We start from the raw sequence: 54,237 nt of genomic DNA, 5'->3' as shown, positions 1-54,237 counted from the left end.
GGGGACTCGCCGCCGTCATGTCGATCTCCAGCCTGTCGTGGGGGGTGTCCTTCCATCCTAGTGGGCGCTATCCCGGTCCCGGCCGGTCTGTCAAGCCCCCCGCCGCCCACGCGGACCGGCCGGATACCCTGGACGAAACCGTCCCGCAGGCCCTGGAGAGCGTGGAAAGTGCCCGCCAACACGATTGAGACCGTCGTCAGCTTGTGCAAGCGCCGTGGCTTCGTCTTCCCGAGCGGGGAGATCTACGGCGGTACCCGGTCGGCGTGGGACTACGGACCGCTCGGCGTGGAGCTCAAGGAGAACATCAAGCGCCAGTGGTGGAAGACCATGGTGCAGAGCCGCGAGGACGTCGTCGGCCTCGACTCGGCCGTCATCCTGCCCCGCAAGGTGTGGGAGGCCTCCGGCCACGTCGAGGCGTTCGTCGACCCGCTGGTCGAGTGCCTGTCCTGCCACCGCCGGTTCCGCGCCGACCACCTGCAGGAGGAGTTCACCGAGCGCACCGGCAAGGAGCTCGCCGAGGGCGACCTGTCCGAGGTGCCCTGCCCCAACTGCGGCACCCGCGGCCAGTACACCGAGCCCCGCAGCTTCAACGGGCTGCTCAAGACCTACCTCGGCCCCGTCGAGAGCGAGGAAGGCCTGCACTACCTCCGCCCGGAGACCGCGCAGGGCATCTTCGTCAACTTCCTCAACGTCCAGACGACCTCGCGCAGGAAGCCGCCGTTCGGCATCGGCCAGATCGGCAAGTCCTTCCGCAACGAGATCACGCCGGGCAACTTCATCTTCCGCACCCGCGAGTTCGAGCAGATGGAGATGGAGTTCTTCGTCGAGCCCGGCGAGGACGAGCGCTGGCACCAGTACTGGATCGACCTGCGCACGCAGTGGTACACCGACCTCGGCATCAAGTCCGAGAACCTGCGCCACTACGAGCACCCGAAGGAGAAGCTGTCCCACTACTCGAAGCGGACCGTCGACATCGAGTACCGCTTCCAGTTCTCCTCCGGCCAGGAGTGGGGTGAGCTCGAGGGCATCGCGAACCGCACCGACTTCGACCTCACCACGCACTCGAACCACTCCGGCGTGGACCTGTCGTTCTTCGACCAGGCCACCGGCGCGCGGTACCGGCCGTTCGTCATCGAGCCTGCCGCCGGTGTCGGCCGCCCGATGATGGCCTTCCTCCTCGACGCCTACGCCGAGGACGAGGCGCCCAACGCCAAGGGCGGGGTGGACAAGCGCACGGTGCTGCGCCTCGACCGCAGGCTCGCCCCGGTGAAGGCCGCGGTGCTGCCGCTGTCCCGCAACGCGGACCTCACCCCGAAGGCCAAGGACCTCGCCGCGCAGCTCCGCAAGAACTGGAACGTCGAGTTCGACGACGCGGGCGCGATCGGCCGCCGGTACCGCCGCCAGGACGAGATCGGCACGCCGTTCTGCATCACCGTCGACTTCGACTCGCTCGAGGACCAGGCCGTCACCGTCCGCGAGCGCGACTCGATGACGCAGGAGCGCGTGGCGCTGGACCAGGTCGAGGGCTACCTGGCCGCGCGCCTGCTGGGCTGCTGACGCACCCCTGACACCTGTCACGGGCAGGTCGTGACGAGCGGCCTGCCCGCACAGGCGTCCCCGGCGGCAGAGTCGGGGACATGAACGAAACCAGCTCGCCGCCGCGCGAAGCGGCGGTCACGGCCGGGGCCGCGGTGCGGCTGTCCGGCCTGCGCAAGTCCTACGGCGAGGTGCGCGCGGTCGACGGCATCGACCTCACGATCGCGCCCGGCGAGGTCGTCGCGTTGCTCGGCCCGAACGGCGCGGGCAAGTCCACCACCGTGGACATGATCCTCGGACTGTCCACTCCGGACTCCGGCACGGTGTCGGTGTTCGGTGCCGCACCGGGGGAAGCCGTGCGGGACGGGGTGATCGGCGCGATGCTGCAGGGCGGCGCCCTGCTCGCCGACGCGACTGTCGGTGAGATGGTCGCCATGGTCGCCTCGCTGCACCGCAAGCCCATGCCGGTCGGGGAGGCGCTCGCCCGCGCCGGGGTCGACGACCTGAAGAACCAGCGCGGCAACCGGCTTTCCGGCGGGCAGAAGCAGCGCGTGCGCTTCGCCGTCGCGCTCGTGTCCGATCCGGACCTGCTGCTGCTCGACGAACCGACCGCGGCGATGGACGTGAGCAGCCGCCGCGAGTTCTGGCGCTCGATGCAGGCCTTCACCGACTCCGGCCGCACCGTGGTGTTCGCGACGCACTACCTGGAGGAGGCCGAGGAGTTCGCCGACCGCGTGGTGCTGATGCGCAGCGGGCGGATCGTGGCGGACGGTTCGGTCGCGCAGGTGCGTGCGCTCGCCGGTGGCCGCACGCTGCGGGCCGTCGCGCCCGGTGCCACCGCGACGACGCTCGCGAACCTGCCCGGCGTCACCGAGTACCAGCTGCGCGGCGAGCAGATCGCCTTGTCCAGCAACGATTCCGACGCGACCCTGCGGGCGCTGCTGACCGCCTTCCCCGACGCGCGGGACATCGAGATCGCCGCGATCGGCCTGGAAGGCGCGTTCCTGTCGCTCACTTCCGACGAGGAGGAGAAATGAGCCTCAAGTTCCTGCTGCTGGAGATCCGGCGCACCACGCGTTCGCCCCGGTTCCTGCTGTTCACCGTGGGCTTCCCGGTGGTGCTCTACCTGTTGTACGTGGGGATCTTCGCCTCGGGCCAGCCCGACGCGAAGGCGGTGCTGATGGTCAGCATGACCTCCTTCGGCGCGATGGCCGCCGCCCTGTTCACCGGCACGCGCGTCGCGCTGGAGCGTGCTTCGGGCTGGCAGCGGCAGCTGCGGCTGACGCCGCTGTCGGGTGCCGGCTACCTGACCGCGAAGGCCGCCACCGGGATGACGCTCGCGCTGGCGCCCGCGGTGCTCGTGCCGCTGGTCGCCGCGCTGGGTGAGGGCGTCTCGCTCGACGCCTCCGGCTGGCTGCGGGCCACGCTGGGGGTGTGGCTCGCCGCGATCCCGTTCACCCTGATCGGGCTGCTGATCGGGCAGCTCGGGTCCGGCGACTCGGTCCAGCCGATGACGCAGCTGGTGATGCTGCCGATGGCGCTGCTCGGCGGGATCTTCATCCCGGTCGACGCGATGCCGCACTGGCTGCTGAACGTCGCGCACGTGCTGCCGAGCTACTGGATGGGCCAGATCGGGCGGGGCGCGGTGACGCCCACCCTCAGCACGGGCCTCGGGCAGGACTTGCTGGTGCTGGGCATCTGGACGGTCGTGCTCGGGATCGCCGTGGTGCGGCGTTACCGTAGGGATTCGGCACGGGTGTGATGAGGGGGAACGGGGTGGACCGGGACGGCTGGTGGCGGGAGGACACCCCGTCCACCCCCGCCCGGCTGTGGCGGTTCACCGCCCGCTGGGTGGTGGTCGGCACCGTGTTCCTGATCCCGGTCGTCAGCCCTGCGCTGCGGTGGGCGTTCGCGCCGGGCACGCCGGTCGCGTCGGCGGTGGCCGGGCTGGTCGCCGTCGCGCTCTACTGCGCCGGGTACCTGGCGTTCCAGCTGGTGGTGTTCGCCCCGGTCCCGCAGCGGCGGAAGGTGGCCTTCTGCGTCGCCATGCTGGCGCTGGGCTGGGTCATCGTGGTGCTGCTCCCGGACAGCCAGGTGTACCTGCTGCTCTACGCGATGGCCGTGATCGCGTTCGGCCTCGCGCCCGGCTGGGTGCTGGTGCTCAACGGCGGCACGCTCGCGGCGCTGGCGATCATGGTGTGGCAGCGGGTGGGGGAACACGGCTCGTTCAGCGACGTGTGGGCCCTGCTGGGCATCACCGCGTCGATGTTCTTCGTCGGCCGCCTGCTGCGCACGGTCCGGCGGCTGCGTGCGGCGCAGGCCGAGATCGCCACGCTGGCGGTCACCGCCGAGCGGGAGCGGCTGGCCCGCGACCTGCACGACATCCTCGGCCACAGCCTCACCACGATCACGGTCAAGGCCGGGCTCGCGCGGCGGATGCTGGAAAGCGGGCAGCCCGAGCGCGCGGCCGCGGAGATCGGCGAGGTGGAGGGGCTGTCCCGCAGCGCGCTGGCCGACGTGCGGGCGACGGTGTCGGAGTACCGCGAGGTGTCGCTGTCGGCGGAGCTGGTGGGGGCGCGCGCGGCGTTGCGGGCGGCGGAGATCGAGGCGGACCTGCCGCACGCGGTGGACAACGTGCGGCCGGACCTGCAGCAGGCCTTCGGGTACGTGCTGCGGGAGGCGGTGACGAACGTGGTGCGGCATTCGGGGGCGAAGCACGTGAAGGTGCGGTTCGGGCGGAACTGGCTGGACATCGCCGACGACGGGGTGGGGGCACCGGAAGGCGTGCGGGGCAACGGTTTGCGGGGGCTGAGCGAGCGGCTCGCCGAGCTGGGCGGGACGCTGCACACGGAGTCCGGTGTGGACGGTGGGTTCGTGCTGCGGGCGGAGGTGGGGTCGTGATCCGGGTGCTGCTCGCCGACGACCAGGCGATGGTGCGGGGCGCGCTGGCGACCGTGCTGGGCCTGGAAAGCGACATCGAGGTGGTGGCGCAGGTCGGCTCGGGCGAGGAAGTGGTGCCGGCGGCGAAGGAGACGGCGCCGGACGTGGCGTTGCTGGACGTGCAGATGCCCGGCAAGGACGGGCTGACGGCCGCGGCCGAGCTGCACGCGGCGGTGCCGGCGTGCCGGATCATCGTGTGCACGACGTTCGGCAGGCCGGGTTACCTCGCGCGGGCGATGGCGGCGGGCGCGGCGGGTTTCGTCGTGAAGGACTCGCCGCCCGAGCAGCTCGTCGAGGCGGTGCGCCGGGTTTCCGCGGGGTTGCGGGTGGTGGATCCGGCGCTCGCGGCGGAGTCACTGGCGACCGGCCCGAGCCCGTTGACCGCGCGGGAGCACGACGTGCTGCTCGCCGCCCGTGACGGGGGCACGGTGGCGGACGTGGCGAAGCGACTGCACCTGTCGGAAGGCACGGTGCGCAACCACCTGTCGGCGGCGATCGGCAAGACGGGTGCCCGCACGCGCGCGGAGGCGGTCCGCCTCGCGGAGGAGAACGGGTGGCTGTGAGAATGCGGGCATGACCACGGCGGCGAACTGGGTGCGGCGCGCCCTCTTCGGGACCGCGCTGGTCGTGGTGCTCGCGATCGGCGGGACCGCGATCCGCGTGTGGCAGGTCGCGCGCGTCGACGACCGGTCCCACGCCGACGTGATCATCGTGCTCGGGGCGGCGCAGTACAACGGCAAGCCGTCGCCGATCTTCCAGGCCCGGCTGCGGCACGCGAAGCAGCTGTACGAGGCCGGGGTCGCGAGCACGATCATCACCGCGGGCGGCAACCGCGCCGGTGACGAGTACACCGAGGCCTCCGCCGGGGCGCGGTGGCTGGTCGAGCAGGGGGTGCCGGAGTCGGCGACGCTGCCCGTGGGGGAGGGGCGCGACACGCTCGGCAGCCTGCGGGCGGTCGCGACGGAGGTCGCGCGGCACGGCTGGCGCACGGCGGTGCTGGTGAGCGACCCGTGGCATTCGCTGCGGGCGCGGACGATGGCCGAGGACGTCGGCATCGAGTCGTGGACCTCGCCCACCCACACCGGGCCGATCGTGCAGACGCGCCAGACGCAGGCGATGTACATCTTCCGGGAGACCGGCGCGCTGCTGTTCTACCTGATCACCAAGACCCCGGCCGACGACATCGGCGGGACGGGACTCGGTTGAACACCGCGGCGCGGAGCGCCTCGATCGGGGGTGGTGGTCGGGCGAGGGGCTGGCCTGTCGGTACCTGCTCCTATGGTGGGGGCCGTGTACACCGAACACGACCGCGAACGCCGCGTCCCGGAACCGCCCAAGAGCGCGGCGCTGCCGGGCGCGCGGCCGGACGGGCGCAGCGAGTTCGCCCGCGACCGCGCCCGCGTGCTGCACTCGGCGGCGCTGCGGCGGCTGGCGGGCAAAACGCAGGTGGTCGGGCCGGGGGAGGGCACCGAGATCAGCGGGGTGCCGCGCACCCGGCTGACGCACTCGCTGGAGGTCGCGCAGATCGGCCGCGGCATCGCCGAGGAGCTGGGCGCCGACCCCGACCTCGTGGACACCGCGGGGCTGGCGCACGACATCGGGCACCCGCCGTTCGGGCACAACGGGGAGCAGGCGCTCGACGCCGTGGCCGAGCCCTGTGGCGGGTTCGAGGGCAACGCGCAGACGCTGCGGATCCTGACGCGGCTGGAACCGAAGCTGGAGCCCGCGGGGCTGAACCTCACGCGAGCGTGCCTCGACGCGGCGACGAAGTACCCGTGGCCGCGCCGTGCGGGGCAGGCCAAGTTCGGGGTGTACGCGGACGATCTCGAGGTCTTCACGTGGCTGCGGGAGGGGGCGCCCGAGGGCAGGCAGTGCCTGGAAGCGCAGATCATGGACTGGGCCGATGACGTGGCGTACTCGGTCCACGACGTGGAGGACGGTGTGCTCGCCGGCCGCATCTCGTTACCCGTGCTCGCCGACGCGGAGGAGCGGTCGGCGGTCGCGGAGCTGGCGGCGAAGCACTTCTCGACGTTGTCGGTGTCCGCGCTGGAGAGCGCGGCACGCGAGCTGTTGACGTTGCCGGTGGTCGCGGAGCTGGCGAAGGGCGCCGGTTCGTCCTTCGCCGCACACGTCGCGCTGAAGCGCGTCACGAGTGAGCTGGTGGGTCGCTTCGCGACAGCGGCCGTCACCACTACCCGCGCCCGGTACGGCGACGGGCCGCTGACGCGTTACGCCGCGGATCTGGAGGTGCCCGAGCAGGTCCGTGCCGAGGTGGCGCTGCTCAAGGCGCTCGGGCTGCGGTACGTGATGAGCGACCCGCGGCGGCTGGCGATGCAGGACGGGCAGCGCCAGATGCTCGCCGAGCTGGTGGAGCTGCTCCTCCGCCGCGCGCCCGAGTCGCTGGACAGCGTGTTCCACCCCGCGTGGCACGCGGCACCGGACGACGCGGCGCGCCTGCGCGTGGTGGTCGACCAGGTGGCCTCGCTCACGGACGCGCAGGCGCACGCGTGGCACGCCTGGCACACCGGACGGCACTGAGAATCCGGTAGCGTCGGAGCGATGGCGAACCCGGAACTGGACCACCTGCGCTTCTGCCTCGCGCTGCACCGGGCGGCGGCCGGGCAGGGCGATTCCTGCTTCTCGCCCTACTCCGTGGCCAGCGCGCTCGGCCTGGCGAGCCAGGCGACGCGGGGGCCGGCGTCCGAGGAGCTGGTGCGGCTGCTCGCGGAGTCCGACGCGGACATCGCCAAGCAGGCCGAGCTGCTGCGTGGCGCCGCGACCCTCGACGACCCCGGGCGGCGCGAGGCCCCCGTGCTCGAAGTAGCCAACACCCTGTGGGCGGGGGAGGACTTCCCGCTCAACGAGGACTTCGTGGGCGAGCTCGCGTCCTGGCCCAACGGTCGGGTGCGCACGGCGCCGTTCGTGGTCGACCCCGAGGCCGTGCGCAGGGCGATCAACGGCGACGTGGCCCAGACGACGCACCAGCTGATCCCGGAGCTGCTCGCGCCCGGTGCCGTCAAGGGGGACACAGTGGCCAGCCTGGTCAACGCGCTGTACCTCAAGGTCGCGTGGGTGCACCCGTTCCAGCGCGGCGGCACCGAGGACGGTGATTTCCACAGCCCGTCCGGTGTCCGCCGGGTGCAGATGATGCACCTTTCGGAGTCGCTCGGTTACGCCGCGCGAGACGGCTGGCAGGTGGTCGACCTCCCGGGCGCAGGCGGGGTCGGCGCCACGATCCTGCTGCCGGAAGGGGAACTCGCCGCCGCCGAGTCCACTGTGGATGCTCAGCTGCTGGCGGGGCTGCTCGCCGCGCCTCGCCGCAGGCAGGTCCGGCTCACGCTGCCGAAGCTCTCCCTGCGGGCGCGCGCCGCGCTCAAGCCCGCCCTCGCGGACCTCGGCGTGCGCACGATGTTCAGCACCGGCGCCGACTTCACGCCACTGTCGCCGCACCCGGACCTCTACGTCGACGACGTGCTGCACGAAGCCGTGCTGCGGCTCGACGAGCAGGGGCTGGAGGGCGCGGCGGCCACCGCCGTGATGGTCCGCACGCTGTCCATGGTCATGCCCGCCGACCCGGTCGAGGTCGTCGTGGACCGGCCTTTCCTGCTCCTCGTGCGGCACGCCGCGACGGGTGTGGTCTACTTTTTCGCCCGCGTTGTCGAACCCTGAGGTAGAAAGTGACCGCGTTGCTGGAGGCGCCCGGGGCGGTGCAGGTGGATGAGCCCGGACGGCGGCGGTGGAACCGCGCCGACACCATCACGGGGCTGTGCTACCTGGCCGCCGCGTTCATCATCTACGCCGGGTTGTGGGTCAACCTGGGCAGTGGCTACCTGTACAACAGCGCGCAGGACCAGAACATGTGGGAGTGGTTCTTCGCGACCACCGCCCACTCGGTGTGGGATCTGCGGAACCCGCTGGAGTCGGTGCTGCAGAACTACCCCGACGGCGTGAACATGATGGCCAACACGGCGATGCTCGGGCTGAGCATCCCGCTGTCGCCGATCACGCTGCTGTTCGGGCCGACCGTCACGTGGGCGATCGCGCTCACCGGCGGCCTCGCCGGCACGTCGTTCGCCTGGTACTGGGTGTTCTCGCGGCACCTGGTGAGCTCGCGGGTCGCGGCGGCGATCGGCGGGGTGTTCTGCGGGTTCGCGCCGCCGATGATCTCGCACGGCAACGCGCACCCGAACTTCGTCGTGTTGTTCCTGCTGCCGTTCATCGTGCTGCGGCTGATCCGCCTCGCGCAGGGCGCGCGGCCGGTGCGGGACGGGATCGTCCTGGGCCTGCTGCTGGCGTACCAGATCTTCCTCGGCGAGGAGCCGCTGCTCATCACGATGATGGCGTTCGTGGTCTTCGCGATCGCCTACGCCGTGTCGCGGCGGCGCGAGGCGGCCGCGATGGTCCGGCCCACGGTCATCGGGCTCGCGGTCGCCGCGGTGCTGTCGGTGGCGCTGGTGATCTTCCCGCTGTGGTGGCAGTTCCTCGGCCCGCAGAGCTACCGCACGCTCGAACACGGCCCGGTCGGCAACGACACCGCGGCGTTCACCCGCTTCGCGACCGAGTCGATCGCGGGGCAGGCGGAGGCCGCGGCGGACGTGTCGATGAACCGCACCGAGGAGAACGCGTTCTTCGGCTGGCCGCTCATCGTGTTCATGGTGGTGCTGACGGTGTGGCTGTGGCGCAACGTCCTCGCCCGCTCGATCGCGATCTCGATGTTCGTCATGGCGTGGCTGTCGCTGGGGCAGGAGATCGTCGTCGACCACGACAACACCGGCATCCCGGGGCCGTGGAAGCTGCTGGCGAACCTGCCGCTGTTCGACTCGCTGCTGGAGTCGCGGCTGGCGATGGGGTGCATCCCCGCGGTCGGCGCGCTGCTGGCGATCGCGACCGAGAAGATCTTCCGCGCGGCGCCGTCGTTCCGGGACCGGGAGCTGCCGCTGCGCTGGCTGTGGCTCGGCGTGCTCGTGGCGGTGCTGCTGCCGATCACGCCGACCCCGCTGCAGGCAAGCACGCGGCCGCCGACGCCGGCGTTCTTCTCCGACGGCACATGGCGGCAGTACGTGACGGGCGGCTCGGTGCTGACCGTGCCGCCGCCCGGCACGGGGGACGCGCGGGCGCTGCACTGGCAGGTCCGCGCGGACAGCGGGTTCCCGCTGGCGGGTGGGTACTTCGTGGGCCCGAACGGGCCGGACGACAAGCGGGGCCGCTACGGCGCCCCGGACCGCCCCACCGCGACGACGTTGTACAAGGTGCAGGAGACGGGTGACGTCCCGGAGATCACGGACACCGACCGCACCGAGGCGCTGACCGACCTGCGCTACTGGCACGTGGACGTGGTGGTCCTGGCGCCGGGCACGAACCAGCAGGCGCTGCAGACCACGGTCGAGCAGCTGCTGAACACGCCCGCGCGTTACGTGGACGGCGTGTGGCTGTGGGATGTGCGGGCGCTCACGAAGTGAGGTAATCGGCGATCGCCGTTCGGTGGGGTGGTGGGTCGAGCAGCTGCTACTGCGCTGCATGCGCGCGCTATGTGGACGGCGTGTGGTTGTGGGATGTGCGGGCGCTCACGGAGTCGTGAGGTAGTTGGCGATGGCCGTTCGGTGGGGTGGTGGGTCGAGCAGCTGCTACTGCGCTGCATGCGCGCGCTATGTGGACGGCGTGTGGTTGTGGGATGTGCGGGCGCTCACGAAGTCGTGAGGTAATCGGCGATCGCCGTTCCCAGTGCGGGGTCGGCGACGGCGCTCATGTGGTCGCCCGGGACCTCGCGGAACTCGCCGTGCGGTAGCAGGGCCGCGAGCCGGTCCGCGCCGCGCTGGCCGTCGTCCCGGTCGCCGACCAGCACGAGCACAGGCGTCTCGACCCGGCTCAGCTCCTCGGGCGGGGTGCCGACGAAGGTGTCGAGCAGGTGCCGCAGCGCCACCGGATCACCGCCGGTCGAGCGCAGGAACCGTTCGGCCTTCCACTCGGCGGAGCCGCGGTCGAACGTGCCCAGCCCGTCCAGGACGCGGCGGAAGTGCTCGACACTGCCGCTGGGCTCGACGACACCCTCCAACCCGGTGCCTGCCACCACCGCACGCCCCGGTTTCGCCCCGCGCACCAGCATCCGCAGCACCGTGCGGGCGCCGAGGGAGTAGCCGCCGAGGTCGTAGTCGGTCAGCCCCAGGTGCTCCAGCAGCGCGAACCCGTCGTCGGCGAGCACGTCCGGCGGGTACGCGGCCGGGTCGTGCGGCTTCGCGCTGTCGCCGTGCGCCCGCAGGTCCGGCAGGATCACGCGCCGCCCGCGTTCGGCGAGCCGGGCCGCGTGGCCGTAGGCGAGCCAGTTGACCCGAGCGGTGGAGAGGTAGCCGTGGAAGAGCACCACCGGACGACCCTCGCCCAGCTCGCGGTAGGCGAGTTCGGTGCCGTCGCGTCCCGGAAAGGTCCCTGTCACGGGTTCCGACGCTATCTCGTCCCCAGTGCAGAAGGAGGAGAACCATGTCACGCATGCCCGTGGTGTCTACAAAGGACGCCAACCTGTTCGCCCGGCTCATCTACCGCATCGCCCGCCGCCGCTACGGCGCGGTGCCGGAACCCTTCGCGGTCATCGCGCACCACACCGGACTGCTGGCCGCGGGTGCGCTGCACGAGCTGGCCGTGGAGAAGGCCGCCAGGACACTGCCCGCCAACGTCCGCGAGATCGTGGGCTACCGCGTCGCGGTGCGCCTCGGCTGCTCGTGGTGCGTCGACTTCGGCACGATGCTGCAGAAGCACGAGGGCCTGGACATCGAGCGCCTCAAGCACATCGACGACTACGCGACCTCCCCGCTGTACAGCAGGCAGGAGCGGCTCGCCATCGCCTACGCCGACGCCGTGACGGCCACCCCCGTCGCGGTCACCGACGAGCAGGTCGCCGAGCTGGAGCGCGAGTTCGGCCGCAAGGGCGTGCTGGAGCTGACCTACCTCGCGGCCGTGGAGAACCTGCGTGGCCGGATGAACAGCGCGCTGGAGATCACCGACCAGGGCTTCACGTCAGGGGAGGCGTGCCGGGTTCCGCTGCCGGGACTCGCGTGAGCTTGTCCGGGTTCGCCACGTCGTAGATCGTGACGATCCGGCCGTCGCGGATCACCATCGTCTGCAGGTGCGCGTCGAGCGGTCGCTTCCCGGGGACCTCGGCGGGCGGCAGGTAGACGCCGAGGTCCCCGTTGACCAGCACCGGACGGCCGCCGCGGAACGCCTCCAGCGAGTACATCTCGACCAGGCCGCGGAAGAAGCGGACGAGCTTGTCCGCGCCGACGATGACCTGCTTGGCCGTGCGGGCCTTGCCGTCCGAGTCGCCGATGAAGGTCACGTCGGGGTGCAGGATCTCGGCGACCTCCCGCACGTTCCCCGTGAACAGGGCGTTGAGGAACCGGTCGAGCACCTGCTGCTGCTCGGCCAGGCTCGCCCGCGGGGGCGGTTCGGCGTCCTTCAGCGCACGCCGCCCCCGCGAGGCGTGCTGGCGCGCGGCGTCCTGGCTGACCCCGAGGATGCCGGCGATCTCGTCGAAGGGCACGGAGAACGCGTCGTGCAGCACGAACGCGACGCGCTGCTCCGGTGTCAGCTTGTCCAGCACGACCATCGCCGCCATGCGCACGCCCTCGTCGCGGACGGCGACGTCCAGCGGGTCCTCGGGGTCACGGCCACTCAACGGGGTGACGATCGGCTCGGGCAGCCACTGGCCCACGTACCGCTCGCGCCGCACCGCGGCCGAACGCAGCCGGTCGAGGCAGAGGCGGCCGACGACCGTGGTCAGCCAGCCCTTGAGGTCCCGGATCGCGGCCCGCTTCTCCTCGTCGAGGCCCGCGAGCCGCAGCCAGGTCTCCTGCACGGCGTCCTCGGCGTCCGCCACCGATCCGGTGAGCCGGTAGGCGACGGCGACCAGGTGGGCGCGGTGCGCGGTGAACTCCTCGGCCAGCCCCATGACAGAGACAGTATCCTCGACCCGTGGCAGGGCGAATCCGGGAATCCGACATCGCGGAGGTGCGCGACCGCAACCGGATCGACGAGGTCGTGGGTGACTACGTGGCCCTGCGCAACGCCGGCGGCGGCGCGCTCAAGGGGCTGTGCCCGTTCCACGACGAGAAGACCCCGTCGTTCAACGTCCGCCCGACGCACGGCACGTTCCACTGCTTCGGCTGCGGTGAGGGCGGCGACGTCATCAAGTTCCTGATGAAGATCGACCACCTCCCGTTCGTCGAGGCGGTCGAGCGGCTGGCCGACCGCGTCGGCTTCCGGCTCACCTACGAGGGTGGCGGCGCGAGCGTCCAGCGCGACCGCGGCACGCGCACCCGGATGGTGGAGGCGCACAAGGCGGCGGCGGAGTTCTACGCCGAGCAGCTGCGCACGCCCGAGGCCGAGCTCGCGCGCCAGTACCTGCGGGAGCGCGGCTTCGACGAGGCCGCGGCGCAGCGGTTCGGCTGCGGGTTCGCGCCGTCCGGCTGGGACAAGCTGACGAAGTTCCTGCTCAACCGCGGTTTCGAGCTGTCGGAGCTGCTCAAGGCGCAGCTCGTGCGCGAGGGCAGGCAGGGCCCGATCGACCGCTTCCACCGGCGGCTGGTGTGGCCGATCAAGGACCTCTCCGGCGACGTCGTGGGCTTCGGCGCGCGGCGGCTGTTCGACGACGACCCGATACAGGCGAAGTACCTCAACACCAGCGAGAGCCCGATCTACAAGAAGTCGCAGGTGCTGTTCGGGCTCGACCTGGCCAAGCGCGAGATCGCCAAACGGCACCAGGTGGTCGTCGTCGAGGGCTACACCGACGTGATGGCGATGCACGCGGCGGGCGTGCCGACGGCGGTGGCGTCGTCGGGCACGGCGTTCGGCGAGGACCACATGAAGGTGCTGCGGCGCCTGCTGATGGACGACGACGCGTTCCGCGGCGAGGTGATCTTCACCTTCGACGGCGACGAGGCGGGGCAGAAGGCCGCGCTGAAGGCGTTCGAGGGGGACCAGACGTTCGCGGGCCAGACGTACATCGCGGTCGCGCCGGACGGCATGGACCCGTGTGAGCTGCGCCTGGCGAAGGGCGACGCGGCGGTGCGCGACCTGGTGGCGCGGCGGATCCCGCTGTTCGAGTTCGCGATCCGCAGCATGCTCGCCGAGTACGACCTCGATTCGGTCGACGGGCAGGTCGCCGCGTTGCAGCGCACCGTGCCGCTGGTCGCGCAGATCAAGGACCGCGCGAAGCGGGACGGGTACGCCACCAAGCTCGCGTGGTGGGTCGGCTGGCAGGACGCGGACATGGTCGTGCGGCGCGTACGTGGTGCGGCCGGTGCTCCCGTCAAGGCCGAGCGGCGTGCGCAGGCGTCAGCGCCCGCGCCGGAGGACGTCCAGCGTCCGTCGCCGAAGGACCCGCGGTTGATGGCCCAGCGCGAGGTGCTGAAGGCGGCGTTGCAGGAGCCCGCGCTGGCCGGGCCGGAGTACGACGCGCTGCCCGAGGAGGCGTTCACGCACCCGGCGTACGTCGCGGTGCACCGGGCGGTGCTGAAGGCGGGCGGCGCGAGCTGCGGGCTCGCCGGCCCGGCGCTGCTCGACGCGGCGAGCGCGAACCTGCCGCCCGGCACGGTGCGCACGCTGTTGTCGGAGCTGGCCGTGGAACCGTTGCACGCCAAGAGCGAGGCCGATGTGCGCTACATCGGCAGCATGATCGCGGCCGTGCAGGAGAACCTGGTCGGCAGGCAGATCGCGGAGATCAAGTCGCGCCTGCAGCGACTGTCCCCTGTGGACGCCGAGGAGGAGTACCGGGCGTTGTTCGGGGACCTCGTGGCGCTGGAGGAGTACCGGAAAGCGTTGCGCCAGCAGGCGATCGGCGGGATGGACTGAGGTGACGGCCTGGCTGCGCCGGCTGTTCGGCGACCGGTTGCCGGACGGGTTCGCGGGCGAGCTCGAACCCGCGGAGAACGCGCTGGCGTCCGCGGCGGTCGCTTCGGGCGGGCACCTCGTCGTGACCGAGCTGGGCCTGTGGCTGCCGGAAGGGCGGCGTGTCGGCTGGCACCTGATCAGCAAGGCGGGCTGGGCCGAGGGCGTGCTGACGCTCGTCGAGGCGTCGGAGGTCGGCACGGCCGGCGCGGCGGTGCTCCTGGCCGACCGTCCTCCGGTGCGTTTTCCGTTGCCGCGGCCCGGTCGCGTGCCCGCGATGGTGCGGCAGCGGGTCGACGGCTCCATCCGCGGGCGGCACCGGCAGGAGCTGTCCGGCGGCGGGGTGTGGTTCGTGCAGCGGAAGGTGCCGGGGCGCGACGGGAGTGTGCTGCAGGCGAGGCCGGATCCGGGGGTGGACGCGGAGGTCGTCGCCGCGATCGCCCGGGAGGCCGCGGAGAGGCTGGCGCGGCCGGAGGCTTAGCAGTACGCTCGTACTGTGTGGGATCCCGCGAAGTACCTCGACTACGCTGACCTGCGCGGACGCCCGTTCTTCGACCTGCTGTCCCGGGTTGGCGCCGAGTCGCCGCGCCGGGTGGTCGACCTCGGATGCGGCCCGGGAAACCTGACGCTCGCGCTGTCGTCCCGCTGGCCTTCGGCGGTGGTCGAAGCCGTGGACAGCTCGCCGGAAATGGTGGCGGCGGCCCGCTCGGCGGGTGTCGCGGCCGAGGTGCTGGACGTGCACGACTGGAAACCGGCGCCGGACACGGATGTCGTGGTGACGAACGCGGTGCTGCAGTGGGTGCCGGGGCATCAGGGGTTGCTGCGACGGTGGGTGGAGGAGCTGCCGTCGGGTGCCTGGCTGGCGATGCAGGTGCCGGGCAACTTCGACTCCCCGTCACACGTGCTGGCACGCGAGCTGGCGGCGGAGCGGGGCGTGTCGTTGCGTGGCCTCGAAGCGGTCGCCACGCCCGTCGAGTACGCCACCCTGTTCGCCGATGCGGGTTGCCAGGTGGACGTCTGGGAGACGACGTACGTCCAGCGCCTGGCGGGGGAGAACGCGGTGCTGGAGTGGATCACCGGAACGGCCCTGCGCCCCGTGAAGGCGGCGTTGTCGGAAGCCGACTGGCAGCAGTTCCGCGCGGATTTGGCGCCCCGCTTGGCGTCGGCGTACCCGGTGCGGGAGGACGGCTCGGTGTGGTTCCCGTTCCGCCGGGTGTTCGCCGTGGCGCGGGTTTAGCGGGGGCGTTCGCGAAAGGCGCCGGCTGAGGCGGCGAAGATCGAGAGCCGGCGGTGCGTTACGGGATGCGGCGTCGGGAGTCGGGCCACTCGGCGTCGTTCCAGCTCACCGGCGAGGCGCCGACCGGCTCGAATCGGATAGCCGGATCGTCGCTCTGCACGAGCCCCATCAGACGTCGGCCGAACAATGCCGCGACGCGCGAATGCGTGGCGATGATATCGAGCACGGCCTGGGCTGTCTGGCCGCAATGGTCTGTGAATTTGTCATAACCGGCGAACACGAGCGCGAGGCCGGTGGTTTCCGGAGCCCAGCCGTAGTCCTGGGCGACCACGTCCTGCATGGCGTCGTGCAGAGCAGCCAGGTTGTGCCCGTAGTAGTCCGGGAACGCGGGTGTCTGCGCGATGGCTCGGTGGAAATCTGCTTCGGTCGTCCAGCGGGCGGCGTCGAGGCGGGTGACCTGGTAGCCGTGGGCTTGGAGCCAAGCGATCGCCTCGTCGAGGACCTCCCGGCGCCAGAACAGCGTGATCGGAGTGTTGATCAGCAGCCGGAAGTCGACTTCCTGGTTCAGGTCCGCCTGCGGGTCGAATGGCGCCATGGCAGGAAAGTAGCTGTCGGGTGTTGTGGGGGATGAAGCCGGTCCGCTCCGGGATGCCGGCCTACTCGTGGCGCGTCGCGGCTTCGAGCCGTTGTTCCAGGCGTGGAACGGGGAGTGGCTGGACCCGAGCGATGTCATCCACCGCATCCAGGAAGCTTTCGCGGAGGTCGGCTACCGGTGGGTTACGTCACACGTCTTCGGTAAGACAGTTGGCTTGGTCCTGGACGAAGCGGACCTGCCGCTGAGCGCGATCGCCGACCAGCTCGGCCACACCCAGAAGGTGGCTGACAAGCACTACCGCAAGCGCAGGGTAGCCAACGACGCCTCGGCTGAGGCCTTGGAGCGGATGTTCGACGAGGAGCCCGCGCGATGACGAAAGTGGCGGGTTTCTGGCGGTTCCGGCCTGCGGAGTTCCGGAAACGAAAGAAGCCCAGGTGCTTGACCTGGGCTTTTGCTCCCCCGGTTGGACTCGAACCAACAACCCTTCGGTTAACAGCCGAATGCTCTGCCAATTGAGCTACAGGGGAACGCTCACCGCCGGTCCGGATCGCTCCGGGCCAACGGGGACAAACTTTAGCGCACCCCCGATCGCGCTCTGCAAGCACCCCCGGCATGGGGTGGCGGGCTGGGGGACAATGGCGGGAACGACCCGGACAACGGTGAGGAGGCGGAGACGTGAAGGTTTTCCTGCTCGGGGCGGCCGTCGGGTACGTGCTCGGCGCGAAGGCGGGCCGCGCCCGTTACGACCAGATCGTGCGCACGTACCGTAAGGTCGCCGACCACCCGATGGTGCAGGGCGCGGCGGGTGTCGCGCGGGCGAAGGTCGGCGAGAAGGTGGGGGACAAGGTGCCGTTCTTCCGGGCCGCAGGGCGCGACGGGCATCGGGTGAACGACTCCTCCGTCGCGCGGGGCTGATGGGATCTGGTCCGCGGCTTCGTGACGCGGGGCTGACGGGATTCGGTCCGAAACCCCTCGGGCAGCGAAAAACCGGCCCGGAGCGCTTGTGATGCGGGGCTGACAACCCGAACCTGAGCCGTGGCGCGGGGCGATGGCTAGACCCACTCGACGCCGGCGCCGGAACCCGTGGAAGGACCTAATCGAACATCCCGAACCCCGGCCGCCCACCAGGGCGAGCCGGGGTTTCTCGACACTACCTTGCTAGCATGCTAACCTCCTAGTGTGGCCGCCGAGGAAGTGAAGCAGTTCAACGTCTACCTGCCGCTCAGCCTGATCAAGCAGGTCAAGCACCACGCGATCGAGGAGGGGCTTTCCCTCTCCGCGCTGGTGGCGGACGCGTTGCGCGCCTACCTCGACGGTGCATCCGGGCAGCGATCGGCCGACGACGGGAGTTGACATGTCCACTGAGGGGATCCACGCGGTGTTCCTCGAGACCCACAACTGGGGCAAGGCCGCGAAGTTCTTCCAGTCACTGGGTTACGAGCTCGAGTTCGCCACCGACCACAACTCGGGGCAGCTCCGGAACGGCACCGGGCCCGCCGTCTTCATCGCCGAGGTGCCGGAAACCCAGGAGACCCGCACGCGCCTGGTGCTGAAGGTGGCCGACGAGGCGGAATTCCAGCCCGGGCCCGGCGTCGAGGTCGTGGAACCCTTCGCCGGCACCCACTACGGCACCCGCGAAGCCGTCGTCCGCGATCCTGACGGGCGGCTCTGGACCCTGCAGGCCTGACGTGACCGCCGAGAACACCGCCGCCCGCGTCGCCCTGTGGCGGGCGCTGCACGTGCTCCTCGACGAACCGCCGCACGTCCTCGAGGACGTCGTCGGGCTGCGGTTGCTCGCGCCCGGCGACGGCTGGCGCGAACGGCCCGACATGGATCCCGTCACCACCAGCGGTTTCCGCGCAGCCATCGTCGCGCGGGCGCGGTTCGTCGAGGACCTCGTGGCCGAGCAGGCCGATCGCGGCGTGGACCAGTACGTCGTCCTCGGCGCGGGCCTCGACACCTTCGCCCAGCGCCGGCCCGACCTCGTGCGGATCTTCGAGGTCGACCAGCCCGGTCCGCAGGAGTGGAAACGCGGGCGGCTAGCCGAACTCGGCTACCGCGTGCCCACGCTCGTGCCGGTCGACTTCGAGGCCGACCCGTGGGAGGACAGGCTGATCGCGGCCGGCTTCGACCCCGGCCGCCCGGCGGTCATCGCCTCCAACGGCGTCAGCATGTACCTCACCAGAGACGCCACCGCGGCCACCCTCCGCCGCATCGCCACCTTCGCGCCGGGCACCACATTGGTCATGACGTTCCTGCTGCCCCCCGACCTGCTCGACGAGGCCGCCCGCACCGGACTGGAGAGGTCCGCGCGCGGGGCACGAGCGGCGGGCACACCGTTCCTGAGCTTCTACCGTCCCGAGGAAATCCTTGCGCTGGCCGGAGAAGCGGGGTTCCGGACGGTACGGCACGTACCGGGCAGCTCCCTCGCTGACCGCTACTTCGCGGACCGGACCGACGGCCTGCGCCCGTCCGCGGGCGAGGACGTGCTGGTCGCCACGGTCGACTAGCGCACCAGCACGACCTTCCCCCGCAGCCCGCCCTGTTCCACGAGGGAGTGCGCCTTCGCGGCCTCCGGCATCGGGACCGCCTCGGCCACCGGGAGCCGGAACCGGCCTTCCTCCGCCAACGCGGCCGCCGCCGTGAGACCGTGCTCTCCCGAAGGCTGGCCCGCGAGCGCGCCGAGGGTGACGTGGACGCCGCGATCCGCGCCGCCCAGGTCCGTGACCGTGACGACGGCGGCGGGGTCGCCCGTCAGCGCGACCAGTTCCGCCAGTGAACCTCCGATGTGCAATGCGCGGTCAGCCATAGCAACGCGTTCGGGCAGACCCGGACCGTAGGGCACGAACTCGGCGCCGAGCGACGTGACGAAATCGGCGTGGTCAGGGCGGGCGGCGCCGATCACCCGGGCACCGCGGGCGCGCGCGAGTTGCACCGCCGTGCTGCCGACCCCGCCTGCCGCGCTGTCGACGAGCACGACCATCCCCGGCCGCACGTCGAGCACGTCGAGCGCCCGCGTCGCGGTCTCGACGCTCGTGGCCGCGCCGCCCGCCTCCGGCCAGGACAGCGCCCGCGGCTTCCCAGCCCAGAACCGCAGCACCGCGAACTCCGCGTTCGCGCCCCCGAGACGGGAGAGATCCACGGCGCCGAAAACCTCGTCGCCCACGGACACCCCGGTCACACCCGGGCCGACTTCATCGACGGTGCCCGCGGCGTCCACGCCGGGAACGTGGGGCAACGGTGGCCGCGACTGGGAGCGCCCGGCACGCAAAGCCGTGTCCACAGGGGAAACCCCGGTGGCCTCGACGCGGATCCGCACCTGGCCGGGACCGGCGTGGGGTTCGGGGAAGGGACCGAAGGTGAGCACCCCGGGCGGGCCGAATCGGTCGAACTGAACAGCGAACATGCCCGTACCGTAGGAGCGGGCAGCACGCACAGCGGGGAAGTGAGAGAGCGGCAGGGGCACGGTGACTCGGAAAGCGCGGGCGGACGCGGCCTACAACCGCGAGCACATCGTCGAGGTGGCGCGGAAGGCGTTCGCCGAGGAAGGCCTGGACCTGCCGGTGCGGGAGATCGCCCGCCGGGCCGGCCTGGCCGCCGCCACGGTGCACCGGCACTTCCCCTCGCGCGCCGACCTCGTGACCGCCGTGCTCACCGGGCAGGTGGACCGGTGCGTGGCGGAGATGGCGGCCGCGATGGCCGATCCCGACCCCGGACGGGCCTTGCGGTGGACGGTCCTGCGGTTCGCCGAGCACCAGCTCAGCGACCGCGGGCTCACCGAGGCGCTGCTGGGCGGCCACCCGGCCGGTGCGCCGTTCGCGCCGTACCGGCAGGTGCAGAGCCGGAGCCTGCACCGGCTGGTCGAGCGCGCCCGCCGGGCCGGGGCGATCCGCGAGCACGTCTCGGTCGAGGACGTCCGGACCGGACTGCTCGCGATCGCCTCGTTCCGCACCCTCCCGGCCCGCCAGGCCAGGCCCGCCGTGACGCGGCTGGCGAACCTGGTGCTGGCCGGGATCATCGCGTGAACCCTCAGCCCGCCAGCTGCCGCACCCGGCGGCGGACGCCGAACCACCCGCCGACCAGCACGAGCGCCAGCACCGGCAGGCTGTAGATGAGGATCCGGCCCGTCGCCCCGTTGAACCAGCTCATCGCCAGCACCAGCAGCAGGAAGCCGAGCGTGACGTAGTTCGTGTAGGGCGCGCCGGGCAGTCGGTAGGAAGGCCGTTCCAGCTCGCCGCGCTTCGCCTTGCGCGTGAGGGCCAGGTGGCAGATCACGATCATCGACCACATGCCGATGATGCCCAGCGCGGAGAACTCCAGCGCCACCTCGAACGCCGACTCCGGCACGACCAGGTTCAGCACCACGCCGAGCGCGTAGACCACCGCGGTCAGCAGCACCCCGCCGTACGGGACCCCGCTGCGGCTCATCCGCGCGGTGAACTTCGGCGCGGACCCGGCGACCGCCAGCGAGCGCAGGATCCGGCCCGTCGAGTACAGGCCTGAGTTCACACTGGACAGTGCCGCCGTCAGCACGATCAGGTCCATGATCGCGCCCGCCGCCGGCACGCCCAGCTTGCCGAAGAACGTCACGAACGGGCTTTCGCCGCTCTTGTAGGCGGTCCACGGCAGCAGCATCACCAGCAGCACCACCGAACCCACGTAGAACACGGCGATCCGCCACGCCACCGAGTTGACCGCCTTCGGGATGATCTTGCGCGGCTCGGCGGTCTCGCCCGCGGTCACGCCGACCATCTCCACCCCGGAGTAGGCGAACACGACGCCCTGCAGGATCAGCAGCGCGGGCAGCAGCCCGGTCGGGAAGACCCCGCCGTGGTCGAACACCAGGCTCGGCCCCGTCACGACGCCGTCCACGGGGTGCCTGCTCACCAGCACCACGATGCCCACCACCATGAACACCACGAGCGCGAGCACCTTGATCGCGGCGAACCAGAACTCCAGCTCCCCGAACAGCTTCACCGACACCAGGTTCACCGCGAGGATCAGGCACAACGCGATGAGCGCGGGGATCCACTGCTGCAGGTCGGGCCAGAAGAACTGGGTGTACTTCGCGACGGCGGTGACGTCCGCGACACCCGCGGTCGCCCAGTTCAGGAAGTACATCCAGCCCGCGAAGAACGCCGCCTTCTCGCCGAGGAACTCCCGCGAGTACGAGACGAACGAACCCGACGAAGGCCGGTGCATGACCAGCTCTCCCATGGCGCGCACCACGAAGAACGCGAAGACGCCGGCCACCGCGTACACGACGGCGAGCGCCGGGCCGGAGCTGTGCAGGCGTGACCCGGCGCCGAGGAACAGGCCGGTGCCGATGGCGCCGCCGATCGCGATCATCTGCACCTGGCGGCTCTTGAGGCCCTGGTGGTATCCGACGTCCTCGGCGGCGAGCCGGTCCGGGGCGCCGGTGGGAAGTTGAGTGACCATGGACAGCCATGCTGTGCGCGCCGTCACCCGTGTTACAACGCCCTTGAGCAGGACTTGAGGTCGAGTTGATCGCCGCTTGAGCGGCACGCCATAGTGGAGTCCGGCGGACGAGGAGGGCCGGTCGGTGCGCTTTCTGCTGGTGGAGGACGACGGGCGGGTGGCCACCGCCGTCCGGTCGGCGCTGCACAGGCGCGGCGTCGACGTCGAGTGGGCCGCGACGGGGCTGGAGGCCAAGGCGAAGTACCCGCAGGCGGACGTCGTGCTGCTCGACCTCGGGCTGCCGGACATGGACGGGATCGAGCTGTGCGAGGCGATCCGCCGCGGCAGTGACGCGGCGATCATCGTGGTTTCCGCGCGGGGTCAGGTGGACGACCGGATCACGGGCCTGCGCGCGGGCGCCGACGACTACCTCGTCAAACCCTTCCACGTGGACGAACTGCTCGCGCGGGCACAGGCGGTGCTGCGCCGCCGTGCCGCGCCCCCGCCGGCGCCGCGGCCGCGTCCGCTGCACGCCGGGGACCTCCGCATCGACCCCGCCCGCTTCGAGGTGAGCGCGCAGGGCAAGCCGATCGCCTTGTCCCGCAAGGAGTTCCTGCTGCTCTACACGATCGCGGCCGCGGCGGGCGACGTGTGCACGCGGCAGTCGCTGATCACCGAGATCTGGGGTGAGCCGTGGCCCGGCGCGAACCGGACGCTCGACGTGCACGTCGCGACGCTGCGGACCAAACTGGACCGCCCCGGGCTCATCGAGACGGTGCGTGGTGTGGGGTACCGCCTCGGCCGGCCCGCCGGGTGAGCCGTGCGTTCCCGGTTGCTGCCCGTCGTCGGAGTCCTCGTGGTGCTCGTGCTGCTGGGGCTCGGGGTGCCGCTCGCGCTGAGCCTGTCGGGAAGCGCTTACCAGCAGCTGTCCCTCGACCGCCTCACGCTCACCGCGCGGCTGGCGTCGTTGGGGCAGCGCGCGTTGCTCGACGGCACGGAAGGGGAGCTGGCCGCGACGCTCGACCGGTACCGCGAGGTCTACGGCTTCACCGCCGCGCTCGTCGACCAGGACGGCCGGCCTCGCGCGCAGACGGCCGACCCGGTGGCGCTGACCGAACCGCCGGTGCGGGAGGGGGTGAACGCGGCGTTGTCCGGCCGGGAACCGTTGCCCTCGGGCACTTTCTGGCCGTGGCAGACCGGACCACTTGTGCTCGCCGAACCCGTGCTGGTCGACGGCGAGGTGCGGGGCGCGGTGGTCACGGTGTCGCCCGTGGACGGGCTGCGTGGGCACGTGCTGTTCCTGTGGGCGCTGGTCGCGGCGGGCGGGCTGGCCGCGCTCGCGCTGGCGGTGTTGTTGTCCCTGCCGGTCGTGCGCTGGATCCTGCGGCCCGTCGACCGGCTGGAACGTTCGGCGGAACAGATGGTGGCGACGGCCACCGCCGGTGCGCCGTACGTACCCGTGGCGGAGGAGAGCGGGCCGCCCGAGTTGCGGAGGTTGGCGCGGTCCTTCGACGAGATGGCGACGACGGTCAGCGAAGTGCTTGCGGCACAACGTGCTTTCGTCGCGGACGCCTCCCACCAGCTGCGGAACCCGCTCACCGCGCTGTATGTGCGACTGACCAGTTTGGACGGTGCTGTCAGTGAAGACGCCGCTGACGACTACGCCGCGAGTGTGGAGGAAGCCCGGCGTCTGAACGATGTTCTGGAGGAACTGCTCACCCTCGCGAAAACAGAGGCGAGTGCCGCGACTCCGGTGCCGACGGACATCACCGCTGCGCTTGAAGACCGCGTCGACGCGTGGCACGCCGTCGCCGCGTCGCGGGACATCGAGTTGCTCGCCGAGATCGAGCCGGGCCTGGTGGCGGTCGCGGTGCCGCGGGCGATCGAAACCGTGCTGGATGCCTTGCTGGACAACGCGGTCAAGTTCACCGCGGGGAGTGGGTCCACTGTGGAATTGACGGCCCGTCGCGAGGGGGAACGGGTCGTGCTGGCGGTGCGGGACACCGGGCCGGGGCTGGCGCCGGAGGAACTCGCGCGTGCCACGGACCGGTTCTGGCGCAGTCCGCGGCACCAGAACGTGACGGGTTCCGGGCTCGGGCTGGCGATCGTGCACCGCGTCGTCGCGAAGTCCGGCGGGCACGTGCGGCTGGACCTGCCCGCGGGCGGCGGGCTGCGCGTGACCGTCGAGTTCCCCGCTCAGCCCGCGTAGTGCGCGGAACGGTAGTAGGCGAGCGCGCCGGGGTGGAGGGGAACGGGCACGGTCTCGATCGCGGAGCGGAGGTCCAGTGAGCGGGCGGACGGGTTCGCCGCGGCCAGATGGGCCTGCGCGTCGAAGATGCCCTGCGCGAGGCCGTGGGCGACCTCGTCGGGCATCCGGTCGGTGACGAGGAGGAAGTTCGGCAGCAGCACGGTGGTGACGGGCGCGGGCAGGCCGTAGCTGGACGCGGGCAGCGTGACCAGGCCGTACTCCGGGTGGCGCGCGGTCAGTGCGGGGAAGACGCCGGACAGGTCGAGCAGCCGGATCGGCGTGTGTTTCGCCAGGTCGGCCACCTGCTCGGTCGGCACGCCGCCGGACCAGAAGAACGCGTCGATCTCGCCGCGCGCCAGCGCCGCCGCCGCGTCGCCCACCGGCAGGCGGGCGCGCTGCACGTCGAGCCCGGCGGCGTCGAGCAGCCGGTCGGCGACCAGCTGCACGCCGGAATCCGGTGGGCCCACGGAGACGCGTCGCTCGCGGAGGTCTGCCAGGCGTGTGACCGGGCCGGCGGCGGGGACGACGACCTGGATGTAGTCGTCATGCATCCGCGCCAGCGCCCGCAACCGGTCGCCGCCCGGCTGCCGCACGCGGTCGGAGGCGGCGTCCGCCGCCGAGAAGCCGATGTCGGCGTGGCCCGCGAGCAGGCGGTCGAGGTTCTCCACGGAGCCGGCGCTGGTGAGCACGGTCGGCGCGGGGATGCCCAGTTTCGTGGCCCACGCGCGGGACAGCGCGACGCCGAGCTGGTGGTAGACGGCGCCCGCGCTGCCCGTGGTCAGGGTGAGCGCGACGGGCGGGAAATCGGCGCCGCAGCCGGTCAGCGCGCCCGCGAGCAGGCCGCCCAGCACGAGACGGCGGGTCACGTGACGGTCCACCCGGCCTCCGGCTCCTTCGTCGAATTTCCCGCGAGCATAAAGGATGTCCCGATAGGTGGGCGGATTGTCTTTGATTTCCGGTTGCCGGTCCGGGAAGATGGGCGGCGCACCGACCTGGGGGGAGGTAGCAGTGGCCACGAGCACGCGCGTCGCCGTCGTCGGGGCCGGGCCCGCCGGGCTGGCGGTGGCGAACATCCTGTCCCGCAAGGGGATCGACTGCGTCCTGCTGGAGGAGCAGAGCCGCGGCTACATCGAGCAGCGGCCGCGCGCGGGGTTCATCGAGGAGTGGGCGGTGCGCGGGCTGGAGCAGCACGGGCTCGCCGACCGGCTGCTGGGCAGCGCGCCCCGGCACGGCGGGTTCGAGTTCCGGTTCGAGGGCGCGCGCCACCCGTTCGACTACGCGGAGCTGACCGGTCAGCACCACTTCGTGTACCCGCAGCAACTACTGGTGACCGATCTCGTCGCCCAGTACGTCGATGGGGGCGGTGAGGTGGCGTTCGGCGTGCAGGACGTGACCCTGCACGGGATCGAGTCCGAGCGGCCCGCCGTCGAGTACCGCGACGGGGCGGGCGAGCGGCGTCTGGAGTGCGACTTCGTCGCGGGTTGTGACGGGGCGCAGGGGGTGACGAGGACGTACGTGGGCGGCCGGGTGCTGCGGCACGACTACGGCATCGGCTGGCTGGCGCTGCTCGCGGAGGCGCCGCCGAGCGCGGACGGGGTGGTGTTCGGCATCCACCCGCGCGGTTTCGCGGCACACATGGCGCGCACGCCGACGGTCACGCGGTTCTACCTGCAGTGCCCGCCCGGCGACGACGAGGACAACTGGCCGCACGAGCGCGTGTGGGCCGAGCTGCACGAGCGCCTCGGCGTGCCGGGCGGGGCGATCGCGGAGGGGCCGCTGATCGAGAAACGCGTGCTGGACATGCACAACTACGTCACCGAGCCGATGGCGCGGGGCAGGCTGTTCCTGGCGGGGGAGTCGGCGCACCTCGTCGCGCCGATCGCGGCGAAAGGTCTGAACCTCGCACTGCACGACGCGTTCCACCTGACCGACGCGATCGAGGCGCACTACTCCGGGGACGACGGCCCGCTGGCGCGGTACACGGAGACGTGCCTGGCGCGGGTGTGGCAGTACCAGGAGTTTTCGCAGTGGCTGTCGGACATCTTCCACAGCTCCACGACCGACCCGCCGCCGGACCCGTTCCGCGCCCGCCTCGCCCAGGCCCGGCTGCGGCGCCTGCTGGGTTCGCGCGCGGCGGCCGCGGCGTTCGCCGAGATCTACCTGGGCAAGGCGGCGGATTTCTGAGGCGGTTCCCTGGGGCGCGGGCCGCGATACTCCGCGTCCGGCCGTGGGCTTCTGAGGGTGCTGTCGTGGAGCGGGAGCCGTGGCAAGACGGTGTCGAGGCCGCCCCGCAAACCCCGCCAACTCGGGTCCGCTGGGATCGGAAGATCCGCGTTCGCCGTTGTGGGCGGTAGTCTCCCTTCCGGAACGGGAGGAGGGGCATGGTCCTGCGCATCGGCATCCTCGGTGCGGCCGCGATCGCGCCCGCGGCCGTCGTGCGGCCGGCGCGGCACGTGGCCGACGTCGAGGTCACCGCGATAGCCGCCCGGGACGTCGCGCGGGCGCGGCGGTTCGCCGGGAAGCACGGCATCCGCCACGTGCACCGCGACTACGAGAGCCTGCTCGCCGACCCCGAGATCGACGCCGTCTACCTGCCCCTGCCCAACGGCCTGCACGGCCGCTGGACACTCGCCGCGATCGAGGCCGGCAAGCACGTCCTGTGCGAGAAGCCGTTCACCGCCAACGCCGAGGAGGCGGAGGCCGTCGCGGCGGCCGCCCGAGCCAGCGGGCTCGTCGTGGTGGAGGCCTTCCACTACCGCCACCACGCGCTGATCCGGCGCATGCTCGAGCTCCTGCCCGAACTCGGCGACATCCGCCGCATCGACACCTGGATGTCCTTCCCGCTGCTGCCCCGCGGCGACATCCGCTGGAACCTCGGCCTCGCGGGCGGTGCGACCATGGACGCCGGCTGCTACGCGATCCACCTCCTGCGCACGCTCGCCGGGGCGGAACCCGAGGTGCTCAGCGCCCAGGCGAAGCTGCGGTTCCCCGGCGTCGACCGGTCGATGCGCGCCGAATTCGCCTTCCCGGACGGCCGGACGGGCTCGATCGCCGTCTCCCTGCTTTCGCGTGTCAGCCTCGGTGCCCGCGTGACCGGCTCCCTCGGCGAGATGCGCGTGTTCAACCCGTTCATGCCGCAGTTCGCCTACCGCCTCAAGGTCCGCGGACGCAGGGTGCGCGTGCCACGGCAGCCCGGCACGTACGAGGCGCAGCTGCGGGCGTTCGCCGGAGCCGTGCTGCGCGGCGAGCCCTTCCCGACCGGGCTCGACGACGCGATCGCGAACATGCGGGTCATCGACGCCTGTTACGCCGCGGCCGGCCTTCCCCGCCGGGAGCCGACCACGCGATGAAGGCCTTTGTCGTCACCGCGCCCGGCGAAGCGGGCGTGGCGGAGGTGGACCCGCCCGTCGCCGCGCCGGGCGAGGTCGTCGTCGACGTCGCGCGCGTCGGCGTCTGCGGCACCGACGTCGAGTTCTTCACCGGCGAGATGCAGTACCTCCACGACGGGCACGCCCACTTCCCCCTGCGGCTCGGGCACGAGTGGTCCGGGACGGTGACCGCCGTCGGCGATGGCGTGTCTTCGGAGTGGCTCGGCCGGCGGGTCACCGGTGACACGATGCTCGGCTGCGGCCAGTGCCGCCGCTGCCGCACCGGCGCACAGCACGTCTGCGAGTTCCGCGACGAGATCGGCATCCGCGGCGGGCGGGCGGGTGCGCTGGCCGAACAGCTCGCCGTGCCGGTCACCGCGTTGCACGCCCTGCCGGACGCGGTCGACTTCGTGCAGGGCGCGCTCGTCGAACCAGGTGGCAACGCGCTGCGTGCCGTGCGCGGGGCGGCGCTCGCGCCCGGCGACCGCGTGCTGATCCTCGGTCCCGGCACGATCGGTCTGCTGGCCGCGATGTTCGCGCGGGCCGCCGGTGCCGAGGTGCACCTGCTCGCACTGCCCGGCACCGAGGATTTCCCGCGCTCACTGGGGTTCGAGCACGTCTGGACGGCGGAAACCGTGCCCTCGCTGCCGTTCGACGCCGTGATCGACACGTCCAACTCGCCGGAACTGCCCGCGAAGGCCGTGGAACTGGTCGAACCCGGGAAACGCGTCGTCTACATCGGACTCGCCGGGCGGCCCAGCCTGCTGGACACGCGGGCGCTGGCGCTCAAGGACGTCACGGCCGTCGGCGTGCTCAGCGGTTCGCCGGGCCTGGCCGGGACGATCGAACACTACGCTTCGGGCGCGGTCGACCCGCGTCCGCTGGTCGCCGGGACGGTCGGGCTCGACCGGGTGGCGGAAGTACTGGCCGGGGCCCATATCGGCGCCGGCCCGAAGATCCACGTCGACCCACACGAGGGGGAGTGAATGACCACAGCGGCCATCGTGGGCACGGGCATGATCGCGGGGGTGCACCGGCGGGCGGTGCTCCTGAACGGCGGCACCGTCGCCGGGGTGCTCGGCTCGCGGCCGGAGCGGTCGGAGGCGGTCGCGGCGGAATGGGGAGTAAGCGCTTTCCGCACCTACCAGGAGGTGCTCGAGTCCGATGTGGACGTCGTGCACATCTGCTCCCCCAACGGGACCCACCACGACTACGCCATCGCGGCGCTGGAGGCAGGCAAGCACGTCGTGTGCGAGAAGCCGCTGGGCATGAGCGTCGCGGAAGCCGAGCGCATGGCGGACAAGGCACGCGAGTCCGGGCTCGTGGCCACGGTGCCGTTCGTGTACCGGTTCCACCCCGTCGTCCGGGAGATCAGGGCGCGCCGCATCGCGGGCGAGTTCGGCGAGTGGAACCTGTTGCACGGCAGCTACCTGCAGGACTGGCTGCTGTCGCCCGGCGCCGCGAACTGGCGCGTGGACCCCGTCGCGGGCGGCCGGTCGCGGGCGTTCGCCGACGTCGGTTCGCACTGGTGCGACCTCGTGGAGTGGGTGAGCGGCGAGCGGCTGGCCGAGCTGACCGCCGCCACGTCCATCGCCTACCCCGAGCGGCCCAGCGGTTCGGTGCCCGCGTTCGACCGGAGTGCGACGAACCTCCCGCTCACACCGGTCAGCACCGAGGACAGCGCGCTGCTGCTGTTCCGCACGGAACGCGGGGTCCTCGGCAGCGCCACGATTTCGCAGGTCGCCGCGGGCCGCAAGAACCGGCTGTGGTTCGAGCTTGACGGGTCGCTCGGCAGCGCGGCCTTCGACCAGGAGCAGCCGGAGCAGGCGTGGCTCGGCGGTGAGCGCGGGGCGCAGATCATCGTGCGTGACCCGGCGGCGCCGTACCCGGACTCGGCGCGGCTGTCGTCCCTGCCGGCCGGGCACGCGCAGGGGTACGCCCAGTGCTTCGAGAGCTTTGTCGCGGACACGTATGCGGCGATCCGCGGCGAAAAGCCGGAGGGGCTGCCGACGTTCGCCGACGGGCTGCGGTCGGCCCGGATCGTGGAGGCCGTGCTCGCCTCGGCCGAAAGCCGCCGGTGGGAGACGGTGTAGATGGGCAAGCGCATCGTCATCTGCTGCGACGGCACGTGGAACACGCTGCAGCAGCGGGCGCCGACGAACGTCGTGAAGGTCGCGCAGGCTGTCGCGCAGCGGGACGACCAGCTCGTCTTCTACCACGAGGGCGTCGGCACGCGGCCGTTCGAGCGCGTGCTCGGCGGCGCGTTCCGGTTCGGGCTCTCGCGCAACGTCCGTGCGGCGTACCGGTTCCTCGTCGAGCACTACGAGCCGGGCGACGAGCTGTTCTTCTTCGGGTTCAGCCGCGGTGCGTACACCGCCCGCAGCACCGTGGGTTTCGTGCGCAACTGCGGAATCCTGCGCCGCGAGGAGATCGGCCGCATCGACGAGGCGTACCGGCTCTACCGGGACCGGAGTCCGAGCACCCACCCGGCGGGTGACCAGGCGAGGGAGTTCCGGCGGGCCTACGCGTGCGAGGACGTGACACCCGTGCGCTTCATCGGCGTCTGGGACACCGTCGGCGCGCTGGGCATCCCGATCAGCGGGTTCCGGCTGGTCAACCTCGTCAACCGGCGCTGGCAGTTCCACGACACGAAGCTGACGAGCACCGTCGCGGCCGCGTTCCAGGCACTGGCGATCGACGAGCGGCGCGGCCCGTTCCGCCCGGCGATCTGGGCACCGGACGGGGCGCCGCGGCAGCGGCGGGAGCAGACGTGGTTCCCGGGCTGCCATTCCGACGTCGGCGGTGGCTACCCGGAGCCGTGCCTCGCACAGTTGAGTCTACTGTGGATGGTCGAGCGCGCGGAGAGCTGTGGGCTGGTCTTCACGCCGGGTGCCATCCCCACGCGGCCCGAGGCGCGGGAAGCCCCCGCGCACGACTCGCGGACGTTCTTCTACAAACTGCTGCGGCCCTACGTGCGGCAGCTCGGCGTGACCGACCCGGCGAAGGAGGACGTGGCGGCGGAAGCGGTGGCGCGGATGGAATCCGACCCCGCGTACCGGCCGGAGAACCTGGTGGACTTCCTGCGGCGGAGGGACTGAGCGTGGCGGTGCGGCAGGAGGTGCGCGGCCGGGTCCTGGTCGTGCGCATCGAACGCGAGGAGAAACGCAACGCGATCGACGTGGACACCGCGCTCGGCATCGACGAAGCGCTCAACCGCCTCGACGACGAGCCGGACCTGTGGGTCGGCGTGCTCACCGGCACGCGCACGGTGTTCTCGGCGGGCACGGATCTCAAGGCGGGTCTGGACTTCCGCACCGAGCGTGGTGGCGAGTACGGCGTGATCCGGCGGCAGCGGGAGAAACCGCTCGTGGCCGCGGTCGAGGGCATCGCGTTCGGCGGTGGGTTCGAGATCGCGCTCGCCTGCGACCTCGTCGTCGCGTCGACCGCGGCCCGCTTCGCGCTGCCGGAAACCCTGCGTGGTCTGGTGCCGACGAGTGGTGCGCTGTTCCGGGCCGTCCGGGCGCTGCCGCCGCACGTGGCGAAGGAGCTGTTGATCACGGGTGCGGAGCTGAGCGGGGAGCGGGCGCACCACTTCGGGCTCGTCAACCGCCTCACCGAACCCGGGCACGCGCTGGAGGGCGCACTCGCCGTCGCCGAGGAGATCTGCTCGTCGTCTCCCGTGGCCGTGCGGGCGGTGCTCGGCGCCGTGGCCGCCCAGCTGGCGGACGACGACCGCCGCGGCTGGGCGGAAACCGAGCGCGCGGTCGAGTCGATCCGCGGCTCGGCGGACCGGCACGAGGGCATCGCCGCGTTCTTCGAGCGGCGCCCGCCCCGGTGGTCGGGGCGCTAACCCTCGACGCGCCGTTTCAGGGCGTGGTTCATCGCGACGAAACCGTCCTCGGTGTGGTCCAGCACCCGGCGCAGGAACGGCACCAGCAGACCGCGCATCTCCTCCCGCTGGCGCAGCCGCGTGCCCGCGCCGTCCGGCTCCAGCACGAACTCGTGCCGTCCCGCGAGCAGGACCGGGATCCGGCCGAGCCACACCAGGCGCCGTCCCGGTTCGGCGGCCAGCACGACCGGGCGGTGCGTGCGCCGGAGCTCACCGGGCGGCTCGATGTCCAGCGTGAGCGTGCTGCCGTTGACCGCCTCTCCCTCACCTCGCCGGATGAACGGGTTCCACTCCTCGTAGCGGGCGAAGTCGGTGAGCACCGCCCAGATGGCTTCCGGTGGTGCACCGATCGTGATCGTCGTATCGAGGATCCGCATGCCCGGTCACGCTAGTGGCCGGAACGGGATTCCGGTGCGGAACGACCACGGTCCGCCCGCGCACTCCCACACGTCCACGCCGGTGCCGATCGCGTCCCACGGCTCGAAGAGCTCCGCCAGCACGGCCAGCGCGTGCCGCGCTTCCTCGGGGGAGGCGTCGTCGAGGACGCGTACGTGCGGCCGCAGCGGGCGGTCGTCCTCGGCGCTGAGCCACGGGCGCCACCGCTGCCGCAACCGCTCGTGCAGCCGGTCGAGCCGGGGCGCGCGGATCCGCAGCGCGACGCCCGTGCTCAGCGGGCGCACCCCGTCCACCCGCAGCGAAAACGGCGGGATGGCCGCCGCCTTCCGCAGGTCCGCCAGCACGGTTTCCCCGTGCTCGCCGGGCAGGGCGCCGAACAGGACCAGGTGCGCCCCCACGACGAGCCGCCCCGGGCGGCACCAGCGTTCCCGCAGCGCGTCCCACGCCGCCTGGGTCGGATCGTCGACGGCGAGGGTGAGCACGAGAGGCGGCACCAGATCAGTATCGGTTTGCCAGAGTTACTCGGCTGAGTTAATTTGTACTCATGCAAGTAGAAGTGGACCTCCAGCCGGAACTCGGGCTCAGCGTCACCGAAGCGGCCCGGCGCGCGCAGCTGGTGTCGGCCACCATCTCGGCGATCGCCGACCTCGGGTACCGGAAGACCACCTTCGCGCGCATCAAGGAGCGCGCCGGGCTGAGCAGCACCCGGATCATCGGCTACCACTTCGGGAACAAGGCCGGGCTGATGCAGGCGGTGGTCACCACCGTGCTGGGCATGAAGGAGAAGTTCCTCCAGGAGAAGGCGGGCGGGACCACCGACAGGGCCGAAATGCTGCGCGCGCACATCGAGACCGAGGTCGCGTTCCTGCGCGACTTCCCCGAATGCGTGCGGGTGCTGCGCGAGGTCGTGGCCAACGCCGACGACCCGGACGGCTGGCGGATGGCCGGGCCGATGCTCAAGGACTTCCAGACCGGGCAGTTCGAGCGGCTCCTGCGGCAGGGGCAGCGGGAGGGCGCGTTCGGCGAGTTCGCCCCCGCGGTGATGGCCAGGACGATCACCAGCGCGATCGACGGCGCGGCCGAGGCGTACGCGGCGGAGGAGTCGCTGGACCTCGACGCGTACGCGGCGGAGCTCGTGACCACGTTCGTGCGCGCGACGGCGCCGCGCTGACCTGCATGCTTTCCCCGCGGTAACCAGCTGGCCTTGCGGGTAACCACCGGTGCGGACGTAGCGTCGGGGCCATGAGCACACGTACTTCCGCTGTGGGTTCCTTCCGCAGCCTCCCGGTGGACGACCCGGACGCGCTCGTCGACGTCGAGATCGAGGTCGGCGAGCCGGGACCGCACGACCTGCTGGTCGAAGTCCGCGCCGTGTCGGTGAACCCCGTCGACGTCAAGGTGCGGGCCGGGTTCGGCAGCGCGGACGAGCCGAAGGTCCTCGGTTTCGACGCCGCCGGGGTGGTGCGCGCGGTCGGGACCGAGGTGCGCGCGTTCGCGCCCGGCGACGAGGTGTACTACGCCGGTTCGATCAACCGCACGGGCAGCAACGCGGGGCTGCAGCTCGTCGACTCCCGCATCGCCGGGCACAAGCCCGCGAGCCTCGACTTCGCCGAGGCCGCCGCGTTGCCGCTGACCACGATCACCGCGTGGGAGGGCCTGTTCGACCGGTTCCGCGTCGGGCGGGACGCCACCGGCACGCTGCTCGTCGTCTCGGCGGCGGGCGGGGTCGGCTCGATGGTCCTCCAGCTGGCACGCAAGCTGACCGGGCTGGAGATCGTGGGCACCGCGTCGCGGCCGGAGTCCGCCGAGTGGGCGCGGGAACTGGGCGCCCACCACATCGCCGACCACCACGACCTCGTGCGGGAGGTCCGCAAGGTGGCGCCGGGCGGTGTCCAGTACGTCTTCTCGCCGGTCTCCGGGCAGAACGTCGAGGCCTACGCCGAGCTGCTGACGCCGCGGGGCGAGGTCGTGGCGATCGACGAGCCCGAAGGGATGGACCTGTTGCCGCTCAAGTCGAAGAGCCTGACGTGGCACTGGGAGCTGATGTTCACGCGGCCGCTGTACGAGCCGGAGAGCACCGCGCAGCGGGAGCTCCTGGACGAGGTCGCGCGGCTCGTCGACGCCGGCGAGCTGCGCACGACGCTGACGACCCGCCTGAGCGGGCTGACGGCGGAGAACGTGCGGGAGGCGCACCGGATGGTGGAGCGGGGAAGCATGATCGGCAAGGTCGTGATCGAGCGGTAGGTCAGGGGATTGGGACGGGCTTGCGGGCCGGTGCGGGTAGCGGCCCCACCCGTCTCCCGCCACCCCCTCAACGGGCGCGCTCCGCGCGGGTGAGCCGATTCAAGGCGGGCCTTCGCTCCGGGATCGCCGACTGACAGCGGGCGCGCTTCGCGCGGCTGAGCCGAGCCCGCGGCGGTGCCAGCTGCTCGGGTGGTGGAAGCGGCTCCGCGCCTTGCGAAAACCTAGGCCAGGCGTTCCGCGAGCGTCGTGAGGGCCTGTCCCAGTGGCAGGTCCACGCGGACCGCGGCGTGCTCGTCGCCGCGGGTGCGGCCGCGGTTGACGATCAGCACGGGTTTGCCCGCCTTCGCCGCGTGCCGGACGAACCGCAGGCCCGACATGACCGTCAGCGAGGAACCCAGGACCAGCAAGGCGTTCGCTTCGTCGACCAGGCGGTAGCACTCGTCCACGCGGGCGCGCGGCACGTTCTCGCCGAAGAACACCACGTCGGGCTTGAGCACGCCTTCGCACGCGACGCACGAGACGAGCCGGAACCCGCGGACGACGTCGTCGGGGAGGTCGGCGTCGCCGTCCGGGTTCACGCGCGTGACGTCGGCCCGGAACGACGGGTTCGCTTCGACGAGGCGCCGGTCGAGGGCCTCGCGCGAGCTGGTGCGGCGGCAGCCGAGGCACACCACGCGGTCGAGGCTGCCGTGCAGCTCGACGACGTCCCTCGCGCCCGCCGCCTGGTGCAGCCCGTCGACGTTCTGCGTGATGATCCCAGCCAGGTAACCGCGTCCGAGCAGGTCGGCGACCGCGTGGTGCCCGGCGTTGGGCCGGGCACCGGCGATCGTCCGCCAGCCCGCGTGACTGCGCGCCCAGTAGCGGCGCCTGCCGTCCTCGCTCGCGACGAACTCCTGGTACGTCATCGGCGTGTGCCGCCGGAGGGTGCCCTCGGCGCCCCGGTAGTCGGGAATGCCCGATTCCGTGGACAGGCCGGCGCCGCTGAGCACCACGACGCCGCCGTCCCCGACGACGCGCACGACCTCGGTCAGGTCCGTGGTCCTCGGTGCGGGCTCGCCGGTCGGGATCCAGGTCAGCGTCGGTTTCGTGCGCACGCGACCAGCTTAGGCCGCGGCGATCAGCTCGGATCCGGTTCGGGCACGGCGGGGAAGTCACCCTCGAGCGCGGCACGCGGCCAGGGCGGGGCCAGGACGACCTCCGCCCACAGCGTGGTGCCGTCGATGCCCCAGCGGGCGGCGAGACCGTCGAGGAGGAGGCGGGCACTGTCCGTCCACGCGGCTTCGGCCGGGCACGCCACCTCGGTGCGCGCCGTCCCGTCACGCAGCTTCAGCACCCGCACGGCACAGGGGCCGCCTGCCGAAATCCAGGCCAGTGTCGCCACCTCGTTCACCACGAGCAGCGCGTCGATCAGGTCCTTTTCGGCGACGCCGGACAGCAGGTCCCGGACTCGTCTGCGCAACACCGCCAGCGCGGCCGGCCCGTCCAGTACGAACCTGATCTCTTCCGGTGGGCGGGAAATGCGCGCGACCATGGAACACCTCCGCTGGCTGCTCAACGTAGGACAGCAGCGGCTACCCGCTACCCGTACCGGTGAAACCCGGCGGTGAGTCCCGTCACCCGGCGTCCACTGTGGATCTTGTTCGCCGTGCGCGGGAGAGCCGGGGAGGTCACAATCCGGGGTATGGCAGTAGGGGAGAGGTCAGCGCAGGAGCCGACGCCCGTCTTCGACGCGGTGCTGGCGAGCGTGCAGGCGGCCGCCGAGGCGCAGGAGCGGCCCGGGAACGAGGGGGAAGCCGCGGGACAGGCCGAGATGGCCGCCGCGGTCTGACGCCTCGGGGCTGCGGCCTGGCGGCACGGCACGGCGGCGGGCTGCGCGGCACGGCGGCGGGCTGCGCGCTGTGGTGGCGGGCGGATGGCGCACGGCGCACGGCGGTGCCGAGCGGTGGTGCCGAGCGGCGAGCGCGGGCGGTGGCGCACGGCGGTGCCGGGCGGGTGGCGACGTGCACGGCGGTGGCGGGCGCAGGGCGGTGCCGGGCGGTGGTCTGGTTCGCCGGGGGCGGCTGGCGTTGCGCGGATTTCCGGCGGTGGCCGCCCGTGATCAGGGGCGCCGGTGGGTGCGCGCGAGTTGCGGGCGCGTTCCGGCGGTGCTGGCGGAGGCGCCGCTTGTCGGTGAGGTGCGCCCCGATGCCCCCGCGCCTCAGGCCGTGCGCAGCTTGTCGAGGTTCGACTCCACCCACGAGCGCAGCGCGGCGAGGGGTTCGGCGACGCTCTGGCCCGGCTCGGTCAGCGAGTACTCGACGTGCAGCGGCACCGCCGGATAGACCGTCCGCTCCACGAACCCGTGCTCCTCGAGGCGGCGCAGCGTCTGCGTGAGCACCTTCGGGCTCACGCCCTGCAGCCTGCGCTGCAGCTCCCCGAACCGGAGCGGCCCCTCCTCCAGCGCGCCGATCGCGAGGGCGGACCACTTGTTCGCCAGCAGGTCCAGCACCTCGCGGCACGGGCACTGCGCGGAGTAGACGTCGTGGTGGTCGTGCCGGGCGGTCGGGCACGTCTGCATCGCCGCGGTCCTTTCCGTGGGGCCAGTACTTCCCGATCGATAGTAGCCGCCCCTCAGCGTTGTACGGCGCCCTTGCGGCCGACGAGGTGGAAGACGCGGCTCAGCTGCCGGTACGGGTCCCGCCTGCTGGCCTCGAGTTCGACCGCCGCGATCCGCTCCGCCTCAGCGGGATCCGGCTCGACCCCGCTGAATTCGAGCCAGTCGACGAACAGCCACACCCCGTACCAGCGCACCGGCTCGACGCCGTGACCTCGCAACAACGCGCTCACTTCGTCGACCGTGTCGGCCCGGGCCCGCACGCCCAGCACCCCGGTGCCGGTCCTCGTGTCGAACGCGGCCAGTGCGTCCTCCCACCGCCGCTCCAACGCGGGCTGCACGGCCGTCGCGGCGGCGTTGCCCGTCATGATCGAGACGATGCCACCTTCGGCGGCGCACCGGCACAGCTGCTCGACCACCGGTTCCGGCCGGTCGAGGTAGCCGAGCACGCCGTGGCACAACACGGCGTCGAAACGCCTGCCCTCCACCGCTTCGTCGGCGTGCTCACCGTCGGCCTGCACGAACGTCACCCGCTGCCGGGCTTCCTCCGGGAGCCGCTCCTTGGCACGGTCCAGCATCGCCGGTGAGGAGTCGAGCAAGGTGACGTCGTAACCGGCCCGCGCCAACGGGAAGGACTGGTGACCGGCGCCGCCGCCGACGTCGAGGACCGCGGCCGGCGGGGGCGGCAGGTGGTCCAGCAGGTGCCGGTGCAGCACGTACGTGCGCACCCTGCCCTTCACCGAGGCGTAAGCCCCGTCGACGAACTGCTCGGCCAGCCCGGCCCAGATGTCCTCGCCCACGCCGCCACCGTAGTGGCGTGCCTCAGGGCTGCGGCAGGCGTACCGGCGCGACCGAGCGGATGCTCGCCAGCACCGCGTTCAGGCTCGGCAGCCACCGCTGCCGCGGATCCGGCGCGACGAGCCAGTGCGTCAGGTCGTGGCCCTGGCCGGACGGCAGCCGGACCGGCGTGCCCGCCGTCAGCACGCGGACGCCCTCCGGCAGCGCGTCACCGGAGGGGGCGAGCATGTCGGCTTCCGCGAGCAGCACCACGACGGCGCCGCGCTTCGTCGGGACGCACACCGCCGGGCCTTCGCACCCCTGGCGCGCCACCGCCGCGAGCACGCGGTCCGACAGCGCCCGGGGGACGACGACCGCGGCGATGCCCGAGCCCGTCACGAGTTCGAGGCCGTTGTCGTGCAGGCGCACGGGCCAGCCGAACACGCGCCGGTACTCGTCACCGGAACCCGGAGGGGAAGCGAGATCCTGCTGAACGCTCATGTGCCTACCTCCCGGTGCCCCGACGCTGGACTGGTCCTCATCGTAACGGCACTGAGTGCCCTTAGCAACCGCGCCTGCTAGCTTCGGGGCATGTCCGTCGAGTCCCGGCAGCCGCCGCGCACCCGTGCCGGCCGCACCACGGCAGGCCGCCGCCGCCTCCGGCACGCGCTGACCGTCGCGGCCATCGACCTGTTCCTCGCGCAGGGCTACGACGCCACCACGGTCGACGAGATCGCCGCCGCCGCGGGCGTGGGCCGCCGCACCTTCTTCCGGTACTTCCGCTCGAAGGAGGACGCGATCTTCCCCGACCACGAGGAGGTCCTCCGCGACATCGAGCGCTCGCTGGCCACGGCGCTGCCCACCCAGGACCCGGTGGCGGTCGCGTGCACGGCGGTCGGGCTGGTGCTGGAGCACTACCTCGCCGACCCCGACGTGTCGCTGAAACGCTTCGCCCTCACCAGATCCGTCCCGTCGCTGCGGGACCGCGAGGTCGCCACCGTCGACCGGTACCAGCGCGTGTTCGCCCGCTACCTGCGCGAGCGCTTCCAGGCCGCGGGCGACCCGGCCGCGGACCTGCGGGCCTCGGTCGCGGCGGCCGCCGTCGCCGCCGCGAACAACCACGTCCTGCGCCGGTGGCTGCGCAGCGGCGGGAAGGACGACGTGCACGCCGCCGCGAAGGAGGCCTTCCAGCTCGTGGTGGACGCGTTCTCGCCGCCGGTCAAGCCCGGCGGGCAGACGGTCGTCGCGGTGCTGGAGGCCTCGGCGCCGGTGTCGGAGGTGGTGCGGCAGATCTCGGCGGCGCTCCGGCCCGCCGAGTGAAACCGAGTGGCACTGAGTGCCCTTAGCTCTCGGTGCCCTCGCCGCCCTCGTCCCGCTTGCGCTTGTACTCCTGCCACTCGCGCATCGTGCGGTGGTGCTGCTCCTCCAGCCAGCGCATGTAGTCCCGCATGTTGACCAGCCGCCGCCGGGGGCGCACGTCGGACTCGCCCAGCTCGGCGATCACGGCCTCGGCGTAGGCGCGCTGCCGCCGCAGGTGCAGCCGTTCGCCCGCGAGGAACGCGCCCCAGACGTCGTCCTCGGTGCGGAAGAAGTGGCCGCGCTGACCGGGCACCGGCACGCGGCGGATGAGACCGGCGTCGGCCAGCACGCGCGTCGCGGTCGAGATGGAGCCCTTGCTGGCGCGCAACGCCTCGGCGAGTTCGGCGGAGGAGCAGTACGGCTCGTTGCTCAGCATGAGGTAGGCCAGCACCCGGCCCTGCATCGGGGACAGCGCCTCGGCCTCCCACAGCAGGCCCATCTCCTCGACGAAGGCCAGCCGGCGGTCCTCGCCCAGGGTGTCTTCGGAAGGCATGCGGGACAGGATAGTCCAGCTGAACGTTCAAATGTATCTGAACGTTAACACAGTTCAGTGTTGACCAGTCGCTGAAGCTCGTGTGAACTGCTTCCCATTCCCCACCACTCCCGGCACGGAGGAGGAAGGCATGAGGCCTTCTTGGCGTTGGATGGCAGCGGCACTGACGGCGGTCGCTCTGGGAGCGAGCGCGTGCTCCGGAGGCGGAACCGCCGCCACCGGTGACGGCACGTTCTCGGTCGCCGTGATCGAGCCCGACCACCTGACGCCCGGCCGGGCCTCGGGCGGGCTGGACATCGTGGAGGCGTTGTTCGCCTCGCTGACCGAACTCGGGGACGACGGCTCGCTCCGGTACGTCCAGGCCGAATCGGTGACCAGCCAGGACAACACCACCTGGACGATCAAGCTCCGTCCAGGCTGGACGTTCCACAACGGCGAGCCCGTCACCGCCCACAGCTACGTCGACGCCTGGAACGCCACGGCCTACGGGCCCAACGGCTGGGCCAACAACGGCCAGCTCGCGGGCATCGCCGGGTACGCCGAGCTCAACAGCGCGCAACCCGCCACGAAGGAGCTCTCCGGGCTCAAGGTGGTCGACGACCTCACCTTCACCGTCGCACTGTCCAAACCAGACAGCCAGTTCCCGTACCAGCTCACGCCCGCGATGCTGGGCTTCTACCCGCTGCCCAAGGCCGCCTTCACCGATCCCGAGGCCTTCGACCGGGCGCCCATCGGCGACGGTCCCTTCAAGATGGAGGGCAAGTGGGAGACCGGCGGGCGCATCACCACCACCCGCTACGACGCCTACCAGGGTGAGAAGGCCAAGTCCGCCGGTGTCACCTTCGTGATCTACAGCGACACCGCGACCGCCTACACCGACGCCCAGGCGGGCAACGTCGACGTGTTCATGGTCCCGCAGGACAAGTACCAGCAGGTGCGCGCCGACTTCCCGGACCGCGTGGTGACCTACGACGCCGTCGCGATCGACTTCCTCGGGCTGCCCCCGCAGGACCGGCGGTTCGCCGACATCCGCGTGCGGCAGGCGCTGTCCATGGCGATCGACCGCGACGCGATCAACAAGGCGATCTTCGCGGGCATGTACCGGCCATTGGACTCGCTGCTGCCGGACACCGCGATCGGCGGCGGCACCGACTCGTGCGGGCGTTACTGCACCTTCGACCCGGCGGCGGCGAAGCAGCTGCTCACCGAGGCCGGGGGCTTCTCCGGCACGCTGGAGCTGTGGCTGCCCGCGGGGGTGGGCTACGAGCAGACCTTCGAGGCCATCGCCAACCAGCTGCGGCAGAACCTGGGGCTGCAGGTCGCGGTGCGCACCCAGCCGGACTTCGCGCAGTTCCTCGCGGCGCTGGACAACCACACGATCACCGGGCCGTACCGCGCGCACTGGGGTTCGCTGTACCCGAGCGCGCAGAACGTGCTCACCTCCGTGTTCACCGAGACCGGTGTCGGGTACTCCGCGTCCTACTACTCCAACCCCGAGGTGAGCGCGCTCATCGAACAGGGCAACGCTGCGACGCCCGAGGCCGCGGCCGCGATCTACCACCAGGCCGAGGCGCGGATCATGCGGGACTTCCCGGTGATCCCGCTGTTCAGCGACGCCTACGTGTACGCGTACGGCCCGCGGGTCTCCGGCGTCAAGGTCGGCTCGGCCGAGCTCGACCTCACCGGCATCACCGTCTCCTGAGGAAGGACGCGAAACCCTTGTTCGACCGCATTTCCCGGCTCGCCGCCGAGGTGCCGCCCATCGCCGGGTTCGCCGGGGCCGACGCGTTGCGCACCGCGATCGAGGAGATCGCGCGCGACCACCCTGAGCACACCGAGCTGCGCCGCATCGGCAGCTCGCGGCTGGGCGAACCGCTGTGGTGCCTGACCGTCCACGGTGGACCGGAGCACGTCGTGGTGGTCGCCGCGGTGCACCCCAACGAACCGGTCGGCGGGCTGACGTCGGTGCACCTGGCGAAGCTGCTCACCGAGGACGACGCGCTGCGTGCGGACCTGGGGTGCACGTGGCACATCGTGCCGTGCGTGGACCCCGACGGCACGCGGCTCAACGAACCGTGGTTCGCCCCGCCGCTGACGTTCGACTCCTACGGCCGCGCGTTCTACCGGCCCGCGCCCGACGAGCAGGTCGAGTGGACGTTCCCCTTCGCGTATAAGGGGAACTTCTTCGACAAGGTGATGCCGGAGACGGTCGCGTTGATGCGCCTTCTCGACGAGACCAAGCCGATGTTGTTGTGCGCGCTGCACAACGGCGAGTACGGCGGGGTGTTCTACTACCTGAGCGACACGACCGACGAGCTCAACCGGCAGCTCGCCGCGCTGCCGGAAAGCCTCGGCCTGCCGTTGCACACCGGCGAGGGCGAGGCGGGGTTCATCGAGCAGATCGCGCCCGGCGTCTTCCGCGGCTTCACCGCCGAGGAGGAGTGCGACTTCATGCTCGAACTGGGCCTCGACCCGTCGCGGAGAACGGGCGGCGCGTCCAGCGGTGCCTACGCCGCCCGGTACGGAACCGCTTATCTGGCAACGGAAGTGCCGTACTGGGCGGACGCCAGGGCCGACGACCACACGCCGTTGGACATCTCCTACGCCGCCCTGCTCGCCGAGCGGGGGAAGCGGACGGAGGAGACCGCGAAACTGTTGTCGGGCGTCCTGGAGTCGGTGCGACCGGACCTCACCGTGCGCTCGCCGTTCCTGCGGGCGACCGAGGCCTTCGTGCCCTACCTCGCGGACGCCGCCGAATCCGAGCTCGCGCGGGCGCGGCTGCCGGAGAACGACCGGCCCGCCGTCGTCGCCGAGCAGTTCGCCTCCACGTCGGGGCTGCAGTCCGCGCGGATCCGGTTCGGGGGCATGCTGCTGCGGGCGCTCGCCGCGGAGATCGGCATCGGCAACGGCACGCCGGCGATCCGCGGCGGCTTCGCCCGGCTCGACGAGATCTACCGCGGCTGGCTCGCGGAAGCCGAGATGCCGCAACCGATCCCGCTCGCGAAGCTGGTCGGGGTGCAGCTCGGCGCGATCCTGTCCACGACCGTGGCGCTGAGCGGATGACCCGGTACGTCGCGTCGCGCCTGGCCCAGCTGGTGCTCGTGTTCTTCGGCGTGACGCTGCTCATCTACCTCGCCGTGTACGTGCTGCCCGGCGACCCGATCCGCGCGATGGCGGGGGACCGGCCGCTGCCGGACAGCGTGGTGCACACCCTGCGCGCCCGCTACCACCTCGACGACCCGGTGTTCCTGCGGTACTTCCGGTACCTCGGCGGACTGCTCACCGGTGACCTCGGCACGGACTTCACCGGGCGGCCGGTCGCGACGCTGATGGCGCAGCGCTGGCCGGTGACGGCGACGCTCGCGCTCACCGCGTGGGCGCTGGAGGTGGTGCTGGGCCTGGTCGCCGGGACCTTCGCGGCGCTGCATCGCGGCCGGACGCTGGACCGCGTGATCCTGCTGCTGTCGGTGCTGGCGATCTCGGTGCCGGTGTTCGTGCTCGGCTACACCGCGCAGCTGGTGTTCGGCGTGCGGCTCGGGTTGTTCCCCGTCGCCGGGACCGGGCACGGCTGGCCGATGGGGTACCTGCTGCCCGCGCTGGTGCTGGCGGTGATCGCGTCGGCGTCGGTGACGCGGCTCGTGCGGGCCGGTGTGCTGGAGAACCTGGGCGCCGACCACGTCCGCACGGCCGTCGCGAAAGGACTGCCGTGGCGGCGTGTCGTGACCCGGCACGTGCTGCGCAACTCGCTGCCCGCCGCCGTCACGTACCTGGCCGTGGACCTCGGTTTCCTGCTGGGCGGCACGGTGATCATCGAGAGCATCTTCAACCTGCCGGGGGTGGGGCAGCTGCTGTTCCAGTCGATCGGGGCCAGGCAGGGGGCCGTCGTGGTCGGCGTCGCGACCGCGCTCGTGCTGGTGTTCCTGCTGCTCAACCTCGTCGTGGACCTGCTGTACGGCGTGCTCGACCCGAGGATCCGCCGTGCTTAGGCGGCCGCGGCTGGTGGTGGCCGCCGTCATCGTGGTGCTGATGGCGGCGATCGCCGCGTTCCCGGGGTTGTTCGCGGGCTGGTTCGGGCACGGTGACCCGCGGGTGTGCGACCTCGCGGTCAGCAACCTCGGGCCGAGCGCCGGGCACCCGTTCGGCTTCGACAAGCAGGGCTGCGACGTCTACGCCAACGTCATCTACGGTGCCCGCGCGTCGATCACGGTCGGTGTCCTGGTCACGCTCGGCTGCCTCGTGCTCGCGCTCGTGCTGGGCACGCTCGCCGGGTACTACGGCGGGTTCGCCGACGCCGTGATCTCGCGGCTGTCCGAGGTGTTCCTCGGCGTGCCGCTGCTGCTGGGCGCGCTCGTGCTGCTCGGCGTGCTGCGCGACCGTTCCGTGTGGACGGTCTCGCTGGTGTTGATCGTCTTCGGCTGGCCCACGCTGACGCGGGTCACGCGGTCCACCGTGCTCGCGGTGCGGGACCTCGAGTACGTCGACGCCGCGCGGGCGCTCGGGGCGCGGGACCTGGACCTGATGCGGAAGCACGTGGTGCCGAACGCGATCGGGCCCGTGCTCGTCCTCGCGACCACTACAGTCGGAGGCGTGATCGCCGCGGAAGCCTCGCTGACCTACCTCGGGATCGGGCTGACCTCGCCCGCGATCTCGTGGGGGCTCCAGCTTTCCGCGGCCCGCAACGACTTCGCGGCCGCACCCCACCTGCTGCTGTTCCCGTCGGCGTTCCTGAGCGTCGCGGTGCTGGGCTTCATGCTGCTCGGCGACGCGGTGCGGGACGTGCTGGACCGGCGGACCTGACGGAAAGGACCTTCCTCGTGCTCGACCTGCTCATCGAGGACGCGAACGTGCTCACGATGGACCCCGCGCGGCCGGTGGCGTCGCGGATCGGCGTGTGGCGCGGGCGGATCCTCGGGCTGGACGACGACGTGGCCGGCCTGTCCGCGCGCCGCACCGTGCGGCTCGGCGGCGCGACCGTGCTGCCCGGGTTCGTCGACGCGCACACCCACATGGTGTGGTCCGGGATGAGCCTGGGTGGCACCGACATCACGGGCCTGCGTGACCGCGGAGAGGTGCTGGAGGTGCTGAGGCGCGCGTGCGCGCAGGCCGCGCCGGGGGACTGGGTGGAGGTGACCGGCTACGACCAGCGGCCCATCGGCGGGCACTTGACGCGCGCGGAACTCGACGCGGTCGCGGACGGGCGGCGGCTGTGGCTGCAGCACACGTCCGGGCACGCGGGAGTGGTCAACAGCGTGGTGCTGGACGGCATCGACCTGGGGCCGTTGGGCGCGGACGTCGGCTACGACGACGGCGAGCCCAACGGGCTGATGCTCGAACGCGCGCAGATCGCGGTGCGCCGCGCGCGCCTGCCGTACCGGGTGAGCGAACTGGTCGGGGCCATCGAACGCGCCGGGCGGGCGTGCCTGGCGCAGGGCATCACCACCTGCGCGGAGGCCGGGATCGGCGGCGGGCTCATCGCGACGCCGCCGGTGGAGGTGGCGGCGTACCAGACCGCACGGGAGACCGGGCGGCTACCGGTCCGGATGCAGCTGATGGTCGCGTCCGACGGGCTGCGTGAGCTGGCCGCGCACGCGGACGACGGCATCACGCGCGGGATCGACCTCGGCCTGCGGACCGGGTTCGGCGACGAGACGCTGGGCATCGGCGCGCTCAAACTGTGGCTGGACGGCGGGATCATGGCCCGCACAGCCGCGCTCACCGCACCGTACGTGGGCAGCACCGACGCCGGCCAGCTGCAGGAGGACCCGGCCGCGCTGCGGCAGGTGATCCTCGACGGGCACACCGCGGGCTGGCAGCTCGCCGTGCACGCGATCGGCGACCGCGCGCTGGACCTCGCGCTCGACGCGATCGCCGAGGCGCAGGCGAAGGTGCCGCGACCGGACGCGCGGCACCGCATCGAGCACTGCGGGCTCGTCCGCGACGACCAGCTGCCCCGCCTCGCCGAACTCGGCCTGACCGCCGTCCTGCAGCCGGAGTTCCTGTGGGACAACGGGGACGACTACTCCGACGTGCTCGGGCCGGACCGCGCGGGCTGGCTGTACCGGGGCAGCGCGCTGCTCGACGCCGGGGTCGCGATCGCGTCCAGTTCGGACCGCCCGGTGGTGGCGGGCGCGCCGTTGCGGGCGATCCAGTTCATGGTGGAACGGCGCTCGAACACCGGGCGCGTCGTCGGGCCGGGGGAGGAGCTGACGGTCGCCGAGGCCCTCGCGGCGGCGACGATCGGCGCGGCGCGTGCGTGCCGCCGGGAGCACCTGTGCGGCAGCGTGGAACCGGGCAAGCTCGCTGATTTCACCGTGCTGGAACGGAATCCGCTCGACGTGCCCCCCGGGGAGCTGGCGGGGGCCGGCGTGCGGGCGACGGTGCTGGGCGGGGAGGCGGTCTACGGCGAGCTGTGACGCGGCCGCCAGGGGATCTGCGCGGACGTGGTGCGCTGGTACTCGGCGTACTCCGGGTACCGGCTGCGGCTGATGCTCTCGGTGAACCGGGTGGACCCGAGGAACAGCAAGGTGAGCAGCACGGCCCCGATGACCGTCCACTGCCAGGGCGAGCCCGCGGCCAGCGCGCCGAACGCGAACACCGCCCACCACTGCGCCTGCTCGAAGAAGAAGTTGGGGTGCCGCGAGTAGCGGAACAGCCCGGTCTGCACGAACCGCCGCCGCTCACGGCCCGCCCGCTTGCGCTGCTGGAAGTTCCACTGCTGCTGGTCGGCGATCGTTTCCCCGGCGAGGAAGGCCAGGAACAGCACGGCCACGACGGCGTCCCACGCGCCGAACGGTGTGCGGTGCTGAAGCGCCGTGTACGCGGGCAGCGTGATCAGCAGCAGGATCACGTTCTGGTACAGCGAAATGAAGAAGAAGTTGAACAGCTGGAACTGCCACGGCTTCATCCGCTCACGCAGGAACGCCCACCGGTAGTCCTCCCCGCCCGGCGCGTACCCGCCCTTGCGCGCGAAGTTGAACGTCAGCCTCGCGCCCCACAGCGCGACGAGCGCGAGCATGACGTCCAGCCGCGCGTCGGCGAACCCGGCCTGGCCCGCGAACACCGCGACGTAGACGATCGGCACCAGCGACCAGATCCGGTCCACCCAGGAGTGTTCCCGCGTCACGAGCGAGAGCAGCCAGGTCACGAGCACGACCCCGGCGAAGATTCCCACGCAGACCAGCACGTCGTCACTCTACTGACGTGCGCCCGCCCGGCCGTCCGGTTACCCTCTTCCGGTGAGACGAGTCGGCGCGGTCACCTCCGCGCGGGGCCTGGCGGCACACGACCACGTCTGCTGGTCCTACTCCGACCGCGCCGGGTTCCGGTCGGTCGTGCGGGAGTTCCTCGCGGACGGGCTCGCGGCGGGGCAGCGGGTCCAGTACGTGACGACCGAACACGACGACTTCACCCGGGGTTTGGAAGGGGTCCAGGTCTCGCTCGTGCACGAGAGCTATGACGCCGCCCGTGTGCTCGATCCCGCCGTGCAGGTCCGGGGCTACGCGGCCGCGGCCGACGCGGCGCTGCGGGACGGCTACACCGGGTTCCGCGTGGCGGCGGACGTGACGGAGCTGGTGCGCACCCCCGAGGGTTTCGCGGCCTTCGCCCGGTACGAGCACCTCGTCGACCGGATGATCTCCGCGCGGCCGTTCACCGGGCTGTGCGGCTACGACCGCGGCGCGGTGCCGGACGACGTCCTCACCCAGCTCGCGGCACTGCACCCGCTGAGCAACTCCGAGCCACCGTTCCGGCTGTACGCGTCCGGGTCCGACGGGGTCGCGCTCGCCGGGGAACTGGACCTGACCGGACGGGCGCTGCTGCCCCTCGCGCTCACCCACGCCGACCTGCGGCCGGAGCGCCGCTGCCTGTACGTCGAAGCCCGCGCGGTCGAGTTCGTCGACCACCGGGCGCTCGTCGCGCTCGCCGAGCACGCGCGCGAGCGCGGGTTCGCGGAGGTCGTGCTGCGCAGCCGGTCGCGTTGCCCCGCCAGGCTGGTCGAGCTGCTCGGCCTCGAGGGCATCCGCGTCGAGGTGGCCCGATGAGGACAGGAGCGGCGGCCGGGTACGAGGGCTACTACCACGAGGCGGTGTACTACTCCTCCGACGAGGAACTGCTCGCCGTCGTGGTCCCGTTCCTGCTCGGCGGGGTCGAGGCGGGGGAGCCGACGGTGGTCTCGCTCGGCGCGCGCAACGCCGGGCTGCTGCGGGAGGCGCTGGGAGACGTGGACGGGATCGTGTACCAGTCCGGCGGCGCGGTGTACGCGCGCCCGGCGGCGGCGATCCGGTCGTACCAGCGGTTGCTGCGCGACTACGTGGCGCAGGGCGCCGGCCAGATCCGGATCATCGGTGAGATCCCGCCCGAGGGCCTCGGCGCGACGTGGGACTGGTGGGCGCGGTACGAGGCCGCGATCAACGTGGCCTACGACGACTATCCACTGTGGAGCATGTGCGCCTACGACACGCGGAGCACGCCGGCGCCGGTGCTCGCCGACGTCGCGAGGACGCACCCGCGCAGCGCGGAACCCGGCGGCACCCACCGGCCCAGCCCCGCCTACGCGGGGGCGGAGGCGTTCCTGCGCGAGGCGCGCCTCGTCGAAGCCGATCCGCTGGAGGCGGGGGCGCCGGTCGTCGACCTGCGCGATCCGATGCCCGCCGAGGCGCGGCGCGCGCTGCTCGCGGCGAACCGCACCGACCTGAGCGCCGACGACCTGGAGGACTTCCTGGTCGCCGTGAGCGAGGTCGTCACGAACTCGCTCGAACACGGGCTGCCGCCGGTGCGCCTGCGGTGCTGGTCCACCCGCGAACGCTGCGTGGTGACGGTGGCCGACGGCGGCCACGGGCCGGAGGACCCGTTCGCGGGCCTGCTGCCCGCGGCGAAGGCGCCCCACGGTGGGCTCGGGTTGTGGCTGGCGCACCAGCTGTGCGACCACGTCACGTTCGGCCGCGGCCGGGACGGGGAGTTCGTCGTCCGGCTCACCGCCGGGCGGCTCCCGGGCTGAGACGCCTAGGCACGCGCGGAGAAGCGGGAGCGGGCGCTAAACCCGCCGTTGTGCGGCGTACAAACAAGCGGCCGCGATCACCACGAAGGACACCGCCGCGGTCCAGGCCCACCACGCCGCCATGCTGACGGCCAGGTAGAACTGCATCCCGGCGGTGGCGGCGAAGATCAGCGCGCACAGCAGCCACCACCAGCGGCGGTTCCGCGCACCGGCGGCGCCGGAATGGACGTGCACGACGCATCACCTCGGCCAGGGTCTGGGGCAGGGGCACCCCCACCGCGGCGAGGCGGGCCGGTGAGCCCGGGCCACCGGCGGGGTCCTTGCACGGTTATCGGCACAGGACCCCGGCCGTTACGTCCTTCAGTCCGCGGCGAGCGCTTCCTCGGCCGTGGGGTAGATCGCGAGCAGCTCGTCGAGTCCGGTCATGCGGAACGCGCGCTGGGTCTCCCGCGCGGAGGCGACGATGCGCAGGCTGCCCTGCGACCCGGCCTGCTCGTGGGCGCCGACCAGTGCCGCCAGACCCGCCGAACCGAGGAAGTCCACCTTGCTGAGGTCGACCACGACGGTGCGCGGGTGCTGGTCCAGCAGTTCCCGCAGGGAGTCCGCCAGCTGCGGGGAGGTGAGCATGTCCAGGTCTCCGGCCACCGAGAGCACCACGACGCCGGGGTCGGCCCGGCGGGTCGACAGGCTCAGCGAGCCGGGGTGGGGAACGGGCGGCTGCGTCACGCGGAGACCTCCCTGTGCCGGCGCCTCGACGGCGCGGATCGGATGTGCGGACCGGGTCGAGGCAGGGGAACGACAGCGCCGAACCCACACCCCTGACACGCCTTCCCGTGCGGGGAAGGCGTGCGAAGACGGCTGTGGGCTCAACCGTGCAGTCGTGATCTTGCGATCGGCAAACGCGCTCGCACTTCCACGACGGGCCTACATTAACCTCCCGGATTCCGGGCCTGTCGGCGGGCCGTCCCCAGGTCGCCGCGCGTTTCCGCGTCGCGACCGCGGGTATCCGGAGCGCAGGAGGACGGGCGAGGTCAGCGGAGGTGGTGGCCCCATGTCCGTGGCGCGGCAGTACGGCGAGCGGCTCGAACAGCTCACCCTGAACGGGCTCGCGGAGCTGGGCGGGATGCGGGAACTGGTCCGCGCCCTGTTGTTCGACTGCGGGCAGGACGACGTGATCGACGCCGTCCTGGTGGCCGACGAACTGGGCACCCTCGCCTGTGAGTACGGCGACCTCCCCGCGACGGTCCGGGTGGCGCGGTCCTACCAGCGCCCGTCCCTGCGGATCTCGGTTTCCGCCCCGCACCTCGCGCTGCCGATGTCCCCGAGCCGGGCGCGCACCAGCAGGCACGTGCTGGAGGCGTGCACGGCCGCCTGGGGCATCGGCGCGGAGGAGGGCGGCATGACCCTGTGGGCTTGCGTCGCGCTGCCGAGCGCCGCCGCGTGGCAGGACGCCGAGCGCGACGGGTTCCCCGAGCAGCGGCTGCCCGTCCGCTGAACCGATGCGACTGTCCCGATAGGACGGTCCGCGCAGCGTTGCTGTGCCTGTGAGTAGCGGCTGCGTCACCGTATCTCGTGGCGATGGGGGGCAAAGGTTTCACCGTTCCCGTTTCCGGGCAGCTGAAGAACATCGCGAATTTCCGGAAGGTGGGGAGGGAGACCATGAGCATGACAGCGGATCGCCCGTGTCTTGCGGCCACCGCGGCGGACGAACTCGCCGCCGCCGTGGCCGCGGCACTGCGGCCCGACGACGCGCCACTGGACTACGCGCCGTGCCGACGGGGGGTCGGCGCGGCGGTGGAACGGCTCGGCGCGGCGTTGCGGGACCTGATCACGGAACTGACGCCCAAATCGCCATCGGCAGGGGACACCGCGGCCGTGCGGGCGACCGACCTCGCGGCCGACATCCGCTTCGTGCGGCCGACGGAGTTGTGACGGGGCGGCGTGGGCCTCGGCGGGCATGACCGCCCGGGACGGACCTGGCCGGCGCGGCTGACGCGACCGGCCAGGGCAGGTGGACCCTCGCCGGTACGGCCGAAAGTCCCCACCAACCGGGGCCGAACGCCCGGTGTGCGGAGGCCGTCGCGGTCCGTACTTTCCCCTTGAGGGAAAGGCGGACGGCGATGACCCAGGCTCCGATCGTGGTGGGGGTGGACCGCTCCGGTGCCGCGCGCTTCGCGGTGCGCTGGGCCGAGGACGTGGCACGGCGGCACCGGGCGCCGCTGCGCCGGGTGCACGCCGGACCGGTGCCAGTCGGCCCAGGGGTGGGGGTGGTCGACGGGGCGCCGTTGCCGGTGCTGCTGGCGGAAGCCCGCTCGGCGCGGATGCTGGTGGTCGGGCCGACAGGGGAGGTGCCCGGAATGCCCGGGTCACTGCCCGCGCGGCTCGCCGCGTACGCCGACTGTCCGGTCGCTATCGCGAGGCAGGGCGGGGACGGGCCGGTGGTCGCCGGCATCGACGGTGGCCCGTTGTCCGACGCGGTGCTCGACGCCGCCTTCGACGAGGCCGCGAGCCGGGGCGCACCGCTCGTGGCGGTGCACGCCTGGAGCGACGCGGAGATCGAGGGCACGCCGGACCGGTACCTCGGCTGGGAACCGGTGGCGGAGGCCGAACGCCGCGTGCTGGGCGAGAACCTGGCCGCGTGGCAGGAGAAGTACGCCGACGTCCCTCTCCACCGCGTCGCGGTGCGCAACCGGCCGCGGCACCTGCTGCTGGAGTGGAGCACGCGGGCACAGCTCGTCGTCGTGGGCAGCCGGGGCCGGGGTGGTTTTCCCGGCATGGCGCTGGGCTCGGTGGCCCACGCGCTCGTGCAGCACGGACACGGCCCGGTGCTGGTGATCCGGCCGCCCGCTGGGGGAGCTTGCCCGGGGTGACGGGCAAGCCAGGCACGCGGCGACCGCCCGCTGCGGCCACGGCCCGGTGCTGGTGATCCGGCCGCCCGCTGCGGCAGCGTGCCCGGGGGTGACGGGCAGACCCCGCACCCGGCGGCCAGGCGCGGCCACCGGCTGCGGCAGCGTGCCCGGGATGACCGGCAGGCCCCGCACCCGGCGCACCCCACCCCCGCCCGCTACAGCAGCTTGTCCAGGGTGACCGGCAGGTCCCGCACCCGGCGGCCGGTGGCGTGGTACACCGCGTTGACCACGGCCGCCGCCGTGCCCACGATGCCGATCTCCCCGATGCCCTTGCTGCCCATCGGGTTCACGTGCGGGTCGTGCTCGTCGAGCCAGCGCGCCTCGATCTCGCGCACGTCCGCGTTGGCCGTGATGTGGTACTCCGCGAGATCGTGGTTGACGACGTGGCCGGTGCGCGGGTCGAGCACGCTCTGTTCGTGCAGCGCCATCGACAGGCCCATCGTCATCCCGCCGATCAGCTGCGAGCGCGCGGTGCGGGGGTTGATGATGCGCCCCGCCGCGAACACGCCCAGCAGCCTCGGCACCCGCACTTCGCCGGTGCCGGCGTGCACCCGCGCCTCGGCGAACTGGGCACCGAACGCGTACATCGCGTAGCGCTGCATCGCCTCGTTCTTGCCCGCGGTGGCCTCGGCTTCGTCGCCGTCGTGCGGGTCGTCGCCGTACTTCGCGCGGAACGCCCGCGCCGCTTCCACCACGGCCCAGCCCCAGCTCGCCATGCCCGACGAGCCGCCCGCGACCGGTGCCTCCGGGTACGCGGTGTCCCCGATCCGCACCTCGACGTCCTCCAGCGGCACGTCGAGCGCGTCGGCCGCCACCTGCGGCAGCGCCGTCCACGTGCCGGTCCCGAGGTCGGCCGCCCCGGTCTCGACGACGTAGCGGCCCCGCTCGAACCGCACCAGCGCGGTCGCCCCGGCCTTGAAGTACGTGGGGTACACCGAGGACGAGACGCCTGTGCCCACGAGCCAGCCGTCCTCCAGCCGCACGCCGGGACGCGGGTCTCGTGACTCCCAGCCGAACCGCGCCGCGCCCTCGCGCAGGCACGCCACCAGGTTCCGGCTGGAGAACGGGTTGCCGGTCTCGGGATCCCGCTCGGGCTCGTTGCGGATCCGCAGCTCGATGGGGTCCATGCCGAGCTTCTCCGCCAGCTCGTCCATCGCGACCTCGGGCCCGAACATGCCGGGGCACTCACCGGGCGCGCGCATCCACGACGGCACCGGCACGTCCAGCGCCGCCAGCCGGTGCGTCGTGCGGCGGTTCGGCGCGGCGTACATCATCCGCGCCGGGATCCCGGTCTGCTCCGCGAACTCCTTGATCTTCGACGTCTGCTCCACCACGTCGAGCGACAGCGCCGACAGCTTGCCGGACGCGTCCGCCCCGAGCCGCATCCGCTGGATCGTCGGCGTGCGGTACCCGGCGAGGGAGAACATCTGCTGCCGCGTCAGCGCGAGCTTGACCGGCCGGTCCGGCAGCGCCCGCGCGGCGAGCACCGCGAGCACGACGTTCGCGTGCGGCAGGCCCTTCGAGCCGAACCCGCCGCCGACGTACGGGCAGATCACCCGCACCCGTTCCAGGTCGAGCCCGAACAGCTTCGCGATGGCCTGGCGGGCCGGGTGCACGCCCTGCGTGGAGTCCCACAGCGTCAACGACGTCCCGTTCCACAACGCTGTGGTCGCGTGCGGCTCCAGGGGATTGTTGTGGTACATCGGCGTGGGGTAGGTTTCGTCCACAGTGTACTCGGCTGACGCCATCGCGGCGTCCACGTCGCCTTCGTCGGTGTCCGTGGGGAAGCTCGGGTTGACCTTCTCGGGCTTGTACAGGTCGTCGCGGTCGGCGGACAGCTCCGCGTCGTGGGGTTCCTGCGCGTAGTTCACCCGCACGAGGTCGGCCGCCTCCCGGGCGATCTCGGAGGTCTCGGCGACGACGGCGCCGACGAGCTGCCCGCGGAAGGCGACGGACCGGTCCTGCAGGATCGCGAGTTCCTTGTCCTCAAGGGAAACGAGCCGTTCCGCCTGTCCCGCGGTGAGGATCGCCAGCACCCCGTCGAGCCGTTCGGCGGCGGACGTGTCGATTTCCGTGATGCGGCCGCGGGCGATGGTCGCCTGGATCGGGTGGCAGTAGGCGGGCCGGTCGACGGGTGCCTCGTACGCGTAGGCCGCGGTACCGGTGACCTTCAGCTGTCCGTCGCGGCGGGCGGTGTCCCGGCCCATCGCGCGGGGTTCGAGCAGGCCGGTCACGCGCACACCTCCTTCAGCACCGAAACGAGCGTCCTGGTCAGCAGTGGGACCTTGAACGCGTTGCCCTCGTCCGTGCGGGCGTCGCGCAGCTCGGCCTCGGCGGCGGCGCGGAAGTTGTCCTCTGTGGACTCTCGTCCGCGCAGCACTTCTTCGGCCCGGTACGCGCGCCATGGTTTGTGCGCCACTCCGCCGAAAGCCAGCCGGATGTCGGAGATCGTGCCGTCCCGCACCTCCGCCGCGGCGGCGACGGACACGAGCGCGAAGGCGTAGGACGCGCGGTCGCGGACCTTGCGGTAGCGCGAGTTCCGTGCCGGCGGCAGCGGGGGCACGTCGATCGCCGTGATCAGCTCGCCGTGGTCGAGCACCGTGTCCTTCTCGGGCCGGTCGCCCGGCAGCCGGTGCAGCTCGGTGAACGGGATCGTGCGCTCGCCTCCCGGTCCCAGCACGTGCACCTCCGCGTCGAGCGCCGCGAGCGCGACGGCGAGGTCCGAAGGGTGGGTGGCGATGCAGTGCTCTGAGGCGCCGAGGATGGCGTGGTAGCGGGTGTACCCGCCGATCGCGGAACAGCCGGAGCCGGGCTCGCGCTTGTTGCACGGTGTCGTGACGTCTTGGAAGTACACGCACCTCGTGCGCTGCAATGGGTTTCCGCCCGTGGTCGCCATGTTCCGCAGCTGCCCGGTCGCGCCCGACAGCAGTGCCTGCGCCAGCACGGGAAAGCGCTTTCGCACGCGCCGGTCCGCCGCGAGGTCGCTGTTGCGCACGGCCGCCCCGATCGACAGGCCGCCGTCGGGCCGGTCGGTGATCTCGGCGGAGGTCAGCGAGGTGACGTCGACGAGGAGGTCGGGCTGCGCGACGCCGAGCTTGAGGTGGTCGACGAGGTTCGTGCCCCCGCCGAGGAACGCCGATGACGGATTCGCCGCGACGGCGCGCACGGCGGCGAGGGCGTCGGCGGGTGCTTCGTACGTGAACGGTTTCACCGCGCCTCCCCGGCCTGCCGCACGGCGGAGACGATGTTGACGTAGGCGCCGCAGCGGCACAGGTTCCCGCTCATCCGCTCGGCGATCTCCTCGCGCGTCAGCTCGGGCTCGGCTTCGAGGTCCTCGGTGACGTGGCTCGGCATGCCCTGGGCG

62 protein-coding genes and 1 tRNA gene (2 of these 63 cut by a window edge) are annotated in these 54,237 nt (G+C 72.1%); 41 read left to right on the top strand and 22 right to left on the bottom strand.

Going from position 1 to position 54,237, the window contains the following annotated elements; genetic code table 11:
- Positions 1–19 carry the 5' end (the start) of an ArsR/SmtB family transcription factor gene (locus BMZ92_RS23855; RefSeq protein WP_091511585.1) on the bottom strand. 338 nt of this gene lie to the left of the window's left edge, so 19 of the gene's 357 nt are visible here — the first part of the coding sequence; its start codon is at positions 17–19; its stop codon lies beyond the left edge, outside the window.
- Positions 20–168: 149 nt separating this feature from the next.
- On the opposite strand from BMZ92_RS23855, the gene BMZ92_RS23850 reads away from it, so the two are divergent.
- From BMZ92_RS23850 to BMZ92_RS23810, 9 genes are all read left to right on the top strand, one after another.
- Positions 169–1,557 carry a glycine--tRNA ligase gene (locus tag BMZ92_RS23850; RefSeq protein WP_091511583.1) on the top strand — a complete coding sequence of 463 codons (1,389 nt, stop codon included), beginning with the start codon at positions 169–171 and terminating at the stop codon, positions 1,555–1,557.
- Positions 1,558–1,637: 80 nt separating this feature from the next.
- Positions 1,638–2,573: an ABC transporter ATP-binding protein gene (locus tag BMZ92_RS23845; RefSeq protein ID WP_091511580.1), complete on the top strand. Its 936-nt coding sequence runs from the start codon at positions 1,638–1,640 to the stop codon at positions 2,571–2,573.
- Positions 2,570–3,298, top strand: coding sequence for an ABC transporter permease (locus BMZ92_RS23840; RefSeq protein ID WP_091511578.1), 729 nt, complete (start codon positions 2,570–2,572; stop codon positions 3,296–3,298). The genes BMZ92_RS23845 and BMZ92_RS23840 overlap by 4 nt, the downstream gene beginning before the upstream one ends.
- Positions 3,298–4,437, top strand: a complete 1,140-nt coding sequence (locus BMZ92_RS23835) for a sensor histidine kinase (RefSeq protein ID WP_091511575.1) — start codon at positions 3,298–3,300, stop codon at positions 4,435–4,437. The genes BMZ92_RS23840 and BMZ92_RS23835 overlap by 1 nt, the downstream gene beginning before the upstream one ends.
- Positions 4,434–5,039, top strand: coding sequence for a response regulator transcription factor (locus BMZ92_RS23830; RefSeq protein ID WP_091511573.1), 606 nt, complete (start codon positions 4,434–4,436; stop codon positions 5,037–5,039). The genes BMZ92_RS23835 and BMZ92_RS23830 overlap by 4 nt, the downstream gene beginning before the upstream one ends.
- A gap of 10 nt (positions 5,040–5,049) precedes the next feature.
- Positions 5,050–5,682 carry a YdcF family protein gene (locus tag BMZ92_RS23825; RefSeq protein WP_091511571.1) on the top strand — a complete coding sequence of 211 codons (633 nt, stop codon included), beginning with the start codon at positions 5,050–5,052 and terminating at the stop codon, positions 5,680–5,682.
- A gap of 72 nt (positions 5,683–5,754) precedes the next feature.
- Positions 5,755–7,014, top strand: coding sequence for a deoxyguanosinetriphosphate triphosphohydrolase (locus tag BMZ92_RS23820; RefSeq protein ID WP_091511569.1), 1,260 nt, complete (start codon positions 5,755–5,757; stop codon positions 7,012–7,014).
- Between the two features lie 21 nt (positions 7,015–7,035).
- Complete coding sequence (locus tag BMZ92_RS23815; RefSeq protein WP_091511567.1) at positions 7,036–8,145, top strand: serpin family protein; 1,110 nt, start codon at positions 7,036–7,038, stop codon at positions 8,143–8,145.
- Between the two features lie 8 nt (positions 8,146–8,153).
- Positions 8,154–9,935, top strand: coding sequence for a glycosyltransferase family protein (locus BMZ92_RS23810; protein WP_091511564.1), 1,782 nt, complete (start codon positions 8,154–8,156; stop codon positions 9,933–9,935).
- A gap of 224 nt (positions 9,936–10,159) precedes the next feature.
- Here the strand turns inward: BMZ92_RS23810 and BMZ92_RS23805 are convergent, their stop codons facing one another.
- Positions 10,160–10,906: an alpha/beta fold hydrolase gene (locus BMZ92_RS23805; RefSeq protein WP_218153540.1), complete on the bottom strand. Its 747-nt coding sequence runs from the start codon at positions 10,904–10,906 to the stop codon at positions 10,160–10,162.
- Between the two features lie 44 nt (positions 10,907–10,950).
- Here BMZ92_RS23805 and BMZ92_RS23800 point away from each other — a divergent pair, with 44 nt between their 5' ends.
- Positions 10,951–11,526 (top strand): carboxymuconolactone decarboxylase family protein, encoded by a 576-nt coding sequence (locus BMZ92_RS23800; RefSeq protein ID WP_091511562.1) that lies wholly within the window; start codon positions 10,951–10,953, stop codon positions 11,524–11,526.
- Here BMZ92_RS23800 and BMZ92_RS23795 read toward each other — a convergent pair.
- Positions 11,480–12,415, bottom strand: a complete 936-nt coding sequence (locus BMZ92_RS23795) for a sigma-70 family RNA polymerase sigma factor (RefSeq protein WP_091511560.1) — start codon at positions 12,413–12,415, stop codon at positions 11,480–11,482. The genes BMZ92_RS23800 and BMZ92_RS23795 overlap by 47 nt on opposite strands.
- 23 nt (positions 12,416–12,438) lie before the next feature.
- On the opposite strand from BMZ92_RS23795, the gene dnaG reads away from it, so the two are divergent.
- The 3 genes from dnaG to BMZ92_RS23780 are packed head-to-tail and all read left to right on the top strand — an operon-like array spanning position 12,439 to position 15,589.
- Complete coding sequence (gene dnaG / locus BMZ92_RS23790) at positions 12,439–14,316, top strand: DNA primase (RefSeq protein WP_091511558.1); 1,878 nt, start codon at positions 12,439–12,441, stop codon at positions 14,314–14,316.
- A gap of 1 nt (position 14,317) precedes the next feature.
- Entirely contained in the window at positions 14,318–14,833 is a 516-nt protein-coding gene (locus BMZ92_RS23785) for a hypothetical protein (protein ID WP_091511556.1), read from the top strand.
- A 15-nt stretch (positions 14,834–14,848) separates the two neighbouring features.
- A complete protein-coding gene (locus tag BMZ92_RS23780) occupies positions 14,849–15,589 on the top strand; it encodes a trans-aconitate 2-methyltransferase (RefSeq protein WP_091511553.1) in 741 nt (246 codons plus the stop codon).
- A gap of 58 nt (positions 15,590–15,647) precedes the next feature.
- On the opposite strand, the gene BMZ92_RS23775 is transcribed toward BMZ92_RS23780, so the two are convergent.
- Positions 15,648–16,184, bottom strand: a complete 537-nt coding sequence (locus BMZ92_RS23775) for a barstar family protein (RefSeq protein ID WP_091511551.1) — start codon at positions 16,182–16,184, stop codon at positions 15,648–15,650.
- A gap of 25 nt (positions 16,185–16,209) precedes the next feature.
- Between BMZ92_RS23775 and BMZ92_RS23770 the strand changes: the two genes are divergently transcribed.
- Positions 16,210–16,557 (top strand): hypothetical protein, encoded by a 348-nt coding sequence (locus BMZ92_RS23770; protein WP_091511550.1) that lies wholly within the window; start codon positions 16,210–16,212, stop codon positions 16,555–16,557.
- Between the two features lie 81 nt (positions 16,558–16,638).
- Here the strand turns inward: BMZ92_RS23770 and BMZ92_RS23765 are convergent.
- A tRNA-Asn gene (locus BMZ92_RS23765) sits at positions 16,639–16,711 on the bottom strand.
- Positions 16,712–16,859: 148 nt separating this feature from the next.
- On the opposite strand from BMZ92_RS23765, the gene BMZ92_RS23760 reads away from it, so the two are divergent.
- The 4 genes from BMZ92_RS23760 to BMZ92_RS23745 all read left to right on the top strand — a co-directional run bounded on the left by BMZ92_RS23760 (position 16,860) and on the right by BMZ92_RS23745 (position 18,694).
- A complete protein-coding gene (locus BMZ92_RS23760; protein WP_091511547.1) occupies positions 16,860–17,099 on the top strand; it encodes a hypothetical protein in 240 nt (79 codons plus the stop codon).
- A 264-nt stretch (positions 17,100–17,363) separates the two neighbouring features.
- A complete protein-coding gene (locus BMZ92_RS23755; protein ID WP_091511545.1) occupies positions 17,364–17,537 on the top strand; it encodes a ribbon-helix-helix domain-containing protein in 174 nt (57 codons plus the stop codon).
- Between the two features lies 1 nt (position 17,538).
- Entirely contained in the window at positions 17,539–17,871 is a 333-nt protein-coding gene (locus BMZ92_RS23750) for a VOC family protein (protein WP_091511543.1), read from the top strand.
- 1 nt (position 17,872) lies between these two features.
- The gene (locus tag BMZ92_RS23745; RefSeq protein WP_091511541.1) at positions 17,873–18,694 is read left to right on the top strand and encodes a class I SAM-dependent methyltransferase; all 822 of its coding nucleotides are present in this window, start codon (positions 17,873–17,875) and stop codon (positions 18,692–18,694) included.
- Here BMZ92_RS23745 and BMZ92_RS23740 read toward each other — a convergent pair.
- Positions 18,691–19,590: an NADP-dependent oxidoreductase gene (locus BMZ92_RS23740; protein WP_091511538.1), complete on the bottom strand. Its 900-nt coding sequence runs from the start codon at positions 19,588–19,590 to the stop codon at positions 18,691–18,693. The two genes, BMZ92_RS23745 and BMZ92_RS23740, sit on opposite strands and share 4 nt — an antisense overlap.
- 61 nt (positions 19,591–19,651) lie before the next feature.
- Between BMZ92_RS23740 and BMZ92_RS23735 the strand changes: the two genes are divergently transcribed.
- Positions 19,652–20,209 carry a TetR/AcrR family transcriptional regulator gene (locus BMZ92_RS23735; RefSeq protein WP_091511536.1) on the top strand — a complete coding sequence of 186 codons (558 nt, stop codon included), beginning with the start codon at positions 19,652–19,654 and terminating at the stop codon, positions 20,207–20,209.
- A gap of 4 nt (positions 20,210–20,213) precedes the next feature.
- On the opposite strand, the gene BMZ92_RS23730 is transcribed toward BMZ92_RS23735, so the two are convergent.
- On the bottom strand, positions 20,214–21,623 hold the full coding sequence (locus BMZ92_RS23730) for an amino acid permease (RefSeq protein WP_091511533.1): 1,410 nt from the start codon (positions 21,621–21,623) through the stop codon (positions 20,214–20,216).
- Positions 21,624–21,747: 124 nt separating this feature from the next.
- Here BMZ92_RS23730 and BMZ92_RS23725 point away from each other — a divergent pair, with 124 nt between their 5' ends.
- Both BMZ92_RS23725 and BMZ92_RS23720 read left to right on the top strand, forming a co-directional pair.
- Positions 21,748–22,419 carry a response regulator transcription factor gene (locus tag BMZ92_RS23725; RefSeq protein ID WP_091511531.1) on the top strand — a complete coding sequence of 224 codons (672 nt, stop codon included), beginning with the start codon at positions 21,748–21,750 and terminating at the stop codon, positions 22,417–22,419.
- A 3-nt stretch (positions 22,420–22,422) separates the two neighbouring features.
- On the top strand, positions 22,423–23,811 hold the full coding sequence (locus BMZ92_RS23720; protein WP_091511529.1) for a sensor histidine kinase: 1,389 nt from the start codon (positions 22,423–22,425) through the stop codon (positions 23,809–23,811).
- Here the strand turns inward: BMZ92_RS23720 and BMZ92_RS23715 are convergent.
- Positions 23,799–24,728: a TAXI family TRAP transporter solute-binding subunit gene (locus tag BMZ92_RS23715; RefSeq protein WP_245783212.1), complete on the bottom strand. Its 930-nt coding sequence runs from the start codon at positions 24,726–24,728 to the stop codon at positions 23,799–23,801. The genes BMZ92_RS23720 and BMZ92_RS23715 overlap by 13 nt on opposite strands.
- Before the next feature lie 130 nt (positions 24,729–24,858).
- On the opposite strand from BMZ92_RS23715, the gene BMZ92_RS23710 reads away from it, so the two are divergent.
- From BMZ92_RS23710 to BMZ92_RS23685, 6 genes are all read left to right on the top strand, one after another.
- Positions 24,859–26,034, top strand: a complete 1,176-nt coding sequence (locus BMZ92_RS23710; RefSeq protein ID WP_245783211.1) for a 4-hydroxybenzoate 3-monooxygenase — start codon at positions 24,859–24,861, stop codon at positions 26,032–26,034.
- 197 nt (positions 26,035–26,231) lie between these two features.
- A complete protein-coding gene (locus BMZ92_RS23705; protein WP_091511522.1) occupies positions 26,232–27,200 on the top strand; it encodes a Gfo/Idh/MocA family protein in 969 nt (322 codons plus the stop codon).
- Complete coding sequence (locus tag BMZ92_RS23700) at positions 27,197–28,204, top strand: zinc-dependent alcohol dehydrogenase (protein WP_091511519.1); 1,008 nt, start codon at positions 27,197–27,199, stop codon at positions 28,202–28,204. Before BMZ92_RS23705 ends, BMZ92_RS23700 begins: the two co-directional genes overlap by 4 nt.
- The gene (locus BMZ92_RS23695; protein ID WP_091511517.1) at positions 28,205–29,311 is read left to right on the top strand and encodes a Gfo/Idh/MocA family protein; all 1,107 of its coding nucleotides are present in this window, start codon (positions 28,205–28,207) and stop codon (positions 29,309–29,311) included.
- Entirely contained in the window at positions 29,312–30,316 is a 1,005-nt protein-coding gene (locus tag BMZ92_RS23690) for a DUF2235 domain-containing protein (protein WP_091511515.1), read from the top strand.
- Between the two features lie 2 nt (positions 30,317–30,318).
- A complete protein-coding gene (locus BMZ92_RS23685) occupies positions 30,319–31,068 on the top strand; it encodes an enoyl-CoA hydratase-related protein (protein ID WP_245783210.1) in 750 nt (249 codons plus the stop codon).
- Here the strand turns inward: BMZ92_RS23685 and BMZ92_RS23680 are convergent.
- Positions 31,065–31,484, bottom strand: coding sequence for an SRPBCC domain-containing protein (locus BMZ92_RS23680; RefSeq protein WP_091511512.1), 420 nt, complete (start codon positions 31,482–31,484; stop codon positions 31,065–31,067). The genes BMZ92_RS23685 and BMZ92_RS23680 overlap by 4 nt on opposite strands.
- Positions 31,485–31,490: 6 nt before the next feature.
- A complete protein-coding gene (locus BMZ92_RS23675; RefSeq protein ID WP_177228843.1) occupies positions 31,491–31,997 on the bottom strand; it encodes a 2'-5' RNA ligase family protein in 507 nt (168 codons plus the stop codon).
- Between the two features lie 50 nt (positions 31,998–32,047).
- Between BMZ92_RS23675 and BMZ92_RS23670 the strand changes: the two genes are divergently transcribed.
- Positions 32,048–32,674 (top strand): TetR/AcrR family transcriptional regulator, encoded by a 627-nt coding sequence (locus BMZ92_RS23670; RefSeq protein WP_091511508.1) that lies wholly within the window; start codon positions 32,048–32,050, stop codon positions 32,672–32,674.
- 71 nt (positions 32,675–32,745) lie between these two features.
- Entirely contained in the window at positions 32,746–33,747 is a 1,002-nt protein-coding gene (locus BMZ92_RS23665; RefSeq protein ID WP_091511506.1) for a zinc-binding alcohol dehydrogenase family protein, read from the top strand.
- Positions 33,748–33,968: 221 nt separating this feature from the next.
- Here BMZ92_RS23665 and BMZ92_RS23660 read toward each other — a convergent pair whose 3' ends face one another.
- The gene (locus tag BMZ92_RS23660) at positions 33,969–34,841 is read right to left on the bottom strand and encodes an NAD-dependent protein deacetylase (protein ID WP_091511503.1); all 873 of its coding nucleotides are present in this window, start codon (positions 34,839–34,841) and stop codon (positions 33,969–33,971) included.
- A 23-nt stretch (positions 34,842–34,864) separates the two neighbouring features.
- The gene (locus BMZ92_RS23655; RefSeq protein WP_091511500.1) at positions 34,865–35,278 is read right to left on the bottom strand and encodes a hypothetical protein; all 414 of its coding nucleotides are present in this window, start codon (positions 35,276–35,278) and stop codon (positions 34,865–34,867) included.
- 150 nt (positions 35,279–35,428) lie between these two features.
- Here BMZ92_RS23655 and BMZ92_RS37505 point away from each other — a divergent pair, with 150 nt between their 5' ends.
- Entirely contained in the window at positions 35,429–35,575 is a 147-nt protein-coding gene (locus tag BMZ92_RS37505) for a hypothetical protein (RefSeq protein ID WP_177228842.1), read from the top strand.
- A gap of 369 nt (positions 35,576–35,944) precedes the next feature.
- Here BMZ92_RS37505 and BMZ92_RS23645 read toward each other — a convergent pair whose 3' ends face one another.
- From BMZ92_RS23645 to BMZ92_RS23635, 3 genes are read right to left on the bottom strand one after another with little or no spacing between them, the layout of a single operon-like run.
- Positions 35,945–36,304: a winged helix-turn-helix transcriptional regulator gene (locus tag BMZ92_RS23645; protein ID WP_091511495.1), complete on the bottom strand. Its 360-nt coding sequence runs from the start codon at positions 36,302–36,304 to the stop codon at positions 35,945–35,947.
- A gap of 53 nt (positions 36,305–36,357) precedes the next feature.
- Positions 36,358–37,140, bottom strand: a complete 783-nt coding sequence (locus BMZ92_RS23640) for a class I SAM-dependent methyltransferase (RefSeq protein ID WP_091511493.1) — start codon at positions 37,138–37,140, stop codon at positions 36,358–36,360.
- A gap of 22 nt (positions 37,141–37,162) precedes the next feature.
- Entirely contained in the window at positions 37,163–37,618 is a 456-nt protein-coding gene (locus BMZ92_RS23635) for a hypothetical protein (RefSeq protein WP_091511491.1), read from the bottom strand.
- A gap of 90 nt (positions 37,619–37,708) precedes the next feature.
- Between BMZ92_RS23635 and BMZ92_RS23630 the strand changes: the two genes are divergently transcribed.
- Positions 37,709–38,437: a TetR family transcriptional regulator gene (locus tag BMZ92_RS23630; protein WP_091511489.1), complete on the top strand. Its 729-nt coding sequence runs from the start codon at positions 37,709–37,711 to the stop codon at positions 38,435–38,437.
- Positions 38,438–38,459: 22 nt separating this feature from the next.
- Here BMZ92_RS23630 and BMZ92_RS23625 read toward each other — a convergent pair whose 3' ends face one another.
- Complete coding sequence (locus BMZ92_RS23625) at positions 38,460–38,969, bottom strand: GbsR/MarR family transcriptional regulator (protein ID WP_091511487.1); 510 nt, start codon at positions 38,967–38,969, stop codon at positions 38,460–38,462.
- Between the two features lie 151 nt (positions 38,970–39,120).
- On the opposite strand from BMZ92_RS23625, the gene BMZ92_RS23620 reads away from it, so the two are divergent.
- From BMZ92_RS23620 to BMZ92_RS23600, 5 genes are read left to right on the top strand one after another with little or no spacing between them, the layout of a single operon-like run.
- A complete protein-coding gene (locus tag BMZ92_RS23620; RefSeq protein ID WP_218153539.1) occupies positions 39,121–40,671 on the top strand; it encodes a peptide ABC transporter substrate-binding protein in 1,551 nt (516 codons plus the stop codon).
- 17 nt (positions 40,672–40,688) lie between these two features.
- Positions 40,689–42,032 (top strand): M14 family zinc carboxypeptidase, encoded by a 1,344-nt coding sequence (locus BMZ92_RS23615; protein WP_177228841.1) that lies wholly within the window; start codon positions 40,689–40,691, stop codon positions 42,030–42,032.
- A complete protein-coding gene (locus tag BMZ92_RS23610; RefSeq protein ID WP_091511480.1) occupies positions 42,029–42,955 on the top strand; it encodes an ABC transporter permease in 927 nt (308 codons plus the stop codon). Before BMZ92_RS23615 ends, BMZ92_RS23610 begins: the two co-directional genes overlap by 4 nt.
- On the top strand, positions 42,948–43,766 hold the full coding sequence (locus BMZ92_RS23605; protein ID WP_218153538.1) for an ABC transporter permease: 819 nt from the start codon (positions 42,948–42,950) through the stop codon (positions 43,764–43,766). The genes BMZ92_RS23610 and BMZ92_RS23605 overlap by 8 nt, the downstream gene beginning before the upstream one ends.
- Positions 43,767–43,783: 17 nt before the next feature.
- Positions 43,784–45,382 carry an amidohydrolase gene (locus BMZ92_RS23600; protein WP_091511477.1) on the top strand — a complete coding sequence of 533 codons (1,599 nt, stop codon included), beginning with the start codon at positions 43,784–43,786 and terminating at the stop codon, positions 45,380–45,382.
- Here BMZ92_RS23600 and BMZ92_RS23595 read toward each other — a convergent pair.
- Positions 45,367–46,152, bottom strand: coding sequence for a DUF1295 domain-containing protein (locus BMZ92_RS23595; RefSeq protein ID WP_091511476.1), 786 nt, complete (start codon positions 46,150–46,152; stop codon positions 45,367–45,369). The two genes, BMZ92_RS23600 and BMZ92_RS23595, sit on opposite strands and share 16 nt — an antisense overlap.
- Before the next feature lie 52 nt (positions 46,153–46,204).
- On the opposite strand from BMZ92_RS23595, the gene BMZ92_RS23590 reads away from it, so the two are divergent.
- Together BMZ92_RS23590 and BMZ92_RS23585 are read left to right on the top strand one after the other, a co-directional pair.
- Positions 46,205–47,008 (top strand): MEDS domain-containing protein, encoded by an 804-nt coding sequence (locus BMZ92_RS23590; protein WP_091511474.1) that lies wholly within the window; start codon positions 46,205–46,207, stop codon positions 47,006–47,008.
- Positions 47,005–47,964 (top strand): anti-sigma factor RsbA family regulatory protein, encoded by a 960-nt coding sequence (locus tag BMZ92_RS23585; RefSeq protein WP_091511472.1) that lies wholly within the window; start codon positions 47,005–47,007, stop codon positions 47,962–47,964. The genes BMZ92_RS23590 and BMZ92_RS23585 overlap by 4 nt, the downstream gene beginning before the upstream one ends.
- A 36-nt stretch (positions 47,965–48,000) precedes the next feature.
- On the opposite strand, the gene BMZ92_RS23580 is transcribed toward BMZ92_RS23585, so the two are convergent.
- Positions 48,001–48,198: a hypothetical protein gene (locus tag BMZ92_RS23580; RefSeq protein WP_091511470.1), complete on the bottom strand. Its 198-nt coding sequence runs from the start codon at positions 48,196–48,198 to the stop codon at positions 48,001–48,003.
- A 126-nt stretch (positions 48,199–48,324) separates the two neighbouring features.
- Complete coding sequence (locus tag BMZ92_RS23575; RefSeq protein ID WP_091511468.1) at positions 48,325–48,690, bottom strand: STAS domain-containing protein; 366 nt, start codon at positions 48,688–48,690, stop codon at positions 48,325–48,327.
- 325 nt (positions 48,691–49,015) lie between these two features.
- Here BMZ92_RS23575 and BMZ92_RS23570 point away from each other — a divergent pair, with 325 nt between their 5' ends.
- The 3 genes from BMZ92_RS23570 to BMZ92_RS23560 all read left to right on the top strand — a co-directional run bounded on the left by BMZ92_RS23570 (position 49,016) and on the right by BMZ92_RS23560 (position 50,834).
- Positions 49,016–49,459: an ATP-binding protein gene (locus BMZ92_RS23570; RefSeq protein ID WP_091511466.1), complete on the top strand. Its 444-nt coding sequence runs from the start codon at positions 49,016–49,018 to the stop codon at positions 49,457–49,459.
- A gap of 170 nt (positions 49,460–49,629) precedes the next feature.
- Positions 49,630–49,896 carry a hypothetical protein gene (locus tag BMZ92_RS23565; RefSeq protein ID WP_143249931.1) on the top strand — a complete coding sequence of 89 codons (267 nt, stop codon included), beginning with the start codon at positions 49,630–49,632 and terminating at the stop codon, positions 49,894–49,896.
- Positions 49,897–50,084: 188 nt separating this feature from the next.
- Positions 50,085–50,834 (top strand): universal stress protein, encoded by a 750-nt coding sequence (locus BMZ92_RS23560; RefSeq protein ID WP_091511462.1) that lies wholly within the window; start codon positions 50,085–50,087, stop codon positions 50,832–50,834.
- 194 nt (positions 50,835–51,028) lie between these two features.
- Here the strand turns inward: BMZ92_RS23560 and BMZ92_RS23555 are convergent, their stop codons facing one another.
- The 3 genes in view from BMZ92_RS23555 to BMZ92_RS23545 are tightly spaced (each overlapping or abutting the next) and all read right to left on the bottom strand, a layout consistent with a single transcriptional unit that may run on beyond the window.
- Positions 51,029–53,107, bottom strand: coding sequence for a xanthine dehydrogenase family protein molybdopterin-binding subunit (locus BMZ92_RS23555; RefSeq protein ID WP_091511665.1), 2,079 nt, complete (start codon positions 53,105–53,107; stop codon positions 51,029–51,031).
- Complete coding sequence (locus BMZ92_RS23550; protein WP_091511460.1) at positions 53,104–54,084, bottom strand: FAD binding domain-containing protein; 981 nt, start codon at positions 54,082–54,084, stop codon at positions 53,104–53,106. Before BMZ92_RS23550 ends, BMZ92_RS23555 begins: the two co-directional genes overlap by 4 nt.
- Positions 54,081–54,237: the final stretch of a 2Fe-2S iron-sulfur cluster-binding protein gene (locus BMZ92_RS23545; RefSeq protein ID WP_091511457.1), read on the bottom strand. The gene runs 338 nt beyond the window's last position; 157 of the gene's 495 nt are visible here — the last part of the coding sequence; its start codon lies off the right edge, out of view — the gene reads right to left on this strand; the stop codon is at positions 54,081–54,083. Before BMZ92_RS23545 ends, BMZ92_RS23550 begins: the two co-directional genes overlap by 4 nt.

The organism is Amycolatopsis sacchari (assembly GCF_900114035.1).
In the GTDB taxonomy this organism is placed as follows: Bacteria; Actinomycetota; Actinomycetes; order Mycobacteriales; family Pseudonocardiaceae; genus Amycolatopsis_E; species Amycolatopsis_E sacchari.
Note: the sequence above shows the minus strand (reverse complement) of the source record. Positions and strands in the feature narration are given on the sequence as shown.

Coding starts and splice junctions, on each gene's coding strand:
- BMZ92_RS23845 (WP_091511580.1), top strand. CDS start 1,638: ATGAACGAAACCAGCTCGCCGCCGCGCGAAGCGGCGGTCACGGCCGGG.
- BMZ92_RS23840 (WP_091511578.1), top strand. CDS start 2,570: ATGAGCCTCAAGTTCCTGCTGCTGGAGATCCGGCGCACCACGCGTTCG.
- BMZ92_RS23835 (WP_091511575.1), top strand. CDS start 3,298: ATGAGGGGGAACGGGGTGGACCGGGACGGCTGGTGGCGGGAGGACACC.
- BMZ92_RS23825 (WP_091511571.1), top strand. CDS start 5,050: ATGACCACGGCGGCGAACTGGGTGCGGCGCGCCCTCTTCGGGACCGCG.
- BMZ92_RS23820 (WP_091511569.1), top strand. CDS start 5,755: ATGGTGGGGGCCGTGTACACCGAACACGACCGCGAACGCCGCGTCCCG.
- BMZ92_RS23815 (WP_091511567.1), top strand. CDS start 7,036: ATGGCGAACCCGGAACTGGACCACCTGCGCTTCTGCCTCGCGCTGCAC.
- BMZ92_RS23800 (WP_091511562.1), top strand. CDS start 10,951: ATGTCACGCATGCCCGTGGTGTCTACAAAGGACGCCAACCTGTTCGCC.
- BMZ92_RS23795 (WP_091511560.1), bottom strand. CDS start 12,415: ATGGGGCTGGCCGAGGAGTTCACCGCGCACCGCGCCCACCTGGTCGCC.
- BMZ92_RS23775 (WP_091511551.1), bottom strand. CDS start 16,184: ATGGCGCCATTCGACCCGCAGGCGGACCTGAACCAGGAAGTCGACTTC.
- BMZ92_RS23750 (WP_091511543.1), top strand. CDS start 17,539: ATGTCCACTGAGGGGATCCACGCGGTGTTCCTCGAGACCCACAACTGG.
- BMZ92_RS23740 (WP_091511538.1), bottom strand. CDS start 19,590: ATGTTCGCTGTTCAGTTCGACCGATTCGGCCCGCCCGGGGTGCTCACC.
- BMZ92_RS23730 (WP_091511533.1), bottom strand. CDS start 21,623: ATGGTCACTCAACTTCCCACCGGCGCCCCGGACCGGCTCGCCGCCGAG.
- BMZ92_RS23705 (WP_091511522.1), top strand. CDS start 26,232: ATGGTCCTGCGCATCGGCATCCTCGGTGCGGCCGCGATCGCGCCCGCG.
- BMZ92_RS23700 (WP_091511519.1), top strand. CDS start 27,197: ATGAAGGCCTTTGTCGTCACCGCGCCCGGCGAAGCGGGCGTGGCGGAG.
- BMZ92_RS23695 (WP_091511517.1), top strand. CDS start 28,205: ATGACCACAGCGGCCATCGTGGGCACGGGCATGATCGCGGGGGTGCAC.
- BMZ92_RS23690 (WP_091511515.1), top strand. CDS start 29,312: ATGGGCAAGCGCATCGTCATCTGCTGCGACGGCACGTGGAACACGCTG.
- BMZ92_RS23680 (WP_091511512.1), bottom strand. CDS start 31,484: ATGCGGATCCTCGATACGACGATCACGATCGGTGCACCACCGGAAGCC.
- BMZ92_RS23670 (WP_091511508.1), top strand. CDS start 32,048: ATGCAAGTAGAAGTGGACCTCCAGCCGGAACTCGGGCTCAGCGTCACC.
- BMZ92_RS23665 (WP_091511506.1), top strand. CDS start 32,746: ATGAGCACACGTACTTCCGCTGTGGGTTCCTTCCGCAGCCTCCCGGTG.
- BMZ92_RS23655 (WP_091511500.1), bottom strand. CDS start 35,278: ATGGTCGCGCGCATTTCCCGCCCACCGGAAGAGATCAGGTTCGTACTG.
- BMZ92_RS37505 (WP_177228842.1), top strand. CDS start 35,429: ATGGCAGTAGGGGAGAGGTCAGCGCAGGAGCCGACGCCCGTCTTCGAC.
- BMZ92_RS23645 (WP_091511495.1), bottom strand. CDS start 36,304: ATGCAGACGTGCCCGACCGCCCGGCACGACCACCACGACGTCTACTCC.
- BMZ92_RS23635 (WP_091511491.1), bottom strand. CDS start 37,618: ATGAGCGTTCAGCAGGATCTCGCTTCCCCTCCGGGTTCCGGTGACGAG.
- BMZ92_RS23630 (WP_091511489.1), top strand. CDS start 37,709: ATGTCCGTCGAGTCCCGGCAGCCGCCGCGCACCCGTGCCGGCCGCACC.
- BMZ92_RS23625 (WP_091511487.1), bottom strand. CDS start 38,969: ATGCCTTCCGAAGACACCCTGGGCGAGGACCGCCGGCTGGCCTTCGTC.
- BMZ92_RS23620 (WP_218153539.1), top strand. CDS start 39,121: ATGGCAGCGGCACTGACGGCGGTCGCTCTGGGAGCGAGCGCGTGCTCC.
- BMZ92_RS23610 (WP_091511480.1), top strand. CDS start 42,029: ATGACCCGGTACGTCGCGTCGCGCCTGGCCCAGCTGGTGCTCGTGTTC.
- BMZ92_RS23585 (WP_091511472.1), top strand. CDS start 47,005: ATGAGGACAGGAGCGGCGGCCGGGTACGAGGGCTACTACCACGAGGCG.
- BMZ92_RS23570 (WP_091511466.1), top strand. CDS start 49,016: ATGTCCGTGGCGCGGCAGTACGGCGAGCGGCTCGAACAGCTCACCCTG.
- BMZ92_RS23565 (WP_143249931.1), top strand. CDS start 49,630: ATGACAGCGGATCGCCCGTGTCTTGCGGCCACCGCGGCGGACGAACTC.
- BMZ92_RS23560 (WP_091511462.1), top strand. CDS start 50,085: ATGACCCAGGCTCCGATCGTGGTGGGGGTGGACCGCTCCGGTGCCGCG.